The 57,671-nt window shown below is 70.5% G+C and carries 45 protein-coding genes, 1 tRNA gene, 1 rRNA gene and 2 pseudogenes; 18 read left to right on the top strand and 31 right to left on the bottom strand.

Features of this window, described 5'->3' with window-relative positions:
* Positions 1-567: 567 nt before the first annotated feature.
* Positions 568-1,803, top strand: a complete 1,236-nt coding sequence (locus tag ACZ562_RS33360) for a trypsin-like serine peptidase (protein WP_471187025.1) — start codon at positions 568-570, stop codon at positions 1,801-1,803.
* A gap of 81 nt (positions 1,804-1,884) precedes the next feature.
* Here ACZ562_RS33360 and hflX read toward each other — a convergent pair whose 3' ends face one another.
* The 6 genes from hflX to miaA all read right to left on the bottom strand — a co-directional run bounded on the left by hflX (position 1,885) and on the right by miaA (position 9,949).
* Positions 1,885-3,378, bottom strand: a complete 1,494-nt coding sequence (hflX, locus tag ACZ562_RS33355) for a GTPase HflX (protein WP_471187022.1) — start codon at positions 3,376-3,378, stop codon at positions 1,885-1,887.
* Between the two features lie 134 nt (positions 3,379-3,512).
* Complete coding sequence (locus ACZ562_RS33350; RefSeq protein ID WP_471187019.1) at positions 3,513-5,000, bottom strand: M1 family metallopeptidase; 1,488 nt, start codon at positions 4,998-5,000, stop codon at positions 3,513-3,515.
* Positions 5,001-5,118: 118 nt separating this feature from the next.
* Positions 5,119-7,275, bottom strand: a complete 2,157-nt coding sequence (locus ACZ562_RS33345; RefSeq protein ID WP_471187016.1) for a RelA/SpoT family protein — start codon at positions 7,273-7,275, stop codon at positions 5,119-5,121.
* 210 nt (positions 7,276-7,485) lie between these two features.
* A complete protein-coding gene (gene dapF, locus ACZ562_RS33340) occupies positions 7,486-8,352 on the bottom strand; it encodes a diaminopimelate epimerase (RefSeq protein ID WP_471187013.1) in 867 nt (288 codons plus the stop codon).
* A gap of 46 nt (positions 8,353-8,398) precedes the next feature.
* Positions 8,399-8,902, bottom strand: coding sequence for a hypothetical protein (locus ACZ562_RS33335; RefSeq protein ID WP_471187104.1), 504 nt, complete (start codon positions 8,900-8,902; stop codon positions 8,399-8,401).
* 108 nt (positions 8,903-9,010) lie between these two features.
* Positions 9,011-9,949: a tRNA (adenosine(37)-N6)-dimethylallyltransferase MiaA gene (gene miaA, locus ACZ562_RS33330; protein ID WP_471187010.1), complete on the bottom strand. Its 939-nt coding sequence runs from the start codon at positions 9,947-9,949 to the stop codon at positions 9,011-9,013.
* Between the two features lie 183 nt (positions 9,950-10,132).
* Between miaA and ACZ562_RS33325 the strand changes: the two genes are divergently transcribed.
* Both ACZ562_RS33325 and ACZ562_RS33320 read left to right on the top strand, forming a co-directional pair.
* On the top strand, positions 10,133-10,372 hold the full coding sequence (locus ACZ562_RS33325) for a hypothetical protein (protein ID WP_471187007.1): 240 nt from the start codon (positions 10,133-10,135) through the stop codon (positions 10,370-10,372).
* 24 nt (positions 10,373-10,396) lie between these two features.
* Entirely contained in the window at positions 10,397-10,663 is a 267-nt protein-coding gene (locus tag ACZ562_RS33320; protein ID WP_471187004.1) for an antitoxin, read from the top strand.
* 103 nt (positions 10,664-10,766) lie between these two features.
* Here ACZ562_RS33320 and ACZ562_RS33315 read toward each other — a convergent pair whose 3' ends face one another.
* From ACZ562_RS33315 to ACZ562_RS33305, 3 genes are all read right to left on the bottom strand, one after another.
* Complete coding sequence (locus tag ACZ562_RS33315) at positions 10,767-11,507, bottom strand: class III extradiol dioxygenase subunit B-like domain-containing protein (protein WP_471187001.1); 741 nt, start codon at positions 11,505-11,507, stop codon at positions 10,767-10,769.
* A gap of 75 nt (positions 11,508-11,582) precedes the next feature.
* Positions 11,583-13,106, bottom strand: coding sequence for a tRNA (N6-isopentenyl adenosine(37)-C2)-methylthiotransferase MiaB (miaB, locus tag ACZ562_RS33310; RefSeq protein ID WP_471186998.1), 1,524 nt, complete (start codon positions 13,104-13,106; stop codon positions 11,583-11,585).
* Between the two features lie 208 nt (positions 13,107-13,314).
* Positions 13,315-13,719, bottom strand: a complete 405-nt coding sequence (locus ACZ562_RS33305) for a pyrophosphohydrolase domain-containing protein (protein WP_471186995.1) — start codon at positions 13,717-13,719, stop codon at positions 13,315-13,317.
* A 322-nt stretch (positions 13,720-14,041) separates the two neighbouring features.
* On the opposite strand from ACZ562_RS33305, the gene ACZ562_RS33300 reads away from it, so the two are divergent.
* The gene (locus tag ACZ562_RS33300) at positions 14,042-15,037 is read left to right on the top strand and encodes a TAXI family TRAP transporter solute-binding subunit (protein WP_471186992.1); all 996 of its coding nucleotides are present in this window, start codon (positions 14,042-14,044) and stop codon (positions 15,035-15,037) included.
* Here the strand turns inward: ACZ562_RS33300 and ACZ562_RS33295 are convergent.
* Positions 15,027-16,412 (bottom strand): sensor histidine kinase, encoded by a 1,386-nt coding sequence (locus ACZ562_RS33295; protein WP_471186989.1) that lies wholly within the window; start codon positions 16,410-16,412, stop codon positions 15,027-15,029. The two genes, ACZ562_RS33300 and ACZ562_RS33295, sit on opposite strands and share 11 nt — an antisense overlap.
* A gap of 9 nt (positions 16,413-16,421) precedes the next feature.
* The gene (locus tag ACZ562_RS33290; RefSeq protein ID WP_471186986.1) at positions 16,422-17,108 is read right to left on the bottom strand and encodes a response regulator transcription factor; all 687 of its coding nucleotides are present in this window, start codon (positions 17,106-17,108) and stop codon (positions 16,422-16,424) included.
* A 288-nt stretch (positions 17,109-17,396) separates the two neighbouring features.
* On the opposite strand from ACZ562_RS33290, the gene ACZ562_RS33285 reads away from it, so the two are divergent.
* The 8 genes from ACZ562_RS33285 to ACZ562_RS33250 all read left to right on the top strand — a co-directional run bounded on the left by ACZ562_RS33285 (position 17,397) and on the right by ACZ562_RS33250 (position 23,810).
* On the top strand, positions 17,397-18,173 hold the full coding sequence (locus ACZ562_RS33285; protein WP_471186984.1) for an amino acid ABC transporter ATP-binding protein: 777 nt from the start codon (positions 17,397-17,399) through the stop codon (positions 18,171-18,173).
* Positions 18,174-18,243: 70 nt separating this feature from the next.
* Positions 18,244-19,095: a glutamate ABC transporter substrate-binding protein gene (locus ACZ562_RS33280; protein WP_471186981.1), complete on the top strand. Its 852-nt coding sequence runs from the start codon at positions 18,244-18,246 to the stop codon at positions 19,093-19,095.
* Between the two features lie 116 nt (positions 19,096-19,211).
* The gene (locus ACZ562_RS33275; RefSeq protein WP_471187101.1) at positions 19,212-19,880 is read left to right on the top strand and encodes an amino acid ABC transporter permease; all 669 of its coding nucleotides are present in this window, start codon (positions 19,212-19,214) and stop codon (positions 19,878-19,880) included.
* Positions 19,877-20,776, top strand: a complete 900-nt coding sequence (locus tag ACZ562_RS33270; protein WP_471186978.1) for an amino acid ABC transporter permease — start codon at positions 19,877-19,879, stop codon at positions 20,774-20,776. The genes ACZ562_RS33275 and ACZ562_RS33270 overlap by 4 nt, the downstream gene beginning before the upstream one ends.
* Before the next feature lie 179 nt (positions 20,777-20,955).
* Complete coding sequence (locus ACZ562_RS33265) at positions 20,956-22,578, top strand: FAD-dependent monooxygenase (protein WP_471186975.1); 1,623 nt, start codon at positions 20,956-20,958, stop codon at positions 22,576-22,578.
* A 142-nt stretch (positions 22,579-22,720) separates the two neighbouring features.
* Positions 22,721-22,768 (top strand): hypothetical protein, encoded by a 48-nt coding sequence (locus ACZ562_RS33260; RefSeq protein WP_309506048.1) that lies wholly within the window; start codon positions 22,721-22,723, stop codon positions 22,766-22,768.
* 134 nt (positions 22,769-22,902) lie between these two features.
* Positions 22,903-23,412 carry a cupin domain-containing protein gene (locus ACZ562_RS33255; RefSeq protein WP_471186972.1) on the top strand — a complete coding sequence of 170 codons (510 nt, stop codon included), beginning with the start codon at positions 22,903-22,905 and terminating at the stop codon, positions 23,410-23,412.
* Positions 23,409-23,810, top strand: coding sequence for a rhodanese-like domain-containing protein (locus ACZ562_RS33250; RefSeq protein ID WP_471186969.1), 402 nt, complete (start codon positions 23,409-23,411; stop codon positions 23,808-23,810). The genes ACZ562_RS33255 and ACZ562_RS33250 overlap by 4 nt, the downstream gene beginning before the upstream one ends.
* A 43-nt stretch (positions 23,811-23,853) precedes the next feature.
* On the opposite strand, the gene ACZ562_RS33245 is transcribed toward ACZ562_RS33250, so the two are convergent.
* The 4 genes and pseudogenes from ACZ562_RS33245 to recA all read right to left on the bottom strand — a co-directional run bounded on the left by ACZ562_RS33245 (position 23,854) and on the right by recA (position 26,474).
* The gene (locus ACZ562_RS33245) at positions 23,854-23,979 is read right to left on the bottom strand and encodes a hypothetical protein (protein WP_471186966.1); all 126 of its coding nucleotides are present in this window, start codon (positions 23,977-23,979) and stop codon (positions 23,854-23,856) included.
* A 55-nt stretch (positions 23,980-24,034) separates the two neighbouring features.
* Positions 24,035-24,237 (bottom strand): annotated as a pseudogene (locus tag ACZ562_RS33240) (FtsX-like permease family protein); the annotation flags it as partial.
* Positions 24,238-24,452: 215 nt separating this feature from the next.
* On the bottom strand, positions 24,453-25,349 hold the full coding sequence (recX, locus tag ACZ562_RS33235; RefSeq protein ID WP_471186962.1) for a recombination regulator RecX: 897 nt from the start codon (positions 25,347-25,349) through the stop codon (positions 24,453-24,455).
* 3 nt (positions 25,350-25,352) lie between these two features.
* Positions 25,353-26,474, bottom strand: a complete 1,122-nt coding sequence (recA, locus tag ACZ562_RS33230; protein ID WP_471186959.1) for a recombinase RecA — start codon at positions 26,472-26,474, stop codon at positions 25,353-25,355.
* Positions 26,475-26,766: 292 nt separating this feature from the next.
* Here recA and ACZ562_RS33225 point away from each other — a divergent pair.
* A pseudogene (locus ACZ562_RS33225) lies at positions 26,767-27,588 on the top strand (hypothetical protein).
* 156 nt (positions 27,589-27,744) lie between these two features.
* Here the strand turns inward: ACZ562_RS33225 and ACZ562_RS33220 are convergent.
* Both ACZ562_RS33220 and ACZ562_RS33215 read right to left on the bottom strand, forming a co-directional pair.
* Positions 27,745-28,995 (bottom strand): AI-2E family transporter, encoded by a 1,251-nt coding sequence (locus tag ACZ562_RS33220; protein ID WP_471186956.1) that lies wholly within the window; start codon positions 28,993-28,995, stop codon positions 27,745-27,747.
* A gap of 60 nt (positions 28,996-29,055) precedes the next feature.
* Entirely contained in the window at positions 29,056-29,250 is a 195-nt protein-coding gene (locus tag ACZ562_RS33215; protein ID WP_471186953.1) for a DUF3046 domain-containing protein, read from the bottom strand.
* A gap of 79 nt (positions 29,251-29,329) precedes the next feature.
* Between ACZ562_RS33215 and ACZ562_RS33210 the strand changes: the two genes are divergently transcribed.
* Positions 29,330-30,274: a hypothetical protein gene (locus tag ACZ562_RS33210; protein WP_471186950.1), complete on the top strand. Its 945-nt coding sequence runs from the start codon at positions 29,330-29,332 to the stop codon at positions 30,272-30,274.
* 68 nt (positions 30,275-30,342) lie between these two features.
* On the opposite strand, the gene ACZ562_RS33205 is transcribed toward ACZ562_RS33210, so the two are convergent.
* From ACZ562_RS33205 to ACZ562_RS33195, 3 genes are read right to left on the bottom strand one after another with little or no spacing between them, the layout of a single operon-like run.
* On the bottom strand, positions 30,343-30,651 hold the full coding sequence (locus ACZ562_RS33205) for an AzlD domain-containing protein (protein WP_471186948.1): 309 nt from the start codon (positions 30,649-30,651) through the stop codon (positions 30,343-30,345).
* Entirely contained in the window at positions 30,648-31,436 is a 789-nt protein-coding gene (locus ACZ562_RS33200; RefSeq protein WP_471186945.1) for an AzlC family ABC transporter permease, read from the bottom strand. Before ACZ562_RS33200 ends, ACZ562_RS33205 begins: the two co-directional genes overlap by 4 nt.
* Complete coding sequence (locus ACZ562_RS33195; RefSeq protein ID WP_471187096.1) at positions 31,337-32,302, bottom strand: AraC family transcriptional regulator; 966 nt, start codon at positions 32,300-32,302, stop codon at positions 31,337-31,339. The genes ACZ562_RS33200 and ACZ562_RS33195 overlap by 100 nt, the downstream gene beginning before the upstream one ends.
* 93 nt (positions 32,303-32,395) lie before the next feature.
* Here ACZ562_RS33195 and ACZ562_RS33190 point away from each other — a divergent pair, with 93 nt between their 5' ends.
* From ACZ562_RS33190 to ACZ562_RS33180, 3 genes are all read left to right on the top strand, one after another.
* Positions 32,396-37,369 (top strand): ATP-dependent helicase, encoded by a 4,974-nt coding sequence (locus ACZ562_RS33190; RefSeq protein ID WP_471186942.1) that lies wholly within the window; start codon positions 32,396-32,398, stop codon positions 37,367-37,369.
* 67 nt (positions 37,370-37,436) lie between these two features.
* Positions 37,437-38,273 (top strand): Fpg/Nei family DNA glycosylase, encoded by an 837-nt coding sequence (locus tag ACZ562_RS33185; protein ID WP_471186939.1) that lies wholly within the window; start codon positions 37,437-37,439, stop codon positions 38,271-38,273.
* Positions 38,274-38,323: 50 nt separating this feature from the next.
* Positions 38,324-39,088, top strand: coding sequence for an SDR family NAD(P)-dependent oxidoreductase (locus ACZ562_RS33180; RefSeq protein WP_471186936.1), 765 nt, complete (start codon positions 38,324-38,326; stop codon positions 39,086-39,088).
* A 628-nt stretch (positions 39,089-39,716) separates the two neighbouring features.
* Here the strand turns inward: ACZ562_RS33180 and ACZ562_RS33175 are convergent.
* From ACZ562_RS33175 to ACZ562_RS33140, 8 genes are all read right to left on the bottom strand, one after another.
* Positions 39,717-40,097, bottom strand: coding sequence for a helix-turn-helix domain-containing protein (locus ACZ562_RS33175; protein ID WP_381463601.1), 381 nt, complete (start codon positions 40,095-40,097; stop codon positions 39,717-39,719).
* A 109-nt stretch (positions 40,098-40,206) separates the two neighbouring features.
* Positions 40,207-40,752 carry a CinA family protein gene (locus tag ACZ562_RS33170; RefSeq protein ID WP_471186932.1) on the bottom strand — a complete coding sequence of 182 codons (546 nt, stop codon included), beginning with the start codon at positions 40,750-40,752 and terminating at the stop codon, positions 40,207-40,209.
* Positions 40,749-41,519 carry a CDP-diacylglycerol--glycerol-3-phosphate 3-phosphatidyltransferase gene (gene pgsA / locus ACZ562_RS33165; RefSeq protein WP_471186929.1) on the bottom strand — a complete coding sequence of 257 codons (771 nt, stop codon included), beginning with the start codon at positions 41,517-41,519 and terminating at the stop codon, positions 40,749-40,751. The genes ACZ562_RS33170 and pgsA overlap by 4 nt, the downstream gene beginning before the upstream one ends.
* Positions 41,516-42,985: a 30S ribosomal protein S12 methylthiotransferase RimO gene (gene rimO, locus ACZ562_RS33160; RefSeq protein ID WP_471186926.1), complete on the bottom strand. Its 1,470-nt coding sequence runs from the start codon at positions 42,983-42,985 to the stop codon at positions 41,516-41,518. Before rimO ends, pgsA begins: the two co-directional genes overlap by 4 nt.
* Before the next feature lie 93 nt (positions 42,986-43,078).
* Positions 43,079-43,918, bottom strand: coding sequence for a helix-turn-helix domain-containing protein (locus ACZ562_RS33155; RefSeq protein ID WP_471186923.1), 840 nt, complete (start codon positions 43,916-43,918; stop codon positions 43,079-43,081).
* Between the two features lie 232 nt (positions 43,919-44,150).
* Entirely contained in the window at positions 44,151-46,853 is a 2,703-nt protein-coding gene (locus ACZ562_RS33150) for a DNA translocase FtsK (protein ID WP_471186920.1), read from the bottom strand.
* A 123-nt stretch (positions 46,854-46,976) separates the two neighbouring features.
* Complete coding sequence (locus ACZ562_RS33145) at positions 46,977-47,663, bottom strand: response regulator (protein WP_471186917.1); 687 nt, start codon at positions 47,661-47,663, stop codon at positions 46,977-46,979.
* A gap of 310 nt (positions 47,664-47,973) precedes the next feature.
* On the bottom strand, positions 47,974-53,454 hold the full coding sequence (locus tag ACZ562_RS33140) for a HAMP domain-containing protein (protein WP_471186914.1): 5,481 nt from the start codon (positions 53,452-53,454) through the stop codon (positions 47,974-47,976).
* A gap of 398 nt (positions 53,455-53,852) precedes the next feature.
* Here ACZ562_RS33140 and ACZ562_RS33135 point away from each other — a divergent pair, with 398 nt between their 5' ends.
* On the top strand, positions 53,853-56,603 hold the full coding sequence (locus ACZ562_RS33135) for a SpoIIE family protein phosphatase (protein ID WP_471186911.1): 2,751 nt from the start codon (positions 53,853-53,855) through the stop codon (positions 56,601-56,603).
* 47 nt (positions 56,604-56,650) lie between these two features.
* On the opposite strand, the gene ACZ562_RS33130 is transcribed toward ACZ562_RS33135, so the two are convergent.
* The 3 genes from ACZ562_RS33130 to rrf form a co-directional block, all read right to left on the bottom strand.
* Positions 56,651-56,726 (bottom strand) — tRNA-Thr (locus tag ACZ562_RS33130).
* A 78-nt stretch (positions 56,727-56,804) separates the two neighbouring features.
* A complete protein-coding gene (locus ACZ562_RS33125) occupies positions 56,805-57,467 on the bottom strand; it encodes a DegT/DnrJ/EryC1/StrS family aminotransferase (protein WP_471187093.1) in 663 nt (220 codons plus the stop codon).
* 113 nt (positions 57,468-57,580) lie between these two features.
* Positions 57,581-57,671 (bottom strand): 5S ribosomal RNA (gene rrf, locus ACZ562_RS33120); the annotation flags it as partial.

The raw sequence follows: 57,671 nt of genomic DNA, 5'->3' as shown, positions 1-57,671 counted from the left end.
CGGGTGTCGAGGTGACGGCCCGCGCATGTGGGCGCGGGAGGGGAAGGAGCACGGGTGGCTGAGCTGGCCCGACCGTTCGGCGGGGTCACCGTGCTGCCGACCGGCGCCGCAGGACGCCATCGTGCTCGCGGCGCACCCCCGCGGCATGGCGCACCGCGGACACCCCCACCGCCTCGGACGTCGGTACGGACACGGCCGTTGCCAGGGGCCGGACGGCTCTCCGTGCGCAGACTCGGTCACGGTCACGGCTCAATGTCCTCCTGCTGTCCACGGGCGAGCAGGCCCTCGCCTCCCTGCCCGGATACAACCGCTGAGTCGACGCGACGCCTGGGCAACTGGACACAGGGGATCTGATACAGGCACCGGCGCCCCACCGCTACCAACCACGGACCCCTCACCGGGTTACGGGTTGCCTCAAGATCCTTGCCGTGACGGAACCGTTGCCGTTCCGTCGGAACTCCCCCACAGCGAGCGCATAGTGTGTGGTGCCGTTCCAGAGTTGCCGTGAGATCAAGGCGAGATCGCGGCCTCAGCTCCAAGTTTGTCCATACCAGGGGGAGTCAGATCATGCGATCCATACGGCCGTCGTTCACCGCTCGCGGGGAGAGTCGCGGGGGAAGGGGCGCGCGCCGCAGAACCTCCCCGGCACTGGCCGCTGTAGCGCTCGCTTCGGCGCTCGCGCTCACCGCCACCGCCTGCGAGTCGGGCGACAGCCAGGCCGACGGCCAGGCCTCCGCCTCGGCCACGACCGGCGACGACGGCAAGTTCACGATCCCGGACGACATCAAGGACAAGCTCGAAGAGCACGGGATCGACATCGACAAGTGGAAGAACGGCGCCTGGAAGAACTGGGACAGGGACGACTGGCTGCGCGAGGCCCAGGACTACATCAACCCGATCATCGAGGGCCTGTGGGACCCGGACCGGATGCGCGACGCCGACGACCCGGACCAGGGCGTGGACGAGAACGATCTCTCCGATGACCAGGGTGTGACCGATCCGGCGCCCGAGCCGGTGGATGCGAAGGCCGTGCCGCCCACGTACCATGCCAACGCCCCCGAGGCGGGCAAGGTGTTCTTCGACTCCCCCGAAGGCACGATGGTCTGCTCGGCGACGGTCGTGCAGGATCCGGCCCACCCCGGCAAGTCCAACCTGGTGTGGACGGCGGGCCACTGTGTGCACGCCGGCAAGAAGGGCGGCTGGTACCGCAACATCGCGTTCGTGCCGTCGTACAACAACGCGGGCGAGACGGCCGAGCAGTTGCAGGACGCCACCAAGGAGCAGGTCGCTCCGTACGGCGTCTGGTGGGGTGACTGGGCGCAGACCTCGGACCAGTGGATCGAGAACGGTGGTTCGACGGGCGGGGACGGTGCCGCGTACGACTTCGCGGTCATCCATGTCACGCCGGAGAAGGGCAGCGAGGGCAAGTCCCTGGAGGAGACGGTCGGTTCGGCGCTGCCGGTGGACTTCGACGCCCCGGCCGTGACGAAGGTGGACGCCATCACGGCCACCGGCTACCCGGCCGCGCCGCCGTACGACGGGCAGACGCTGTACCAGTGCCAGGACAAGCCGGGGCGGCTGTCGATCAGCGCTTCGGACCCGACGATGTACCGCATCGGCTGCACCATGACCGGCGGTTCGTCCGGCGGCGGCTGGGTCGCGACGGGCTCGGACGGTGAGCCGGCGCTCGTGTCCAACACCTCGATCGGCCCGGTGACCTCGGGTTGGCTGGCCGGCCCGCGGCTGGGTGAGGTGGCCAAGGGCGTGTACGACTCTGTGAGCGAGAAGTTCGCAGGTCAGTGATGAGCAGGACGTACGGCGGGCAGTGACCCGCACAGACCGGAAGGCCCGCCCTGCGGGCGGGCCTTCCGGTCGTGTGACGACTCAGGCGAGCGAAGCCGGTACATACGGCGCGAGATCCGCCGCCAGTTCCTCATGCACCCGCGCCTTGAGCAGCGTGCCCTCCGGGGTGTGTTCCTCGGAGATCACCTCGCCCTCGGTGTGAGCACGGGCGACCAGCTTGCCGTGGGTGTACGGCACGAGCGCCTCGATCTCGACCGAAGGCCGCGGCAGCTCGTTGTCGATGAGCGCGAGCAGCTCGTCGATGCCCAGGCCGGTGCGGGCCGAGACCGCGATCGAACGCTTCTCGATCCGCAGGAGCCGCTGGAGCACCAGCGGGTCGGCGGCGTCGGCCTTGTTGATCACGACGATCTCGGGCACGTCCGTGGCGCCGACGTCCCTGATCACCTCGCGCACGGCGGCCAGCTGCTCGTCCGGAGCCGGGTGCGAGCCGTCCACGACGTGCAGGATCAGATCGGAGTCACCGACCTCCTCCATCGTGGAGCGGAACGCCTCGACCAGGTGGTGCGGCAGGTGCCGGACAAAGCCGACCGTGTCGGCCAGTGTGTACAGTCGGCCGCTCGGTGTCTCGGCCCGGCGCACGGTCGGGTCGAGGGTCGCGAACAGGGCGTTCTCGACAAGGACGCCCGCGCCGGTCAGCCGGTTCAGCAGCGAGGACTTGCCGGCGTTGGTGTAGCCGGCGATGGCGACCGAGGGCACCTTGTTGCGCCGGCGCTCCTGGCGCTTGATCTCGCGGCCGGTCTTCATCTCCGCGATCTCCCGGCGCATCTTCGCCATCTTCTCGCGGATCCGACGCCGGTCCGTCTCGATCTTGGTCTCACCGGGGCCACGGGTGGCGAGGCCGCCGCCCTTGCCGCCGCCCATCTGACGGGACAGCGACTGACCCCATCCGCGCAGCCTCGGCAGCATGTACTGCATCTGAGCGAGCGCGACCTGCGCCTTGCCCTCTCGGGACTTGGCGTGCTGGGCGAAGATGTCGAGGATCAGGGCCGTGCGGTCGATGACCTTGACCTTGACGACGTCTTCGAGGTGGATGAGCTGGCCCGGGCTGAGCTCACCGTCGCAGATGACGGTGTCCGCACCAGATTCGAGGACGATGTCCCGCAGCTCGTTCGCCTTGCCGGAACCGATGTAGGTCGCAGCGTCGGGCTTGTCGCGGCGCTGGATCACGCCGTCGAGCACGAGCGCCCCCGCGGTCTCCGCGAGGGCGGCGAGCTCCGCGAGGGAGTTCTCCGCGTCCTGCGCGGTCCCCGAGGTCCAGACGCCGACGAGGACGACCCGCTCCAGGCGGAGCTGGCGGTACTCGACCTCGGTGACGTCCTCGAGTTCGGTGGAGAGGCCGGCCACGCGGCGCAGGGCCGCGCGCTCCGAGCGGTCGAACTGGTCGCCGTCCCGCTCTCCGTCGATCTCGTGGCTCCAGGCGACGTCCTCTTCCATCAGGGCATCGGCCCGAAAACCTTCGGGGTAGGCGTGCGCGGAGCGCTCAGTGTCCTGGGAAGGGGATGAAGAGGAGGTCATTGGGTCCTTACGTCGATGGCGATTCCGATTCGGCGGTCATCGGGGACAACGCACGAGTGCCCCGGGAGATTCCCGTGTCCCGTGCCGCGCCGACCTCACGATGGTCGCACGGTACGCCCCGTCTCGTCACCGCCTTATTTCGGGGCCTGCGCGGCCGGTGGCGCCGACTTCCAGTCCGGGTGGCCGGGCATCGGCGGGGTCTTCTCGCCGTACAGCCAGGCCTGGAAGAAGCCACCGAGGTCGCGTCCGGAGACCTGCGAGGCGAGCCGTGCGAAGTCCGCGGTGGTGGCCGTGCTGTCTCGGTGCGTGTTCACCCAGGCCCGTTCGAGGCGCTCGAAGTCCGGGCGGCCGATCTCCTGGCGCAGGGCGTACAGGACGAGTGCGGCTCCGTCGTAGACGCTCGGCCGGAAGATGCTGATCTTCTGGCCCGGCTCGGGTGCCTCGGGGGCGGCGGGCGGGCCGCCGGCGGCGCGCCAGCCGTCGGAGGCGCCGTACGCCGCCTTCATCCGCGCCTCCATGGGCTTGCCGGCCTTCTCTTCCGCGTACAGGGCCTCGTACCAGGTGGCGTGCCCTTCGTTGAGCCACAGGTCGGACCAGGAGCGTGGGCTGACACTGTCGCCGAACCACTGGTGGGACAGCTCGTGCACCATGATCGACTCGACGTACCACTCGGGGTAGGCGGGCTCGGTGAACAGGTCCTTCTCGAAGAGGGCGAGCGTCTGCGTCTCCAGTTCGAACCCGGTGGTCGCCTCGGCCATGAGCACGCCGTACGTCTCGAAGGGGTACGGCCCGACCTTGCTCTCCATCCAGGCGATCTGGTCGGGTGTCTTCTTCAGCCACGGTTCCAGCAGGGTGCGGTCCCCGGCGGGTACGACGTCCCGTACGGGCAGTCCGTGCGGTCCCGTGCGTCGCACCACGGCGGAGCGGCCGATGGACACCTGGGCGAGCTCGGTGGCCATGGGGTGCTGGGTGCGGTACGTCCAGGTGGTCGTCGGGCCGACGGCCTCGACGCCGGCCGCCAGACCTCCCGCGACGGCCGTGTACGCGTTGGGCGCGGTGACCCGGATGGTGAACATCGCCTTGTCGGAGGGGTGGTCGTTGCACGGGAACACCAGGTGGGCGGCGTCGGCCTGGTTGGCCATGGCCAGGCCGTCCACGGTCCGCACCCAGCCGCCGTCGCGGCCGTCCGGAGGGACGGGGTCGCTGGTGTGCCGGACGGTGATCCGCATCCAGCTGCCGCCGGGCAGCGGCTCGTCGGGCGTGATGACGAGGTCCTCGCCGGCGCCGGCGAACGCGGCGGGCTCACCGTCGACCTCGACCGACTCGACGTCACCGTGCGCGAAGTCGAGGTTGACGCGGTCCAGAGCGGTGGTGGTCCAGGCGTCGATGGTCGTGACCGCCTCGAGGGGCTTGTCGTTGGCGCCGGAGTAGGTGAAGGCGAGGTCGTACGACGCCACGTCGTAGCCGGGGTTGCCCAGCTGGGGGAAGAGACGGTCGCCGACGCCGAGCGGGACGGCGGGCGCGCTCGCGGCGAGAACGCAGACGGAGACGGCCGAGGCGAGCAGTGCCGCCGCCTTGAGCCGTGGGCGGCGGGGTGCCCGGGTGCGGAGGGTGAGCAGCATGGACCACCGCTACCAGCGCGCGCGTCCGGTAGGGCGGCGACGCGCTCCCGGCCCACTCGAACGGGTACCGCGGGCGGTCCCGTCTGCCGCGTGCGGCGCATCTCGGTCGGCGCGCGCCTCACACAGCGGGTGTCTGCGCCCGGCTCACGTCGTACACCCCGGGCACATTGCGCATGGCCCGCATGAGGGCGGGCAGGAGTGCCGCGTCCGGGAGCTGGACCGTGTAGGTGTGGCGTACGCGCTGCTGGCTCGGGGGTTCTACGGTCGCCGAGACGATCTCGGCGCCTTCGAGGGCCATGGCTTCGGTGAGGTCGGCGAGCAGATGCGGGCGGCCGAACGATTCGGCGAACAGGGTGACCCGGCATGCGGTGGTGTCCCCCCAGCGCACGTCGACCTCCGCACGCCCCCCGCTCTTCATGCTCGCCACCCCGGGGCACTCGACCCGATGGACGGTCACCACTCTCCCGCGGACGGCGAACCCGGTGATCTCGTCGGGCGGTACGGGCGTGCAGCACCGGGCCAGCCGAACGGTTGCGTCGGGCAGGTCGACGACGGCGTTCGCGGCGCCGGGGCGCGCGGCGGGGCCGTCGGGGGCGGGCCGGGGCGGTGCCTCGGTCTGCTGTGCCTGAGGCCGGCGCTCGGTCTGCTGTGCCCGTACGAGTGAAGCCTCGTCCGGGTCGGCGGCCGCCGGATGCGTCGCGAGCCACCGCTGGATGGAGATCCGTGCGCCCGGTGTGTGCGCGTGCTCCAGCCACTTGCTGGAAGGCTCGGAAGCGGGGTCCTGGCCCATGAGGAGCTGAACCGTGTCGCCGTCCTTCAGGACCGTGCTCAGCGTCGCCAGACGGCCGTTGACGCGGGCGCCGATGCACGCGTGCGCGTCCTCGCCGTACTGCGCGTACGCGGCATCCACGCAGGTCGCGCCCTCGGGCAGGCCCAGCGTGCCGCCGTCGGGCCGGAAGACGGTGATCTCACGGTCCTGTGCGAGGTCCTCACGCAGGGTGGACCAGAACGTGTCCGGGTCGGGCGCGGCCTCCTGCCAGTCGAGGAGGCGGGAGAGCCATCCGGGGCGGGTGGGGTCGACGCGCTCGCCGTCGGCCGGGGTCTGCTCCTCCGAAGGAGGTGCGTAGGGATTGCCGAGCGCGACGACTCCGGCCTCTGCGACCTTGTGCATCTGGTGGGTGCGGATGAGGACTTCGGCGACCTGGCCGTCCGCGCGGGCCACCGCGGTGTGCAGCGACTGGTACAGGTTGAACTTGGGGACGGCGATGAAGTCCTTGAACTCCGAGACGACGGGCGTCATACAGGTGTGCAGTTCACCCAGGACGCCGTAACAGTCCGCGTCCTCGTTCACCAGCACCAGCACCCGCCCGAAGTCGCAGCCGCGCAGCCGGCCCCGCTTTCGGGCCACGCGGTGCATGGAGACGAAGTGGCGCGGCCGGATGAGGACTTCGGCCTGGATGTCGGCGTCGCGCAGGACGCCGCGCACCTCGTCGGCGATCTCGGCGAGCGGGTCGTCACTGCGGGCGGTGTTGTCGACGATCAGTTCCCGCGTGTGCGCGTACTCCTCGGGATGCAGGATCGCGAAGACGAGGTCTTCCAGTTCGGTCTTGAGCGCCTGGACACCGAGCCGTTCGGCGAGCGGAATGAGCACGTCCCGGGTCACTTTGGCGATGCGGGCCTGTTTCTCGGGGCGCATCACCCCGAGGGTCCGCATGTTGTGCAGCCGGTCGGCGAGCTTGATCGACATCACACGGACGTCGTTGCCGGTGGCGACGAGCATCTTGCGGAATGTCTCGGGCTCGGCGGCGGCGCCGTAGTCGACCTTCTCCAACTTCGTTACGCCGTCGACCAGATAGCGGACCTCGGCGCCGAACTGCTCGCCGACCTGATCGAGGGTCACATCGGTGTCCTCGACGGTGTCGTGGAGCAGAGAGGCCGTCAAGGTTGTGGTCTCCGCGCCGAGTTCGGCGAGGATGAGGGTCACGGCGAGCGGGTGCGTGATGTACGGCTCGCCGCTCTTGCGCATCTGCCCGCGGTGCGAGGACTCGGCCAGGACGTAGGCCCGGCGCAGGGGTTCCAGATCGGCGTCGGGATGGTGGGCGCGGTGCGCCTCGGCCACATGACCGATGGCGTCGGGCAGCCGGTCGCGGCCGGCGGGGCCGAGCAGCGCGGCCCGGCCGAGGCGGCGCAGGTCGATCCGGGGGCGGGCCTTCCTGCGGGGCACTGTCGGGGCGACAGGGCCTGGGCTCGCAGGGTTCGTGGCCTCCGCGCTCATGGGCACCTCCGGCTGCGTGGACCGGCGGACGGGGTGCCCCAGGGCGGACACGGCTCGGGGGACGGCTTCGATCCCCCGTCCGGGCCGGTGCTTGATGCTACCGAGCCCATCACGTGCGGCTGACCGCCTCTTGCCGAGCGTGAAAAGGATCACCCAATCGAGCGTAGGTTTCCAGGTTTACGATTTCGCACTTCGCGTCCTGCGATCGTCTCAGCGAGCACTGTCCAGCCACTCCGCGTCGATCTCGCCTTCGGCGACGATCACCGCGGGGCCGGTCATCTCGATCTCGCCGTCCGGCCGCTCGGTGATCACCAGCGTGCCGCCGGGCACATCGACGGTGTACGTCGCCGGTGTCCCGGTGACGGCCGGGTCGGCGTCGTCCCGGCGGGCCGCGGCCACGGCCACGGCACACGCGCCCGTGCCGCACGAGCGGGTCTCGGCGGCGCCGCGCTCGTGCACCCGCAGGGCGACGTGCCGGGGGCCGCGGTCGACCACGAACTCGACGTTCACCCCGTCCGGGTAGGCGGTGGCCGGGCTGACGGGCGGCGGGGAGAACAGGTCTCCGGCGTGCGCGAGGTCGTCCACGAAGGCGACCGCATGGGGGTTGCCCATGTTCACGTTCCGCGCGGGCCAGCTGCGCTCGCCGACGCTCACCGTGATGTCGCCCTCGGGGAGGCGGGCCTTGCCCATGCCGACGGTGATGGCGCCGTCCTTCGCGATGTGCACCGCCTTGACACCCCCGCGCGTAGCGACCGCGAGGTCGCCCCCTCCGGCGTACCCGGCGCGCTGGAGGTAGTGCGCGAACACCCGCACGCCGTTGCCGCACATCTCCGCGACGGAGCCGTCGCCGTTGCGGTAGTCCATGAACCACTCCGCCTCGGCCGCCATCTCCTCGGCCTCGGGGTGCGCGGCGGACCGCACGACGTGCAGCAGCCCGTCACCGCCGATGCCCGCGCGGCGATCGCACAGGGCGGCGACTGCGGCCGGGGGCAGGTCGATGACGTTCTCCGGGTCGGGGACGATCACGAAGTCGTTCTCGGTGCCGTGACCCTTGAGGAAGGCGATCCGCGTGCTCATTCCTCGATCGTACGGGGTGGGTACGACAGGTCGGGTGCCGGTCGCGTCAGCGCAGGCGGGCCACGCGCCAGACGGCCAGCACGACCACCGCGGCGACCATCACGACGTACGCGATCACGACCCGCCAGTCCGCGCGCCGCCCCGAGCCGCGCTGCGGCAGGCCGGGCCAGGTGTGGCCCACGCGACGGGCGGCCGTCATGCCCCAGCCGGCCGCGCACGAGCAGATCAGCAGGCCCAGCATGGCGATCACGGCGCCGCTGTCGCCGAAGTCGAAGGCCAGCGGGAAGGCGAACATCAGGGAGCCGACCGCGGCGAGGGCGACGATGGGCGCGAGCTGCCAGATGCGCAGCCGACGCTGCGGACGCAGTTCGACCTCGACCTCGGGGCCGCTCGCGAACATCTCCTCCGGCTCGGGGCCGTCGGCGGTCACGCCACCTTGTGTGTCGTCGGGCCCGTCGGGGCTCAGACGGTCGTCGTCCCGCTGCGGTTCACCGCTGTCGGTGGTGACGTGCTCGGTGCCTTGTGCGGTGTCGCGAGGGCCGGCCTCCATCGCCACGCGCCCTCCCAACTAGGACTCCACTTGGTCGATCGAAGCTCGATGATGGCATGGCACCGGAGGGCCGGACGGCGGCCTGAGCGTCCCGATGCCATGACGTGATCAGGCTGTGACCGGTCGTGCGACCAACGTCAGTGCGAGCTGCGGAAGTTCTGTGAGGTCCGCCGCAGCCCCACTCAACCAGTGCACCCGCGGGTCGCGCCTGAACCACGAATCCTGACGGCGCGCGAAGCGTTTGGTGGCCCGTACGGTCTCGGCCCGCGCCTCTTCGAGCGTGCACTCCCCGGCGAGCGCCGTGAGTACCTGCTGGTAGCCGAGCGCGCGCGAGGCGGTACGCCCCGCGCGGAGCCCCTGCGCCGCGAGCGAGCGCACTTCCTCCACCAGCCCGGCATCCCACATCCGGTCGACCCGGCGCGCGATGCGCTCGTCGAGCTCGGGGCGGGCCACGTCCACACCGATCTGAACGGTGTCGTAAACGGAGTCGTGACCCGGGAGGTTGGCGGTGAAGGGCTTGCCCGTGATCTCGATCACCTCGAGGGCCCGGACGATACGGCGGCCGTTGCCGTGCAGGATGGCCCGGGCGGCCTCGGGGTCGGCGGCGGCCAGCCGGGCGTGCAGCGCTCCGGAGCCCCGCAGTGTGAGCTCCTTCTCCAGCCGGGCCCTGACCTCGGGGTCGGTGCCGGGGAACTCCAGGTTGTCCACGGCCCCGCGGACGTACAGGCCGGAGCCGCCGACCAGGATCGGCCAGCGCCCCTCGGCGAGCAGGGCGTCGATCCGCTCCCGGGCGAGCCGCTGGTACTCGGCGACGGACGCGGTGACCTTCACGTCCCAGATGTCCAGCAGGTGGTGCGGGACGCCGCCGCGCTCCTCGGGCGTCAGCTTGGCCGTACCGATGTCCATCCCTCGGTAGAGCTGCATGGAGTCGGCGTTGACGACCTCGCCGCCGAGCTGCTGGGCCAGGAAAACTCCCAGATCGGACTTTCCCGCGGCGGTGGGTCCGACGACGGCGATGACTCGGGGGGCGAGGGGTGCGCTGCTCACCGCCCCAGTCTCGCAAACCTCCGGCCGTGGCCTCGAACGAGTTACGTGACGGCGCGCGTCCGGGGTCGTTGCCAGTTCCGAGGTTTGCGCCGCCGGTTTGGGGAGGCGGCGCCCCGGGGCGACGCAAACGGGCGCACCGGACAACGCGGGATTTCGCCCGCACGAGTAACGTATGGAGTGGATATGGGCGTTTTGGCACGACTTTTCCGGAGGTCGAAGGCTACGGAGGAGGCGCAGGCCGCCGAGGCTCAGGCCGATGCAAAGGCGGCTGAGGCGAAGGGGTCGGCCGAGGCCGGGACGGCGAAGGAGTCGACGGCCGCGGAGGCCGGAGAGACCGCCGCCGACGAAGGCGTCGAGATTCCCAAGCAGAAGTCCGCCGAGAAGGCGGCCGACAGCGAGGCCGTTGAGGGCGCCCGCACGTAACCGCCCCGCGTGGGAAGGTGAACCATGGGTCTGATGAACGACTTGAAGGCCAAGCTCGGCCCGGCCAAGGGCAAGGTCTCCGGCCTCGCGCAGCAGCACGGGGGCAAGATCTCGCACGGTCTCGACAAGGCCGCGGAGGTCGTTGACAAGAAGACCAAGGGCAAGTACCGCGACAAGATCCATACGGGCACGGGCAAGGCCAAGGGCGCCATGGACCGACTCGCGCACAGACACACCGGGCAGGAGCGGGGCGGCACGACGCCGCCTGCCTCGCCGCCGCCGGCTTCCTGAACGGCACGGCACATCGCCGGACGGCCGCGGAGCATCCAGCTCCCGGCCGTCCGCCGCGTCACCGGCGCCGCCCGTCGTGGACTTCGCGCCGGGTTGTCCGCCTCTACGACCAGGCCGCGACCACGTACCCCACGCCGTACGGCGCGTCGTCGTACAGCAGCGCCCCGCCGAGATCCGCGCCCTCGGCGGCACCGGCGAGGACCTGCCAGGGGGCCCGGCCCGACACTTTCAGCTCGTACGCCAGGTCGGCGTCCAGCGCCTGGAGAGCCGCCACGTCCGCCGCCCCGAGCGCACGCGCGACCTCCGCGTCGAAGGGTGCCGCCCGCTCGTCGAGATACCCCGGCGCCTTGAGAGTCCGGCATGCGCTGGCGTCCCCCATCACCAGCAGCGCCACGCGCTCGGCTTGCGCGGCGATTTCCCTTCCCATGTCAGTACACCGCTCGGCTGCGAGAGGTTCCCCCACCCCGATTCCCTCGATCGGGGCATCCGCCCAGCCTGCCCGCTCCAGCAGCCACGCGGCCACGGCGAGCGAGGGCGGAAGCTCGCGCTCGGACGCGGTGCCGTCGTCCGCACCCGGCCGTCCGGTCCCCTGGTCCGCGCCCAGCCGTACGTCCAGTTCCACGCCGAAGCCGCGGAACGAGCCGCGCGTCCCCTCCGGGTGAGTCCCGCGCCCGCTCTGCTCCGCGGGCCCGACGACCACGAGCCGGTCGGGACGGGCGGCGGCTAGCACACCGAGCGCGTCCGCGCAGGCGGCGCGCGCCGCGTTCAGCTCGGCTGCGGCGCCCGCGGCGACCGCAGGTACGAGAAGGGGTGGACAGGGGCAGACTGCGGCGGCGACAAGCATGATCGGCAGGGTAACTCCGCTGGAACGGTTACGGGCAGCGCAGGGGTTATCGACGGCCGATCGCCGGCTGTCCTGTCAGTCGCAGCCGCATCCGCTCCCCGTGGCCACCGGCAGCGGAGCCGGTGCACCGATCTTCGGCAGGCCCAGCATCACGCCCGCCGGCTTGCCGGCCTCGGCCTTCTCGATGTTCCGCTTCTCCCACGCGTCACCCGCGCGCGTGGGGCGCACGTTCAGCACCTGGCCTTCGGCGAGAAGGTGGTGCGGGGCGGCGTACGTGATCTCGACCGTGACCACGTCACCGGGGCGGACCTGCTCGTCCGGCTTGGTGAAGTGGACCAGGCGGTTGTCGGGTGCGCGGCCGGAGAGGCGGTGGGTGGCGCCGTCCTTGCGGCCCTCGCCCTCGGCGACCATCAGCTCGAGCGTGCGGCCCACCTGCTTCTTGTTCTCCTCCCACGAGACCTCCTCCTGGAGGGCGACGAGACGCTCGTAGCGCGCCTGGACGACCTCCTTGGGGATCTGGTTCTCCATGGTCGCGGCCGGTGTGCCGGGGCGCTTGGAGTACTGGAAGGTGAAGGCCTGCGCGAACCGGGCCTCCCGGACGACGCGCAGGGTCTGCTCGAAGTCCTCCTCGGTCTCGCCGGGGAAGCCCACGATGATGTCGGTGGTGATCGCCGCGTGCGGGATGGCGGCGCGCACCTTCTCGATGATCCCGAGGTAGCGCTCCTGCCGGTACGAGCGGCGCATCGCCTTCAGAACCGTGTCCGAACCGGACTGCAGGGGCATGTGCAGCTGCGGCATGACGTTCGGGGTCTCCGCCATGGCCGCGATCACGTCGTCCGTGAAGTCGCGCGGATGCGGGGAGGTGAAGCGGACGCGCTCCAGCCCGTCGATGCCACCGCAGGCCCGCAGCAGCTTGCTGAAGGCCTCGCGGTCGCCGATGTCGGAGCCGTACGCGTTGACGTTCTGGCCGAGCAGGGTGATCTCGGAGACGCCCTCCGAGACCAGTGCCTCGATCTCGGCGAGGATGTCGCCGGTGCGACGGTCCTTCTCCTTGCCGCGCAGCGCCGGGACGATGCAGAAGGTGCAGGTGTTGTTGCAGCCGACCGAGATCGAGACCCAGGCGGCGTACGCGCTCTCCCGGCGGGTGGGCAGCGTGGAGGGGAAGGCCTCGAGCGACTCGGCGATCTCGACCTGCGCCTCCTCCTGCACCCGGGCGCGCTCCAGCAGCACCGGCAGCTTGCCGATGTTGTGCGTGCCGAAGACGACGTCCACCCAGGGCGCGCGCTGCACGATGGTGTCGCGGTCCTTCTGCGCGAGACAGCCGCCGACCGCGATCTGCATACCGGGCCGCGATGCCTTCTTCGGGGCGAGGCGGCCGAGATTGCCGTAGAGCCGGTTGTCGGCGTTCTCGCGTACGGCGCAGGTGTTGAACACCACGACGTCCGCGTCGCCGTCCGCCCCTTCGGGCGCGCGCACGTAACCGGCCTCTTCGAGCAGCCCGGACAATCGCTCGGAATCGTGGACGTTCATCTGGCACCCGTAGGTGCGCACTTCGTAGGTCTTGACGCCCACTGCCCGGCTCCGGTCGCTGCTGCTCATGTGACAAGGGTAGGCGGTGCCGGAGGCGGCTCCTGTCGGATGAGTTCCCGCCGCACATGCCGTGGTCCACGTCACATCGAACCGTGGGCGGAACGTGAAATTCCGGCGCGCCCGAGCTGGCATGGTCCGGCACTGTTACTCGCTGGTACTTGCACCGCGAGTGGGAACTGGCGGGGACACCGTAGGGCCGCGGGTACGCGTCAAGCCGTCACGCGCCGCCGGGAGCCCATCCCTGGCGGCGCAGTACGGCCGACACGTCGGGCGCCTCGTAGTGGTCGCCCTTGAGGACCTTGCCGTCCGCCCGGCGGGCCACGCGGCCGTCGGGGCCGAGCTTGGTCATGTTGGAGCGGTGGATCTCGGCGATCACCGCGTCGAGGTCGATCCCGTGCACCAGGGCCGTGCCGTAGGCGACGTAGACGACGTCGGCGAGTTCGTGCGCGAGTCTGTCGAGTGGGCCGGTCAGCACGACCTCGGCGACCTCCGCGGCCTCCTCGGCCAGCAGTTCACCGCGGTGAGCGGCCAGTGCCGGCGAGACCTCCGTCGGCGTGCTGCGGGCGTCCAGCCCGGTGGCGAGGTGGAATTCACGGACCAGGTCGGCGGGCGATGAGCTCATGCGGCGACTCTAGTGCCGCGTCAGCCAAGGTTTGCCCGTCAAGGAACGGCGTCCGGTGCGTGCTCTCGGCGTGCCGGCCGGAAGTCCTCGTACTGGACGTACGTGGGCTTTCGGCCGGTGCGGCGAGTGGGGGCACCTCTCACGCCCTTGAGGCAGTGGGGGGAGCGTGCCGGGCCTCGCGACGGGGCGAACCTTGGGTGACGCGGCACTAGCGACGACCTCTGACAGACCCGCCCCACCCACCGCGACTCCCGCCTCCGGCATCCCCGCCTGTGACCTCCGCCCTGGTCAGCACGGGCCGCGGGCTGGCAGGATCGCGCGTATGTCCAAGGTGTTCCCCCGTATCGGCAGGCGCCGGGCCCTGCAGGGTGCGGCCGCCGGCCTCGTCGCCTTCGGGCTTCTCCTGTGGTGGCTGCTGCCCCTGGGCGAGGCTCCGCCGAGCGGGACGATCACTTTCAGCACGGGAACGCGCGCCGGGGTCTACCACGAGTACGGCGAGCGTCTGCGCACCGCGCTCGCCAAGTCCATGCCGAACCTCAAGGTGAAGCTGCTGACCAGCGCCGGCTCGCAGGAGAACGTTCGGCGCGTGGCGAACGGGACGACCGACTTCACCATCGCCGCGGCCGACGCAGTGGAGACGTACGAGGCTCTGCACCCCGCCAGTACCGGCCGGCTGCGCGGTGTCGCCCGGCTGTACGACGACTACGTGCAGCTTGTCGTTCCGAAGGACTCGGACATCCGCTCCGTCGCCGACCTGCGGGGCAAGCGGGTGGCCATAGGGCTGCTGCGTTCGGGTGTGCGGCTGATCGCCGACCGGGTGCTCAGGGCGGCGGGCATCGACCCGGAGAAGGACATCACGCCCTCCGCCGAGGGCATCGACGTCGGGCCGAAGCGGCTGGGGCACGAGATCGACGCGTTCTTCTGGTCGGGCGGGCTGCCCACGGCGGGCCTGAAGAAGGTAGCCGATTCCACCGGCTTCCGGTTTGTGCCGATAAAGGCCGATCTGGTCGCCAAGCTGCACTTCCAGGGCGGACCGACCAGCTACTACCGCGCCACCAACATGCCGGAGTCCGCCTATCCCGAGGTGCAGCAGGGGTCCACGGTGCCGACGATGGCGGTGTCCAACCTGCTGATGACGCGCAAGGACATGGATCCCCGGCTCACCGAGTGGGTGACCCGGACCGTGATCAGGAGCCGTGACGGCATCGGCGCGCACGTGCACTCGGCCCAGCTGGTCGACGTACGCACGGCGATCTACACCGACCCGCTGGCCCTGCACGAGGGCGCCCGGCGCTACTACCGGTCCGTCAAGCCGTAGCGCGGCTGCGGGGCACCGTCACCGTCACGGTCAGCCCGTGCGGCTCGTGATGGCCGTACGAGATCGAGCCGCCGCCGGCCGCCAGCAGCACCCGGGAGATGGACAGGCCGAGGCCTGAGCCCTTGATGTTCTGGTGGCGGCCGCTGCGCCAGAAGCGGTCGCCGACGCGGGAGAGCTCCTCGTCGGTCAGGCCGGGGCCGTTGTCGGTGACCACGATGGTCGAGGTTCCGGCGTTCGAGGCGACCGTGACCTCGACGCTCTCGTCGTTCGGCGTGAACTTCACCGCGTTGTCGATCACCGCGTCCAGGGCGCTGGACAGCGTGACCGGGTCGGCCCAGGCGGTGGTGGGCGGGCAGTCGCCCACCAGCCGCACGCCCTTGGCCGCGGCGGTCGGCGCCCAGGCCGCGACCCGCTCGGCGGTGAGCGCGCCGATGTCGGTGATCCTCAGGTCGGCCTCGGCGTGCTCGGCCAGGGCCAGGTCGAGCAGGTCGTCCAGAACCTGGGCAAGGCGCTTGCCCTCGGTCTGGACGGAGGCGATCTCCTTGTTGCCCTCGGGGAGTTCGAAGGCGAGCAGCTCGATGCGCAGCAGGAGCGCCGCGAGCGGGTTGCGCAGCTGGTGCGAGGCGTCGGCGACGAAGGCGCGCTGCTGCTCCAGGACGTCCTCGACGTTGTCCGCCATCTCGTTGAACGACCGGGCCAGGCGCCTGAGTTCCGGGGGTCCGCCGGCGGCCGCGACGCGGGACTTGAGCCGGCCGGTGGCGATGTCGTGGGTGGTGGCGTCGAGGACACGCACCGGTCTGAGGACCCAGCCGGTCAGCCGCAGGGCAGCGCCGACGGCCAGCAGCATCGCGGCGATCTCGCCCGCGCCGACGACCAGCCAGCCGTGCAGGATCCGCGAACGCATGTGTCCGGTGGGCGAGTCGGTGACGACGACCGCGACGACGTCACCGTCCCTGATGACCGGCGAGGCGACGACCAGCCGGTTGCGCTGCCAGGGCCACACCTGCTTCGGATCGTGGCTGCGGCGGCTGAGCAGCGCCTCCTTGAAGGCGTCGCGGACTTCTCCCGTCTCGGGGAGGGACCAGGTCGTCGGCGCGTGGGCCATGGGCGTGGCGTTGCCGTAGAAGACGCCGGCCCTGATGCCGTAGACCTCGTGATAGCTGGCGAGTTCACGGCTCAGGGTGTCCTTGCGCTCGTCCGGACCGTGGTCGGTGACGAACTGGGCGAGGGCCGCGAAGCGCGCCGTGTCGTCGATCCGGTCGACGACCACCTTCTGCTGCTGGGCCGCGGCCACGCTGACGGCGAGCGGGACGCCGAGGGCGAGCAGAACGGCCGCCATCAGGACGATGAGCAGGGGGAGGAGACGTGTGCGCACCCGTCCCCGCTACGAGGACGGGGCGACGAGCCGGTAGCCGACGCCGCGTACGGTCTCGATCAGGGCGGGCATGCGCAGCTTGGCGCGCAGGGACGCGACGTGCACCTCCAGAGTGCGCCCGGTTCCTTCCCAACTGGTGCGCCACACCTCGCTGATGATCTGCTCCCGGCGGAAGACCACTCCCGGGCGCTGGGCGAGCAGGGCGAGGAGGTCGAACTCCTTGCGGGTCAGCTGGATGACCGTGCCCTCCACACTGACCTGCCGGGTGGGCAGCTCGATGGTGACGGAACCGAGGCGCAGCGCGGCGTCCGCGCCCGCACCGGCCTCCTCGTGGACGGTGCGCCGGCTGACGGCATGGATCCGGGCGAGCAGCTCTCCGGTGTCGTACGGCTTCACGACGTAGTCGTCCGCTCCGAGGTTGAGGCCGTGGATGCGGGAGCGGACATCGGAGCGCGCGGTCACCATGATCACTGGGATGCCGGTGCGCTTGCGGATCTTGCCGCAGACCTCGTAGCCGTCCTGGTCGGGCAGGCCCAGGTCGAGGAGGACCACGCCGAAGCCGGCGCCTTCGGGGACGAGCGCACGGAGGGCCTCCTCGCCGCTGCGGGCGTGCGTGACGTGGAAGCCGTGCCGCGCCAGGATCGCGGACAGCGCGGCGGCAACGTGGTTGTCGTCCTCGACGAGGAGGAGTCTCATCCCGGCCCCCTTCGGTTCATCAGTCGTACGCTGTCCATGTGTAGACAAGACGCGTGCACGCGCGCGTGCACCATGGCAGTCACGCTGATGGACGACGACGGAGTCAAGCGGGTTCCGGTTGCCGGGCGCTTCCGTTATCCGGCCGATACGCGCCCTCGCGACGACCGCTACGACACGTGTCCGATCGCTATCGGAACGTGATGCTCAGATTCCCCTCAGATGTAATGACGCCGGTGTGACGGGGTTACTACTGTCCTCCGAAACCGAGGAGGACGGAGCCTGAGAGCGATGACCGAAGTATCGGTGGCCAAGGAAGACTTGGCCGCGACCGGCGAACTGGTCGTCCTGAAGAGCGTCAACAAGCACTTCGGCGCGTTGCACGTACTCCAGGACATCGATCTGACGATCTCACGCGGCGAGGTCGTCGTGGTCATCGGACCCTCCGGGTCCGGGAAGTCCACACTGTGCCGCACCATCAACCGCCTGGAGACGATCGACTCCGGCACGATCGCGATCGACGGCAAGCCCCTGCCTCAGGAGGGCAAGGGTCTGGCCCGGCTGCGCGCAGACGTGGGAATGGTCTTCCAGTCCTTCAATCTGTTCGCACACAAGACCGTGCTCGAGAACGTGATGCTGGGCCAGATCAAGGTCCGCAGGACCCCCAAGAAGAAGGCCGAGGAAAAGGCCCGCGCCCTCCTCGACCGGGTCGGCGTGGGCACCCAGGCCGACAAGTACCCCGCTCAGCTGTCCGGCGGTCAGCAGCAGCGGGTAGCCATCGCGCGGGCGCTGGCCATGGACCCCAAGGTCATGCTCTTCGACGAGCCGACGTCGGCTCTCGACCCGGAGATGATCAACGAGGTCCTGGAGGCCATGCAGCAGCTCGCCCGCGACGGCATGACCATGATCGTCGTCACCCATGAGATGGGCTTCGCCCGTTCGGCCGCGAACCGTGTGGTGTTCATGGCGGACGGTCGCATCGTCGAAGAGGCTGTGCCGGACCAGTTCTTCAACAATCCGCGCAGCGACCGCGCCAAGGACTTCCTGTCGAAGATCCTGCACCACTGATCGTCCGATCGTCTGTCCCTTCCGTCACCGACGGGCCCGCATCCCTTCATCACCCCAAAGGATGTTCACCATGAAGCTCCGCAAGGTCACCGCCGCCTCGGCCGCCGTGCTCGCACTCGCCCTGTCCGCCACCGCGTGCGGTGGCGACGACAGCAAGGACTCCGACTCCGGTGCCAGCGCCGGCGCAGGCGGCGGCAAGATCAAGATCGGTATCAAGTACGACCAGCCCGGTCTGGGCCTGAAGGAGCCGGACGGGTCCTTCTCCGGCTTCGACGTGGACGTGGCGACCTACGTGGCCAAGCAGCTCGGCTACGAGCCCAACCAGATCGAGTTCGTCGAGACCAAGAGCGCCGACCGTGAGAACGCGCTCGACCGCGGCGACGTCAAATTCATCACGGCCACCTACTCGATCACCGACGAGCGCAAGCAGAAGGTCGACTTCGCCGGCCCCTACCTGCTGGCCCACCAGGACCTGCTGCTCAAGAAGGACTCGGACATCTCCAAGGGCACGGACCTCAACGGCAAGAAGCTGTGTTCCGTGACCGGCTCCACCTCTGCGCAGAACGTCAAGGAGACGATCGCTCCGAAGGCCCAGCTGCGTGAGTACGGCGGCTACTCGGAGTGCATCGCCGGCCTGCAGAGCGGTGCCGTGGACGCCGTGACCACCGACGACTCGATCCTCGCGGGCTTCGCCGCGCAGGACAAGTACAAGGGCCAGTTCAAGCTCGCCGGCCTCAAGCTGAGCAACGAGAACTACGGCATCGGTGTGAAGAAGGGCGACACCGCGACCCTGAACAAGATCAACGACGCCCTCAAGAAGATGGTCAGCGACGGCTCCTGGGAGAAGGCGGTCGACGCGAACTTCGGCCCGGCGAACTACAAGAACGAGCAGGCGCCGACGATCGGCAACATCGTCAAGTAACGCGAGGCCCTGGGCCAAGCAACGCAGGGTTCCATGGGCGCCGCCGCCCGCCGCGATCAGGGCGGCGGCGTGCCATGCCCTTCTCGTACGCCAAACACGCGGAAGCGCGGGAGATCGTGTTCGACTTTCTTGAAGGTTACGACGTCCTCGGGGCGTTCTGGATGACGGTGAAACTCACCGCCATCTCCGCCCTCGGCTCCCTTGTCTGGGGCACACTGCTGGCCGCGATGCGGGTCAGCCCGGTCCCACTCATGCGCGGGTTCGGCACCGCCTATGTGAACATCATCCGGAACATCCCCCTGACCGTCATCATCGTCTTCACCTCGCTCGGCCTCGCTGACATCTTCGGTGTGACGATGGGCGCGGCCGACGACTTCAAGGTGCAGGGCTTCCGGCTCGCAGTGCTCGGTTTCATCGCCTACACCTCGGCGTTCATGTGTGAGGCGCTGCGCTCCGGCATCAACACCGTGCCGGTCGGACAGGCCGAGGCGGCACGCGCCATCGGGCTGAGCTTCAGCCAGGTCCTGCGGCTGATCATCCTGCCGCAGGCCTTCCGCTCGGTCATCGGCCCGCTGGCCAACGTCCTGATCGCGCTGACCAAGAACACCACCGTGGCGGCCGCGATCGGCGTGGCCGAGGCCGCCTACCTGATGAAGGAGATGATCGAGAACGAGGCCCAGACGCTGGCCATCGGCGCGGTCTTCGCCCTCGGGTTCGTGGTACTGACCCTGCCGACCGGACTCATCCTCGGCTGGCTGAGCAAGCGACTGGCGGTGAAGCGATGACCTCCGTCCTCTACGACGCCCCGGGCCCCCGGGCCAAGCGGCGCAACGTACTCCTCTCGGTGCTCTTCGTCGTCCTGCTCGCCCTCCTGCTGTGGTGGGTGTGGCGGACGATGGACGACAAGGGGCAGCTGAAGTGGGCCCTGTGGGAGCCGTTCACCACGTCCGAGGCGTGGACGACCTATCTGCTGCCGGGCCTCGCCGACACGCTCAAGGCCGCGGCGCTCTCCATGGCCATCGGGCTCCCGCTGGGCGCTGTCTTCGGCATCGCGCGCATGTCCGACCATCGGTGGGTGCGGGTCCCGGCCGCAGTTGTGGTCGAGTTCTTCCGGTCGATCCCGGTGCTGCTGCTGATGCTGTTCGCCAACGAGGTCTACGCCCGCTCCGGGAGCGTCACCAGCGAAGAACGGCCTCTGTACGCGGTCGTCACCGGCCTGGTGCTCTACAACGCCTCGGTCCTCGCCGAGATCGTGCGGGCCGGCATCCTCTCGCTGCCCAGGGGGCAGACGGAGGCCGCCTTTGCCGTCGGTCTGCGCAAGGGCCAGACGATGAGCAGCATCCTGCTCCCGCAGGCGGTCACGGCGATGCTGCCGGCCATCGTCAGCCAGCTCGTGGTCATCGTGAAGGACACCGCGCTGGGCGGCGTGATGATCGGGTTCACCGAGCTGCTGAACGCGCGCAGCACGCTGGCGGCCAACTACGCCAACGTCATCCCCAGCTTCATCGTGGTGGCGATCATCTACATCGTGCTGAACTTCATCCTCACCAGCTTCGCGAGCTGGCTGGAGGGCAGGCTGCGCCGCAGCAAGCGGAGCACCGGCGCGGTCCTCAGCGAGGACACGGTGGAGGTCAACCCGGCCGCGGTGGGCGGCGGCTTTGGGAGCGGTGCGGCGACATGATCTGATGATCAGTCAAGTCGCAAGAACGCACGGAGGCAGTGGCATGATCGCCACTGCCTCCGTCGCTTGACGCAAACACCGCCAATGGGTTGCATACGTTCTGTGATCGTGCACCCTGCTCAAACTTCCTGTTCACACACGTCCCTCAGGACGCCACCGCGGGCAGGGGGCGCCGCGCCGTGGACCCGGTGATCATCATCGGGGCGGGGCCCGTCGGGCTCACGCTCGCCCTCGCGCTGGCGCGCCAGGAGGTCCCGTGCGTCGTCCTCGACGAGGGACCGGGCAAAGACGAACCGCGCCCGGCCCGCACCGTCGTGCTGCGCGAGGACACCGCCGCCCTCGTGGAACGCCTGACCGGCGTGCCGCTCGCTGAGGCCGGCGCGCGCTGGGCCGGATGGCTGTCGATGCGCCGCAAACAGGTGATGCGCGAGATCACGTTCGACGACACCGACCCGGCCTCGCCGCACACAGACACTCCGCCCCTGCACATCGCCCAGCACGTACTGACCGGGGCCCTGCGCACGGCCCTGGCCGGCGAGCGGCTCGTCAAGATCGCCGTGGACAGCCGCCTCGACTCGGTCGAGCAGGAGCCCTCGGGCGTCACCGCCCACACCCGCGGCCCCAAGGGAACCTGGTGGCGCGGCAGTTACCTGGTCGGCTGCGACGGCCCGCGCTCGACCGTGCGCAAGCTCCAGGACATCCGTTTCCCGGGCCGTACGGCGGTGGAGCGGCACGCCGTCGCCGCCCTGCGCGCCGAACTACCCTGGCCCGACAAGGCGTTGCTGCACCGGATGCCGCCCTGGCGCACCTCCGGCCCCTCAGCCGGGGAGATCACCGGACGCCCCCTGGCCGGCGGGCTCTGGCGCCTGGACTGGCTGCTGCCGCCGGGCAAGGACCTGGTCACGCCCGAACTGCTGGTGGCCCGCATCCGCGAGACGCTGGCGGGCTGGACCGGGGGACCGACCCCGCCGTACGAACTCCTCGACACCGGCGTCCACACCGTGCACCACCGGCTTGCCCGGCGTTGGCGTGCCGGCCGGGTCTTTCTCGCCGGTGACGCGGCACACCTGCTAGGCGCGCTCGGCACGCAGGGGCTCGACGAGGGGCTGCGGGACGCCGACAACCTCGCCTGGAAGCTGGCCCTGGCCTGGCATCACGGGCCGCACGAGGCACTCCTCGACAGCTATCAGACGGAGCGGCGGGCGGTCGTGGCGGCCCGCCTGCGCGCCGCGGACCAGGCGCTGCCCCTGCTGCGCGGCGGCGGAGGCCTGCGCGGGTACGTCCGCGGCTCGGCCCGCGGCCACGACGCGCTGCTCACGGACGGTCATCTGGGGCGCGGAGTGCTGGGTGCGCCGGGGGCGTACGCCGACTCGGTGCTCACCCCCCGGCACCTCGAGGGAGAGACCCCCGTGGCCACGCTCCCCGGCGCGCCGGTAGTGGATGTGCGGGTCACGGCGGAGGACGGCTCCTTCGTACGGCTGCGGGAGCGGCTCGGCCGCGGCGCGCTGCTGGTGGTGCTGATCGCGCCGGGCACAGGCGTGTGGGAGCGCAAGCACTGGGTGACCGCCGGCATCATGCCCCGGCTCGCGGCGGCGGTGACGGCACTGCCGAAGCCCGCCGAACTGCTCGTCGCCGAGAACTACCCCGGCGCCGCCCCGCACACCGTCCTCCTGGTCCGGCCCGACGGTCACCTGGTCACGGCGCTCAGCGGGGTACGCCCGGCCGACCTGTACGCGGCGGCGGAGGCCGCGCTCGGGGGGCCGGCCGAGGCCGGTGTGGAGGCGACGGCCGGGGCGCGCTGAGATACGGCCGGGCCGCGCTGAAGAGTCATACTCACCGTCACCGTGCTGTCCACATGGTGACGGTGAGTTGACCGGTCACCACCGCCATGGTGTACTCCGGATCGTGACCGACACCTGTGTGCGCCTGTGGCGGAGGGTCCATATGGACCTCGTCCGCTATGCGGGCTGTGTGTGTCGTCCGTCCTGCTGAACTCGCATCCCCGCTTCTCACCCGCGCGCGGCTTCTGTGCTGCTGTCGCGCGCTCACGCGAATCCTTCTCAGGACGGTGCCCGTTGTCTTCATCCCCCACTGTTTCTTCATCTGCTGTGTCTTCATCTGCTTCCGTGTCCGTCGCGGCTGCCGGGCCGGCCCAGGCCGACCTCCTCGACTTCGTACGGCGTACGGCCGCCGACGCCGAGCTCATCGCCTCGCTTCCGCTCGACCCGGAGGGCCGCACCTGGGTGCGTCTGGAGGGGCCCGGCGGCAGCGAGGCCTGGCTGATCGGCTGGCCGCCCGGCACGGGCACCGGATGGCACGACCACGCCGAGTCGGTCGGCGCGTTTATGACAGCGGTGGGTGAGCTCAAGGAGTACTCGCTCGCCGCCCGGCTGCCCGCGGACGGCTGGAAGACCCTGGAACTCACCGACGGGGTGGACCGGGAACGCCGGCTGCCGGCCGGCAAGGGCCGCGCCTTCGGCCGCCACCACGTGCACGAGGTGCTCAACGAGTCAGCCGACCGGCACGCCGTCTCCGTCCACGCCTACTACCCGCCCCTGCCGCAGATCCGCCGCTACAGCCGCAGCGGACAGGTCCTGCGGCTGGAGCAGGTGGAGCGCCCGGAGGACTGGCAGTGAGCAGCGGGAACGAACGCCCGCTGGGCATCGACGACTTGCTGGAGCGGGTGCGCGAGTCGTACGAGCGGATCGAACCTCGCGAGGCGTACGACGCCGCCGCGACGGGCGAGGCCGTCCTGGTCGACATCCGCTACGCCGCCCTGCGCGACCGCTACGGCCTCATCCCCGGCGCCCTTGTCATCGAACGCAACGAGCTGGAGTGGCGCCTCGACCCCCAGGGCAGTCACCGCGCCCCCGAGGCGACCAGCCACGACCTGCGTGTCGTCGTGATCTGCAACGAGGGCTACGCCTCCAGCCTGGCGGCCGCCTCCCTTCATCAGCTGGGGCTGCACCGGGCCACCGACCTGGTCGGCGGGTTCCAGGCGTGGAAGGCGGCGGGGCTTCCGGTGACGTCGTAGGCGGCTGCCTCGGGGATGACGTCGCAGGGCTCCGTCCACGAGATCAGTGGTCGTCCGGCGCGCAGGAGAGCGAGCCGTGTCCGCGTTGCTCCTGGTGACCACTCGTACCCGTGCGTCCGGCGACCCTCTCGGTCTCCTCCTTGCGCAGCAGGGCGATGGCGTTCGTCACCGCCAGCTCACCGGTGTCCGTGGCGGTTGGCGGCCTTGGCGGAGAAGCGGCCGTAGGCCTCGGTACGCGGCATCCGGAGCACCTGCGCCGCGTGGCCCCCGCGAGGCGGAGCAGCGCGAACTCCCGGACACGCTCGGCGATCGACATGGCGAGCGAGTTGACCACGGCCACGGCCGTGAAGGCCAGGACGAGACCCATGGCCGGGTAGTCGACCTCGGCGTTGGCCTGCCGACGCTCGGCCTGGAGCGAGCCGGCGGCGTCCCTGGCTCGGAGAGCTCGACGGGCTCGTGAGGGCCGGGACCGGAGGCGGTTGACATGCGGACACAGTCGCGTGCGCACAGGTCGCTGTGCACAGCGGTGCCCCGGCGTCTTCAGCAGGGAGTCCCCACCTGGGCTCTGGGAGACCGGACAGCAAGGGAGACAGCGGGGAGGGAGTCGAGTCCGCTGTCGGCGGGCTCGAGATCCCACGCCGTTCAGAACCCCTCGTCGCCGAGGAACTCCGTGTCCTCCTCGCCCTCCTCCTCCAGCGCCTGCCGGACCACCCGCAGGGCCATGCCCTCGGAGTAGCCCTTGCGGGCGAGCATCCCGGCGAGGCGGCGCAACCGCTTGTCCCGGTCGAGACCGCGGGTGGAGCGCAACTTGCGGGCGACGAGTTCGCGCGCGGTCGCCTCCTCCCGTTCGGAGTCGAGCTGCGAGACGGCCTCGTCGATCAGCGTGGAGTCGACGCCCTTGGTCCGCAGCTCCTGGGCGAGCGCGCGCCGGGCCAGTCCCCGGCCGTGGTGCCGGGACTCCACCCAGGCGTCCGCGAACGCACTGTCGTTGATCAGGCCGACCTCCTCGAACCGAGACAGCACCTCCTCGGCCGCGTCCTCCGGAATCTCCCGTTTGCGCAGCGCGTCCGCGAGTTGCCTGCGCGTGCGCGGGGTCCCGGTGAGCAGGCGCAGGCAGATCGCCCGTGCCTGCTCGACCGGGTCCCCTGGGGACTCCGTCTTCTCGGCCCTCGACGAGAAGGCGGAGCCCCCGTCCTCACCGGTCCGCTCGCCGAAGCCACGCCGACGGCGCCCGCGGCCACCGCGTGAGCCGCTCCCATCGCGTGGACCGCGGTCGCCATGGAGCCGGTCGCCACCGCCCGCGCCCTCATCCGGGTGCGGGCCGAACCCTTCTGCACCGTGCTGCCGGTCCGCGGATTCACCTCGACGGCTGCCCGCCGCATCACCTCGGCGGCGGCCCGCAGGTTCACCGCGGTGCGAGCCGCCGTCCGGCCAACCGCCGCCGTCCCGTTCGAAGCCCTCGTCGCCTCCGCTCCCCCGCGCCTGCGGAACACCCGGGTAGGCGGCGGCGTACTCGGCCCAGTCGGTTCGCCGTGTCACGGATCAGCTCTTGGCCGCCGCGGCCCTGGTCTTGGCTGCCTTGGCCGCCGGGGCCGGCACCGTCTTGGCGTCGTCGGCGGGGGCGGAGACCACGGCATCCGCGCCCGGCTCGGCGGCCGGCTCCTCCGGACGTACGCCGACGCCCAGCTTCTCCTTGATCTTCTTCTCGATCTCGTTGGCCAGGTCGGGGTTGTCCTTGAGGAAGTTGCGCGCGTTCTCCTTGCCCTGGCCGAGCTGGTCGCCCTCGTACGTGTACCAGGCGCCTGCCTTGCGGACGAAGCCGTGCTCCACGCCCATATCGATCAGGCCGCCCTCACGGCTGATGCCCTGGCCGTAGAGGATGTCGAACTCGGCCTGCTTGAAGGGCGGCGCGACCTTGTTCTTGACGACCTTGCAGCGGGTGCGGTTGCCGACCGCCTCCGTGCCGTCCTTCAGGGTCTCGATGCGGCGGATGTCGATGCGCACCGAGGCGTAGAACTTCAGCGCCCGGCCACCGGTCGTGGTCTCCGGGGAGCCGAACATCACGCCGATCTTCTCGCGGAGCTGGTTGATGAAGATCGCGGTGGTCTTGGACTGGTTGAGCGCGCTGGTGATCTTCCGCAGCGCCTGGCTCATCAGTCGGGCCTGCAGACCGACGTGGCTGTCACCCATCTCGCCTTCGATCTCCGCGCGCGGGACGAGCGCGGCGACGGAGTCGATGACGATGAGGTCGAGGGCGCCGGAGCGGACCAGCATGTCCACGATTTCCAGGGCCTGCTCGCCGTTGTCCGGCTGGGAGAGGATCAGGTTGTCGATGTCGACGCCGAGCTTGCGTGCGTACTCGGGGTCGAGAGCGTGTTCCGCGTCGACGAAGGCGACCTGGCCGCCGGCCTTCTGCGCGTTCGCCACCGCGTGCAGGGTCAGCGTGGTCTTACCGGAAGACTCCGGTCCGTAGATCTCCACGACGCGGCCGCGCGGAAGGCCGCCGACGCCGAGGGCCACGTCGAGCGCGGTCGACCCGGTCGGGATGACCTCGATGGGCTCGTTCGACCGCTCGCCCATGCGCATGACCGCGCCCTTGCCGAATTGCCGTTCAATCTGTGCGAGCGCGGCATCGAGGGCCTTCTCGCGGTCGGTTCCTGCCATGGGTTCCACCCGGTGTGCTTGAGTCGATCGCTTCACGTCAAAGACGCTAACGCCTGCCACTGACAATGCGCCCCGACGCCCGTCCGGCCTGTGGATAACTCGGGCACTTCTCCACCGAAAACGTGGTGAAACGCCCGTCGAGGGCCTCGCCGGAGCTTCCATATGAATGGATGTTCGATTTTCGTGTCAAGCGCACCACGCGGCACCTCCGAGACTACGTCCGCGCTCTGGCAGCGGAGTTGATGGCGGGCGGCGCACCCCGCCGCCCCCCACTCCCCGCGGCGTACGGCGGATGCCTTCGAGCGGACGCCGGCGGCGCTGGGCGTTCCGGCGAGGCTCTCGGCACGGAAACGAGAGGGCCGCGCAGACCGCGCCTGCCGTGGGGCCCGCCGTGGCCAGGCTCTGTCACGCCACCGGTCTTCTCCTGATCCTCTCCGGCCTCGCCCACCTGCTGGTCTTCACGGTCGACGGCGGCCCATGGGACGGGCCCGTCTCCTGGCGCAAGCCGGTGACTTTCGGGCTGTCCTTCGGGGTGCCGCCGGTCGCGGTCACATGGATCACGTCGCATCTGCGTGTGGAGCGGCGGCTGCGCCCGCTCCTGCTCGTCGTGTTCGCCGCCGACTGTGTCGTGGAGGTCGGCGGAATCACCCTCCATGCGTGGCGCCGAGTGCCCTCGCATCTCGGCAGGAAGACGCTCGGCGGGCGGCGGTGTCCATGACACTCGCGGTGGGCGGCGGCGTCCTCGCGGTACTGCTCACCGCGTTGGCTGTCGCGTCGTTCCGGCACCGGCCGGAGGGCCCCGCCGGGATGGCGCTCGCGGTGCGGTCGGGGTTCGCGATCCTGCTCGTCGCCCCGGCCTCGGGCGCCGCGATGATCGCGCGCGGTGTCGTGCTCGCCCGTTCCGGCCGCCAGGAGGCGGCGTATCACTCGACCGCCCCGCTTGAGCCAGTGCACGGTGTCGGCCTGCACGCCGTCCTGGTCCGCCGGCGCTGCCTGGCTGCTGTCCTGCACGTCCTGGACGGAGGCGGTCCGGCGGCGGATCGTTGCGGCGGCGGTCGGGTGTTACGTGGCCGCTGTCGCCGTGGCCGGGGTGTGGGCCGTGCTCACGTACTGATCCGGCTCGCGTGTGTCTCGCTGGGGCCCGCGTGCGTGCTGGTTCGGCTCACGCACGTGCTGGTCCGACTCCTACGCGTGCTGGTCCGACTCCTACGCGTGCTGGTCCGACTCCTACGCGTGTTTGGTCCGGCTCACGTACGGATCCGGCCGCTCTTCAGGAGTCCTCCTCGGACTTCTCCGCACCCGGCCGCCGTGCCCACAGCCTCCGCGCCGCGCGGGTGAACAGGCCGGGCCCCGATGCGCCTCTGCGGTGGCCGTGGACACGGGGATCGTCGGTGACGGCGTACCGCTTCACATACGCCCCCAGGAACGCCTGCAGCGTGGCGACCGCCGGGATGGCGACCAGGGCGCCGACGGCGCCGAGGAGGGCGGTGCCCGCGACGACCGATCCGAAGGCGACCGCGGGATGAATGTCGACGGTCTTCGAGGTGAGCTTGGGCTGCAGCACGTAGTTCTCGAACTGCTGGTAGATCACGACGAAGACCAGCACCCACAGCGCGTACCAGGGATCGACCGTGAAGGCGATCAGCATGGGCAGGGCGCCCGCCAGATACGTGCCGATGGTCGGGATGAACTGCGACACCAGCCCCACCCAGACGGCGAGCACGGGCGCGTAGGGCACGCCCAGGATCTGCAGCAGGACGTAGTGCGCCACTCCGGAGATGAGCGCCATGAGGCCGCGCGAGTAGATGTAACCGCCGGTCTTGATCACGGCGATCTCCCACGCACGCAGCGCTTCGGCCTGCCTCGCCGGCGGCAGGACCGAGCAGATCGCACGGCGCAGTCGTGGGCCGTCCGCGGCGAAGTAGAACGAGAACAGCGTGATCGTCAGCAGTTGGAAGAGCCCTCCCAGAACCTGGGCGGACACGGCCAGGACGCCGCTGGCACTGTTCTTCACGTAGTTGCGCAGCCAGTCGGAGCGGAGCACCCCCTCCTGGACGTCCACCCGTTTCAGCTCGGTGTTGAAGTGCGTGTTGATCCAGTTGATGACGGAGTCGAGGTAGTCCGGGAGATCCTCGACGATCTTGATGATCTGCCCCGCGAGCATGGACCCGAGCAGTGTGACGAAGCCCGCGGCCGCGACCATCACGGCGAGGAAGACCAGGCCGGTGGCCAGCCCTCTGCGCATGCCTCGCGAGGCCATCCAGCTCACCGCGGGCTCGATGGCGAGTGCCAGGAAGAACGCGATGAGGATGTTGATCAGCAGGCCGGTGAGCTGGTGAAAGACCCAGCTGCCCAGCTGGAACGCGGCGAAGAGGGCGAGGGCGAGCACCATGGCGCGCGGCAGCCAGCGCGGCATGCGTGTGTTCGGCCCGTCCGCGTCGGCCGGGGGCCGGGTGGGCGGCGTCGTGCCGAACGGAGATGCGTGCTGGGCCGTCTGCCCGGTGTCGTCAGTGGGTGCCACGGTGAAAGTCTCGCCCACGCGTCCGACAATCAGCCGCGGCCCTGCGATCTTCTTGACCGATCAGCGCTTTTCTCCCGGAACGTTCATGACCGTGCAGACCACGCGCCACACGTCCTTGGCGTCCCAGCCGGCGTCCAGCGCCTCGTGCACCGTCCGTCCGCCGAGCTCCGTCATCACATGGTCGCGTGCGAAGGTGTCGGCGCGTCCCGGACCGAAGTGCTCCGCCATCCGCTGCCAGAAAACCGTCAACCGCATGACCCCAGTATCCCGTCCTGAGAGTGGGCCTGAGCCGGGACCCGTCGCCGAGACCGCTTTCGCCCCTACGGTCTGATCCATGGCCGAAACAGGAGCTTCCCCACTCCCCCCGACGCCCCCGGCGCAGTCCCCGCTCTTCCGCGCCGAGCACTTCGTCTGGCTCACCGCGCGCGTGCTCGAGCAACGTTTGTTCGCATACCACTTCCTGAACGGCGGCGCCGACCCGGTGGAGACCGCGCTGGACGCCTATCGCAACGAGGACGGCGGGTACGGCCACGCGTTGGAGCCCGATCTGCGCGGCCCGGTCAGCCAGCCGCTGCACACCGGTCACGCCCTGCGCGTCCTCGACGCCGTCGGGCGCTGCGGCGGACAGCGGGTGGAACGCGTGTGCCGCTACCTCACTTCGGTCTCCACCGCAGAGGGGGCCCTGCCGGCGATCCACCCCAGCCAGCGCGGCTACCCGGCGGCACCGTTCGTCCCGATCGTGGACGACCCGCCGAGCGAGCTCCTGGCCACCGGGTCGGTGGTCGGCATGCTGCACCGCAACGAGGTGTGGCACGCCTGGCTGTTCCGGGCCACGGATTTCTGCTGGCACACGATCGAGCACCTGCAGGAGTCGCACCCGTACGAGATCGAGGCCGCCGTGGCCTTCCTGGACTCCGTTCCCGACCGCCCCCGCGCGGAGGCGGCCGCCGACCGGCTAGGCAGGCTGGTGCGCGAGCACCGTCTCGCGGCTCTGGAACCGGACCGCCTCGACGCATATCCGGTCGCGCCCGGTTACGCCTCCGGCGAGCACCACTTCCCGCACGACTACGCGCGGACGCCGGGCTCCCTCGCGCGCGTGTGGTTCACGGACGACGAGATGGCGCGCTCCCTGGACTTCCTCGCGAGCGAACAGCAGGAGGACGGCGGCTGGCCGATCCGCTGGCGCCAGTGGGCCCCGGGCACCGCCCTGGAGGCACGCCCCATCGTGACCATCGAGGCCCTGCGCACACTGCGGGCACACGGCCGCTTCCTGGGGTGACGGCCAGGGCCGATGCCCGTAGGCCGACCGGCCCGCTCTCTTCCGGCCGGTCGGCCCGCGCCTCCGTGTCAGCCCATGAGGGCCCTCACCCCGGCAGTGACCACCACCGCGGCCGCGACGACGAGCAGGAACGGTGCCCGCAGGACGAGCGCCACGGCAGCCGCGGCAAGCCCCGCGGCCCGTGCGTCGAGCACCGGCGTGCGCCCGTCGGCGAAGGTCTGCTGGGCTGTGAGCGCGGCAAGGAGGGCCACGGGCAGCAGAGCGGCCAGCCGCTGGACGAGAGGCCTCTCAAGGGCGCCCGCGGGCACCAGCAGCCCGGCGAGCTTGACGGCGTAGCATCCGAGGGCGGTCACGCCGATCGCGATCCAGGTGTTCAACGGTCTTCCTCGTTCACGTCTTGCCCGGGTGTGTCCCGGTGTGTGTCCTTTATGCCGTCACGTGTTCGGGTCCCGCGCCCGCGGCGGCCCTGTGCCCACAGGACGGCGGGCGCCGCGAGCGCGGCCACCAGAACCGGCACCCCGGCCGGGAGGGAGGGCAGCAGACCGAGCCCCAGGAGAACAGCCAGAGCGGCCACGGCCCGCTCGGTCGCGGTCTTCAGCATCGGCGCGAGCAGCGCGAGGAAAACGGCGGGCCCGGCCGCGTCGAGGCCCCATGCGGCGGTGTCCCCGATGGCCTCGGCCCCCAGCGCTCCGAGCAGCGTGGTGAGGTTCCACAGCACGTAGAGGCTGAATCCCGTGACGGCGAAACCGATCCGCACGCTGCGCCGGGTGGGCTGCGCCAGCGCGACAGCCGTCGTCTCGTCGATGACCCACTGGGCGGCGAACGGGCGCACCGCGCGCGGGAGGGCAAGCAACTGCGACAGGCGCAGCCCGTAGAAGGCGTTGCGCACGCCGAGGAAGAAGGCGCCCGCGGCCGCCGTGAGCGGATTGCCACCGGCCGCGAGCGCGCCCACGAGGGCGAACTGGGACGCGCCGGTGAACACCAGGAGACTCAGGGCACAGGTCTGCAGCACCGTGAGGCCGCTGCCGGCCGAGGTCACCCCGAAGGCGAACCCCGACAGTCCTACGGCGACTCCGACTCCGAGGGCGTCGCGTACGACCGCGGCGTCCGGCCTTCCTCCGTCGTCGGCGCATATGTCTGGGACAGTTGTTTGTTCGGCCACGCGTCGGACGGTAGGAGCAGCCGCCCGCGCGCGTCTTGTACGTTCTTGCGCTCGCGCTGGTACGCCCCCGGGGGCACACCGACGATCCGGGTGAAGTGCCGGTTGAGGTGCGGCTGATCGGTGAACCCCACGGCGACGGCCGCCTCGGCGGGCGTCGTCCCCGCATCCAGCAGCCGCCGAGCCCGGCGCACCCGGGCATCCGTCAGCCAGGTGTGCGGCGGCATGCCGTAGGCGTCCCGGAAGGCCCGCAGCAACGCGAAGGGGCTCGTCCCGAGGCCGACGGCGAGCGTCTCCAGGGTGGGCGGCTCGGCCATCCGTTCCTCCAGCACGGCACGCGCGCGTGCCGCAGTCCGTGCTCCGGCGCTCCGCACGTCCCGCTGGGGAAGGCGCCCGCCGTTCAGCCGGAGCAGCCTGGTCACCGCGACCCGCAGCAGCGTGTCGGCGGCCAGCGCGTTGCCCTCGTCCGCGGCCCGCAGCACCTCGTGCACCAGGTCCACCGAGTACGGGTCGTCGAGCACCGGCCTGACGAATCCCGGCGTCCCCCGTATCGCGGTGGTCTCGGCCGCGATCTCGGCCACGACGTCCGGCGACGGATACACGGCCCCGTACCGCCACCCTTCGGGGACTGCGGCCCGCCCCGTATGGGGGGTGTCCGGATTGACCAGCGCGAGCGTTCCCGCCCCTGCGACTTGGTCGGCCCCGCGGTGATGGAAGACCTCGGCGCCGTCGGCGATGGCGGCGATCACGAAGTTCTCGTGCGTGTGCCGCACGAACGTCTTCCGGACGTAGCGGGCCCGCAGCAGATCGACGCCTGGCAGCTCCGCGTACTGCCAGTGCCGCGCCCGCTCCGTTCCCGACTCCGCCATGCCGTCATTCTCCGTCACGGCGACCACTCCCGGACAAGGAGGTCATCCTCGCAGGTCAGAGTCATTGTCAGTGCTCGGGTGCAGGATGGACGCATGGTCAGCTCCGCACACCGAGCCCTCGGCGGCTTCTCCCCCGCGACCCGCGGCTGGTTCACGGGGGCCTTCTCCGCGCCCACCGCGGCCCAGGCAGGCGCGTGGCAGGCCATCGGAGAGGGCTCTGACGTGCTGGTGGTGGCCCCCACCGGCTCCGGCAAGACCCTGGCCGCCTTCCTCGCCGCCCTCGACCAGCTGGCCTCGACACCGCCACCCGCCGACCCCAGGAAACGCTGCCGCGTTCTGTACGTCTCCCCGCTCAAGGCCCTGGCCGTGGACGTCGAGCGCAACCTCCGCAGCCCGCTGACCGGCATTCGCCAGGAATCCGTGCGCCTCGGCCTGCCCGAGCCCGAGGTGAAGGTGGGCATCCGGTCGGGCGACACCCCGGCCGCGGAGCGCCGTGCGCTGTCCACCCGACCGCCGGACATCCTGATCACCACCCCGGAGTCCCTGTTCCTGATGCTGACGTCGGCCACGCGCGACGCGCTGACCGGCGTGGAGACGGTGATTCTCGACGAGGTGCACGCGGTCGCGGGCACCAAACGCGGCGCGCACCTGGCGCTCTCCCTGGAGCGGCTCGACGAGCTCCTGCCGAAGCCGGCCCGCCGCATCGGCCTGTCGGCGACGGTGCGCCCGGTCGACGAGGTCGCCCGCTATCTCTCTCCCCGCCGCAAGGTGGAGATCGTCCAGCCGAAGTCCGGCAAGGAGTTCGACCTGTCGGTCGTCGTCCCGGTCGAGGACCTGGGGGAGCTGGGCGGCTCCCCGGTCGCCGACGGCACCGAGGGCGCGGAACGGCCGTCGATCTGGCCACACGTGGAGGAACGGATCACCGACCTGGTCCAGGCCCACCGCTCCACGATCGTGTTCGCCAACTCGCGCCGCCTCGCGGAGCGCCTGTGCAACAGACTCAACGAGATCGCCTACGAGCGAGCCACGGGCGAGGCCCTGGACGAGCACCATGCCCCCGCCCAGCTCATGGGTGGCTCGGGTGCGGCCCAGGGCGCACCGCCGGTCATCGCCCGCGCCCACCACGGCTCGGTCTCCAAGGAGCAGCGCGCCCTGGTCGAGGAGGACCTCAAGGCCGGCCGCCTGCCCGCCGTGGTCGCCACCTCCAGCCTGGAGCTGGGCATCGACATGGGCGCCGTGGACCTCGTCGTCCAGGTCGAGTCCCCGCCGTCGGTCGCCTCCGGCCTGCAGCGCGTCGGCCGCGCGGGACACCAGGTGGGGGCGGTTTCCACCGGCGTGGTCTTCCCCAAGTACCGCGGTGACCTCGTCCAGGCCGCCGTGGTCACCGAGCGGATGCGTACCGGCTCCATCGAGTCCCTGAAGGTGCCCGCCAACCCCCTGGACGTCCTGGCGCAGCAGCTCGTCGCGATGACGGCCCTGGACACCTGGCAGGTCGACGACCTGCTCGCCACCGTCCGCCGCGCCGCCCCGTTCGCCTCGCTCCCCGAGTCGGCGTTCACGGCGGTCCTCGACATGCTCGCCGGCCGCTATCCCTCCGACGCCTTCGCGGAGCTGCGTCCGCGCGTGGTGTGGGACCGCGTCGCCGGCACGGTCACCGGCCGCCCCGGCGCACAGCGCCTCGCCGTCACCTCCGGGGGCACGATCCCCGACCGAGGGCTGTTCGGGGTCTTCCTCGCCGGAGCCGACCCCAAGAAGGGCGGCGGCCGGGTCGGTGAGCTGGACGAGGAGATGGTCTACGAGTCCCGCGTGGGGGACGTCTTCACGCTCGGCACCAGCTCCTGGCGCATCGAGGACATCACGCGCGACCGCGTCCTCGTCTCGCCCGCCCCTGGCGTGCCCGGCAGGCTGCCCTTCTGGAAAGGCGACCAACTGGGCCGCCCGCTCGAACTGGGCCGCGCGGTGGGTGCGTTCCTGCGTGAGGTCGGCTCGCTGTCCAAGGACGACGCGCGCCTGCGCCTCCTCGCCGCGGGCCTGGACGCCTGGGCCGCGGACAACGTCCTGTCCTACCTGGACGAGCAGCGCGAGGCCTGCGGCCACGTCCCCGACGACCGGACCATCGTCGTGGAGCGATTCCGCGACGAGCTGGGCGACTGGCGGGTCGTCGTGCACTCCCCGTTCGGCGCCCAGGTGCACGCCCCGTGGGCGCTGGCACTCGGCGCCAAACTCTCCGAGCGGTACGGCATGGACGCCCAGGTCATGCACGCCGACGACGGCATCGTGCTGCGCCTGCCGGACGCCGACCTCATGGGCTTCGACCTGCTCGACCAGGAACCCGGGAAGCCGGGCACGGAATACGACGCCGAGCAGGCACCGGTCGGCGCGGCCGACGTGGTCTTCGACAAGGGCGATGTCGACCAGGTCGTCACCGACCAGGTGGGCAGCTCCGCCCTGTTCGCGTCCCGTTTCCGTGAGTGCGCCGCCCGCGCGCTGCTGCTGCCGCGCCGCAACCCGGGCAAGCGCACCCCGCTGTGGCAGCAGCGCCAGCGCGCCTCCCAGCTGCTCCAGGTGGCCAGCGAGTTCGGCTCGTTCCCGATCGTGCTGGAGGCGGTCCGCGAGTGCCTTCAGGACGTCTTCGACGTCCCCGGACTCGTCGAGCTGATGGGCGACCTCGAATCCCGCAAGGTCCGTCTCGTCGAGGTCACCACCCCCGAGCCCTCCCCCTTCGCCCGCTCCCTCCTCTTCGGTTACGTCGCCCAGTTCCTGTACGAGGGAGACTCACCGCTCGCCGAGCGCCGCGCCGCCGCCCTGTCGCTGGACTCCCGGCTGCTGGCCGAGCTGCTCGGCCAGGCGGAGCTGCGCGAGCTGCTCGACGCCGAGGTACTGACGGAGCTGGAGCGGGAGCTGCAGTGGCTCACCGAGGACCGCCGCGTCAAGGACGTCGAAGGCGTCGCCGACCTGCTGCGGCTGCTCGGCCCGCTCACGGACGCCGAGCTGGCCGAACGGGGCGCCGAGCCGCAGTGGGCTCAGGAGCTCGCCTCGGCCAGGCGCACGATCCGGGTCCGGATCGCCGGCGCCGACCACTGGGCGGCGATCGAGGACGCGGGCCGTCTGCGCGACGCGCTGGGCACGGCGCTGCCGGTCGGCGTGCCGGAAGCCTTCATGGAGCCCGTCAAGGACCCGCTGGGCGACCTCCTCGCGCGCTACGCACGCACCCACGGCCCGATCACATCGACCACGGCCTCGGCTCGCTTCGGCCTGGGCGTGGCGGTCACGGAGGGCGCCCTCCAGCGGCTGGCGGCGAGCGGCCGTGTCGTACAAGGAGAGTTCCACCCGGCGGGCATCGGCCAGGAGTGGTGCGACGCGACGGTCCTGCGCCGTCTCCGTCGCCGCTCCCTCGCCGCCCTGCGGCACGAACTGGAGCCGGTGCCACCGGCCGCGCTCGCCCAGTTCCTGCCCCAGTGGCAGCACATCGGCAAGGGCCACGGACTCCGCGGCGCCGACGGACTGGTGCGTGCCGTCGAGCAGTTGCAGGGGGCGTCCGTGCCCGCGTCCGCTCTCGAGAAGCTCGTCCTGCCGTCCCGGGTCGCGAACTACACGCCCGCGATGCTCGACGAACTCACCGCCGCCGGCGAGGTGGTGTGGGCCGGAGCGGGGGCGCTCCCCGGCAAGGACGGCTGGGTCTCCCTGTACCTGGCGGACGCGGCCCCGCTGCTTCTGCCACCGCCGCACCCCCTGGAGCTGACGGCGCTCCACCAGTCCGTCCTGGACGCCCTCTCCGGGGGTTACGGCCTGTTCTTCCGTCAGATCGCCGACCAGGTCCGCGCCACCACCCATCCCGACGCCACCGATCCCCATCTGGCCGACGCCGTCTGGGACCTGGCCTGGTCCGGACGTCTCACCAATGACACGCTCGCGCCCATGCGCTCCCTGCTGGGTTCGGGCCGCACCGCGGGCTCCACCGCTCACCGCGCCAAGCGCACGGTCCCGCGCGGGCGCTACGGCTCGCTCACGGCCGCCGCACGCACGGCCTCCCGCACCGGGCCGCCGACCGTCGCCGGCCGCTGGTCCCTGCTCCCGGAACGTGAGGCCGACTCCACCCTGCGCGCTCACGCACTGGCCCGCACACTCCTCGACCGGCACGGCGTGGTGACTCGGGGAGCGGTCTCCGCGGAGGGCGTCGAGGGCGGCTTCTCGGCGACGTACCGCATCCTGTCGGCCTTCGAGGAGAGCGGCCAGGCGCGGCGCGGCTACGTCGTGGAGGGACTCGGCGCCGCACAGTTCGCGATGGACGGCGCGGTGGACCGCCTCCGCGCGGTGGCGAACGCCCGCGACCGCAGCGAGCCCCTGCCCGCCCCCGGCTTCGGTAGTACGGCCGACAACTTCGAGAACACCTCGCGCAGCTTCGGAAAGCCGTCCAACGCCTTCGGTTCACCCCCCACCCCGCCCGACGGCCAGGGCTCGGCTCACCGCTTCGGCCCCACATCCGACTTCGACTCCGCGTCCGACGTCGACTGGACCGCGGACCTCGGCGCCGCGGATGCCCCGGGAACCGACGGCGGCCCGGGCACCGCCGACAGCTTCGCGCCGCGGGGCGGCCCCGGCCCCGGACGGCAGGGCGGTCCCGGATTCGCCCATGACTTCGCCGGCCGTACCCGTCCTCCCGCGTCCGGCCAGGCCGTCGTCCTCGCCGCGGCCGACCCCGCGAACGCGTACGGCGCGGCCCTCCCCTGGCCCGAGCCCCCGACCGGCGCCGGACACAAGCCGGGCCGCAAGGCGGGGTCCCTGGTGGTCCTCGTCGACGGCGAGCTGACGCTCTACATGGAGCGCGGCGGCAAGACCCTCCTGGCCTGGCCTTCGGCCCCGGACGACGGGGACGGCACGGCCACCGACGACCCACGCCTCCAAGCGGCGGCGGAGGCCCTCGCCGCGGCCGCCCGGGCAGGATCCCTCGGCACAGTCACGGTCGAGCGGGTCAACGGTGCTTCGGCGCTGACGTCTCCCATAGGCGCCCTTCTGGAAGGAGCGGGCTTCATCGCGACCCCGCGCGGGCTGCGTCTGCGGGCGTGAACCCCGCGGCGCCGCACAGGACACGGGAGCCGCTCCCGCCATGTGCCGGCCGTGCGACCCTTGACCCATGCCCGAAGGAGACACGGTCTGGCAGGCCGCGAGCCGGCTGCACGGCGCCCTCGCGGGCAAGGTGCTGACCCTCAGCGACCTCCGGGTTCCCCAGTACGCGACGGCCGACCTCACCGGCCGTACCGTGCTGGACGTCACCCCCCGTGGCAAGCACCTTCTCACCCGCGTCGAGGGCGGTCTGACCCTCCACTCGCACCTGCGGATGGACGGCTCCTGGAAGGTGTACGCGAACGGTCAGCGCTGGACCGGCGGCCCGGCCCACCAGATCCGCGCGATTCTGGGCACCGCCGACCGCACGGCCGTCGGCTACCGCCTGCCCGTGCTGGAGCTCCTGCGCACCGCCGACGAACACCGCGCCGTCGGCCACCTCGGCCCCGACCTCCTGGGCCCGGACTGGGACCCGGCCCAGGCCCTGGCCAACCTCCTCGCCGACCCGGCCAGGCCACTCGGGGAGGCTCTGCTCGACCAGCGCAACCTCGCCGGCATCGGCAATGTCTACAAGAGCGAGCTCTGCTTCCTGCTCGGCGCCACTCCTTGGCTCCCCGTCGGCGCACTGCCCGCCGAGCGCGCCGCGCGGCTGCCCGCACTCGCCAAGAGGCTCCTGGAGGCCAACCGGGACCGCCTGGTCCGCAGTACGACGGGCCACCGCGGCCAGGACCTGTTCGTGTACGGTCGCGCGCCCCGCCCCTGCCTGCGCTGCCACACGCCCGTCCGCGTGGCCGACCAGGGCGACGGCTCCCGCGAGCGCCCCACCTACTGGTGCCCCGGCTGCCAGGCGGGACCGGCTCCGAGCCCCGCCGCATCCCGCAGAACTCCACGCCGCACGGCTGATTGACGGCCCGCCACTAATTGACGCTCCGTCAGAAATGCTCGCACCGTCGCCTTATGGCCGTGAGCGCGTACGACCTCACCGGACGCACGGCATTCGTCACCGGCGCCGCGAGCGGCATCGGCCGCGCCTCGGCGGTGCTGCTCGCGCGGGCCGGCGCCACCGTGCACTGCGCCGACCGCGACCCGAGGGGCCTGGACGGGACCGCGAACCTGATCAAGGACAAGGACGGCACCGCCCACACGCACCACCTCGACGTCACCGACCGCGCCCGGCTCAAGCAGGCCGTCGAGTCCTGCGACCGCCTCGACGTGATGGCGGCGGTCGCCGGGATCATGCACAGCGGCCCCGTCCTGGAGACGCGGGACGAGGACCTGGACAGGGTGCTGGGCGTCAACTTCAAGGGCGTGCTGTACGCCTGCCAGGAGGCGACCCGCCTGATGCTTGCCCGGAACACCGGGGGCAGCATCGTGACCATGGCCTCGGGCGCCGTCGACACCGGCGGCCCCGGTCTGCTCTGCTACGGCGCGGCCAAGGCGGCCGTCGTCCAGCTGACCAGGACGCCGGCGAACGAGGTCGGGCGGCACGGCATCCGCGTCAACGCGGTCGCACCGGGCTGGATCCGCACGCCCATGACCCACCGCCACGAGGGCGAGGCACAGGCGCGCACCGAGGCGCTGATGACCCGGATGTCGCCCCTTGGGCGGGTCGGCGAGCCGGAGGACGTCGCCCAGGCCGTCCTGTACCTGGCGTCCGACGCCTCGTCCTTCATGACGGGCCAGATCCTGCGTCCGAACGGCGGTGTGGCCATGCCCTGGTAGGCCGGTCCGCCGCCCGCCAGGCCGCGGCCCATCGCCCGGGGTCGACGGCACCCGTGGCCCGCGCCTTGGGCACACAGTGCACCGGCAGAAGGCTCAGCCCCCATCCCCCGGCCGCCACGGCGCCTTCCAGCGCCCCCGCATCGGGCGCAAGCGCGAGCCGGAGCACGGCCCACCACCACACCGCTCCGAGGCCCAGAACGGCCCCCCAGCGCACTGCCCACCCCGACATGGCCGCCACCTCCAGCCCGACGCCAGACCGCCATGCTCATCCGCAGGGCGGGCGCACCACCGGCAACGGGCGCACCGCGGACCGCCCAGCCGTCGCGGACATCGGCACCGCCGGCCGCTCAGCCGTCACGGACATCCGCACCGCGGACGGCCCAGCCGTCGCGGACATCGGCACCGCCGGCCGCTCAGCCGTCGAAGACACCCGCCCCTCCACCATGAAGGCAGCGCCCTGCACCGGCAAACGGACCAAGAGAGCCCCCGTACGGACCGGAGCGGCACTGACACAACGCGGAAAACCCCGACCGCACCTCTCCAGATGTCCCCGGAGAAGCCCCGGCCGGGGCCTCACACAGTCGCTCGGCGCCGTCAGCGCCGCGTCGGCCTCACACCCGCGCGAATGTCACGCGGCGACCACGTCCACCGCCTCGGAGGGCGCTTTGATGGTCACCCGTTCCGGTGGCACACCGGCCACCGAGACGGAACCCAGCATCGGGCGAACCGACGCGGGTACAGGCTCGCTGGGGGTGGCCGCAGCAGACTGGGCCAGCTCGGCGAGGGCGAGCTCGTCACTCACTTCCCGCATGAGCTCGGACATCCGTACGTCCAGCGCGTCGCAGATGGCGGAGAGCAGCTCGGAGGAAGCCTCCTTCTGCCCCCGCTCCACCTCGGAGAGATAGCCGAGTGAGACTCGGGCGGACGAGGAGACTTCGCGCAGAGTACGGCCCTGGCGTTGGCGCTGCCGACGCAGCACGTCACCAAGCAGGCGACGGAGCAGAATCATCGGTGGCTCCCTCCTCGGACCGCGTAGCCGCATCCTTCACGCCCCACCGTACCGCCTTGCGCCGCGGCCGTGCGGGGAGCGATGTCGTGTTCACTCAGGGCTGCAAACATCAAAACCCCCCGTTCTGTTCCGTATCCTGTGCCCGCTCATTCCCGCTGTGTTCGCCCGCAAGCTCTTTCAGGAGCAGTGCGAGTACGCTCCGTACACTCTCCATACGAATTTCCGCGCGGTCGCCGTTCAACCTCAGGGCCTCGACTTTTCCGCCACCGGCGGAACCGGATTCCGCTCCGAGCGGGCCGTCCACGGCGATGAAGACCGTCCCGACGGGCTTCCCGTCCTGCGGTTCCGGCCCTGCGACACCGGTCGTCGCGATGCCCCAGTCGGCGCCGAGAGCCTTGCGCACTCCAGCCGCCATCTGGGCGGCGACCTGCGGATCCACTGCGCCGTGCTCCGCCAGCAGGGCGGCGTCGACACCCAGGAGTTCGTGCTTGAGCTCGGTGGCGTAGGCGGTCATCGAGCCCCGGAACGCCTTGGACGCCCCGGGGGCCGCTGTGACTTCCGCCGCCACCAGGCCACCGGTCAGCGACTCGGCGACCGCGAGCGTCTCGCCCTTCACCGTGAGTAGTCGCACCACCTCGGCAGCCGGGGAATTCACGCTTCCGTCTCCTCCAGCGCGGCCTTGCGCTCGGCGATTCCCCGCCGGCGCAGCACAATGGCCTGTCTCACATAGTCGAGCCCGGTCACCACGGTCAGGACGACCGCCGCGGCCATCACCCAGAACCGCAGGGTGGCCAGCCACCCCGTGAGGGCCAGGACGTACATCCCGACGGCCACGCCCTGTATGAGGGTCTTGAGCTTGCCGCCCCGGCTCGCGGGGATGACGCCGTACCGGATCACGAGGAACCGCAGGAGCGTGATCCCGAGTTCCCGCCCGAGGATGACGGCTGTCACCCACCACGGCAGATCGCCGAGCGCTGAGAGACAGACCAGCGCGGCTCCCATGATCGCCTTGTCGGCGATGGGGTCGGCGATCTTCCCGAAGTCGGTAACCAGGTTGTACGTGCGTGCCAGATGCCCGTCGAACAGGTCGGTGATCATGGCGATGGCGAAGGCCGCCCAGGCGAGCGAGCGCCACGCCGGGTCGTACCCGCCGTCCGCCAGCATCAGTGCGACGAAGCCGGGCACCAGGAGCAGCCGCAGCATCGTCAGCAGATTGGCGACGTTCCACACGCTGGCCTGATTGACGGCCGCGGCCGCGATCTTCCCGCCGCGCGCGGACTTCCCGCCGTTCTGGGGACCGGAGACGGCACCGGAGGAAACGGCACCGGAAACCCCACCGGAGGCAGGGCCCGATGCCCCGCTCGTGGCCGCACCGTTCGCGCCGGAGGTGCCGCCGGCCGCCGATGCCGGTACTCCGGTCATCTGCCCGCCTCCTCACTACACGCGAACGAGCCCTGCAGCGGCTCGGCCACCAGGTCGACACCTTCCGCACCGACCACCTTCGCCTCGACCATACGGCCGACGGTGAGACCTGCGCCGGTCGTGAGCAGCACCTGGCCGTCCGTCTCCGGAGCCTGGTGGGCGCCGCGGCCGTACACGCCGTCGTCGTCCACCGATTCCACAATTACGTGCACGGTCTCGCCCAGGCGCTCCTCGGCCCGCTGCGAGACCAGTTCCTCGGCCAGCCGGGAGACACGCGCCAGCCGCTCGGCGACGACGTCCTCGTCGAGCTTGCTGTCGTACGTCGCGGCCTCGGTGCCCTCCTCGTCGGAGTACCCGAAGACGCCGATGGCGTCCAGCCGCGCGCTATTCAGGAAGCGCTCCAGCTCGGCCAGGTCGGCCTCGCTCTCGCCGGGGAAGCCGACGATGAAGTTGGAGCGCACGCCGGCCTGGGGGGCCTTGCTCCGGACGGTGTCGAGCAGTTCGAGGAAGCGATCGGTGTCGCCGAAGCGGCGCATCGCACGCAGCACACCGGGGGCGGAGTGCTGGAAGGACAGGTCGAAGTACGGCGCGACCTTCGGAGTCGAGGTCAGGACGTCGATGAGCCCGGGGCGCATCTCGGCCGGCTGGAGGTAGCTGACGCGCACGCGCTCGAGGCCGTCGACCTCGGCGAGGTCTGGCAGGAGCGACTCGAGCAGACGGATGTCGCCCAGGTCCTTGCCATAGGACGTGTTGTTCTCGGAGACCAGCATGATCTCCTTGACGCCCTGCTCGGCCAGCCACCGCGTCTCGTTCAGCACATCGCTCGGGCGGCGTGAGATGAAGGAGCCGCGGAAGGACGGGATGGCGCAGAAGGAGCAGCGCCGGTCGCAGCCGGAGGCGAGCTTGACCGAGGCGACGGGGGCACCGTCCAGACGACGGCGCAGGGGCGCGCGAGGGCCGGAGGCCGGAGCCAGGCCGTCCGGAAGATCGACGGGGCCGTGCCCTGGCAGCGCGACCTCGGACGCGGACTCCTGCCGCTCGGCCGGGCTGATCGGCAGCAGCTTGCGCCGGTCACGCGGGGTGTGCGAGGCGTGGATGCCGCCGCTCAGGATGGTCTGCAGGCGGCCGGAGATGTCGGCGTAGTCGTCGAAGCCGAGCACGCCGTCGGCCTCGGGGAGGGCCTCGGCGAGCTCCTTGCCGTATCGCTCGGCCATGCAGCCCACCGCCACGACGGCCTGGGTTCTGCCGTGCGCCTTGAGGTCGTTTGCCTCCAGGAGGGCGTCGACGGAGTCCTTCTTGGCGGCCTCGACGAAGCCACAGGTGTTGACGACGGCGACGTCCGCGTCCGCGGCGTCCTCCACGAGGTCCCAGCCGTCCGCCTCCAAACGGCCTGCGAGCTCCTCCGAGTCCACCTCGTTACGGGCGCAGCCAAGAGTGACCAGTGCGACGGTACGGCGTTCAGGCATGGGCTCAAGAGTACTTTGTCTCACTGACAGCCCACGTCGACGGGGTTGGCCAAGATCGGCCAACCCCGTACGTACTCGACCCTTGCGACCGGCTTATCCGACCTGCGGGTCGCCCTTCGTATACGTGAGGCGCTCCACCGCGCCCGGCTGGAAGTCGTCCTCGATCTTCTTCCCGTTGACGTACAGCTGGATCACGCCGGCGTCGCCGAGCACGAGGTTGATCTTCTCGCTGTCCTGGAAGGTCTTGGACTCGCCCTGCTTGAGGAGCCCGTCGAAGAGCAGCCGGCCGTTGTGGTCCTTGGCCGAGATCCAGCTGCGTCCGTCGGCGGCGCTCACCTTGACGGTCACCTTGTCCTGGGGCGCGGCCGCGATGGCGCTGTCGGACGGCTCCGGCTTCGGATCGGCGGGCTTGCTGCTCTTGGGCTTGGGCGAGGAGGACTTGCCGGTCGCGGCCTTGGAGCCCTCGGCCACCTGGGTCTTCGTGGCTCCGTCGTCACCGCCCCTGACCGCGGTGAACCCGACGAAGCCCACCACGGCGACGATCGCGGCGACCATCGCCGCGGTCCAGTTGGGCCCGCGCCGCTCGGGACGGATGCGTTCCGCCTCGAAGAGGGGCGCCGCCGGTGTCGGAGCCGGACGCCCTCCGTGATCGGCGTCGTACCGGGCGAGGAGCGGGGCGGGATCGAGGCGGACGGCCTTGGCCAGGGTCCGGATGTGACCGCGCGCGTAGACGTCGCCGCCGCAGGGCGCGAAGTCGTCCGTCTCGATGGCGTGCACGATGGCGATGCGGACCCGGGTGGCGGAACTGACGTCGTCGACGGTCAGCCCGGCCTCGATGCGCGCCTGTTTGAGGGCACGGCCGATCGAGGGGCGGGCTTCCTCACGGTCGTCTTCGAACGGACGCTCGTCTTCAGGGGAGTTGCCGATGGACACGGGGGCGCCTTTCGAGCGTTTTAGCCGCCTGTGCTGGAGGTTCAGTCTAGGGGGGGTACGAAAGGGTGGGGCAACCGGGCGGTGGGACTTTGTACGCCATCGGAATGGCATTGCAATGCCCCGTCGTCCCCAGGGTGAGGTGGTGCTTGTCGTTTCCCTCAACTTGACGTATGCCGCGGGGAAACGGTTGCTCGATGATCCCTTACGGAAGCGTCACGATGGACGCTCTCGTTCAAGACTCCCCACGGATCACGGCAAGCACGCCGTCCAGCTCGTCAGCCTTCACAAGAACGTCACGAGCCTTGGACCCCTCGCTCGGACCGACGATGCCCCGGGACTCCATCAGGTCCATGAGCCGCCCGGCCTTGGCGAAGCCGACGCGCAGCTTGCGCTGGAGCATGGACGTGGACCCGAACTGCGTGGAGACGACCAGTTCGGCCGCCTGGCACAGCAGGTCGAGATCGTCGCCGATCTCCTCGTCGATCTCCTTCTTCTGCTTGGTGCCCACGGTGACGTCGTCCCGGAAGACGGGTGCCATCTGGTCCTTGCAGTGCTGGACGACCGCCGCGACCTCCTCCTCGGTCACGAAGGCGCCCTGCATACGGGTCGGCTTGTTCGCCCCCATCGGCAGGAAGAGCCCGTCGCCCTTGCCGATCAGCTTCTCGGCTCCGGGCTGGTCGAGGATGACGCGACTGTCCGCGAGCGAGGAGGTGGCGAAGGCGAGCCGCGACGGCACGTTCGCCTTGATCAGACCGGTGACGACGTCGACCGAGGGCCGCTGCGTGGCGAGCACCAGGTGGATGCCGGCCGCGCGCGCGAGCTGCGTGATGCGCACGATCGCGTCCTCGACGTCCCGCGGGGCGACCATCATCAGGTCGGCGAGCTCGTCGACGATCACCAGCAGATAGGGGTACGGCTGGAGCTCACGCTCACTCCCCTCGGGTGCCTTGACCTTGCCGTTCCTTATGGCCTCGTTGAAGTCGTCGATGTGCCGGAAGCCGTACGCCGCCAGGTCGTCGTAGCGCAGGTCCATCTCCCGTACGACCCACTGCAGCGCCTCGGCGGCCCGCTTCGGGTTGGTGATGATCGGCGTGATCAGGTGCGGGATGCCCTCGTAGGCGGTGAGCTCGACCCGCTTGGGGTCGACGAGGACCATGCGGACGTCCTCGGGGGTCGCGCGGACCATGACGGATGTGATCAGGCAGTTGATGCACGAGGACTTGCCGGAACCGGTGGCTCCGGCCACCAGCACGTGCGGCATCTTCGCGAGGTTGGCCATCACATAGCCGCCCTCCACGTCCTTGCCGAGCGCGACCAGCATGGGGTGCTCGTCCTCGGCGGCCGCGGCGAGGCGCAGCACGTCGCCGAGGTTGACCATCTCGCGGTCGGTGTTCGGGATCTCGATGCCGACCGCGGACTTGCCGGGGATCGGCGAGATGATCCGTACGTCGGGACTGGCGACCGCGTAGGCGATGTTCTTCGTCAGGGCGGTGATGCGCTCGACCTTGACGGCGGGGCCGAGCTCGACCTCGTAGCGCGTGACCGTCGGGCCGCGCGTGAAGCCGGTGACGGCGGCGTCGACCTTGAACTCGGTGAAGACGTTGGTGAGCGAGGCGACCACGGCGTCGTTCGCGGCGCTGCGCGCCTTGCCGGGCCCCCCGCGCGTGAGGAGGTCGAGCGAGGGCAGGGAGTACGTGATGTCACCGGACAGCTGGAGCTGCTCGGCGCGGGTCGGCAGGTCGCGGGGCGCCTCGGGTGCGGCCTTGGTGAGGTCCGGGACCGCCGTGTCCAGCTTCTCCTGCTTGGGGCGCGCGGCCGGCACAGGCGTCGGGGTGGGCGTCGGCTCCTCGCGGTCCCCCACGCTCACGCCCTGGGTGAGATCGGCGACGATCGGCGAGGGCGGCATACCGTGCAGCACCGCGCCGTCGAGCGCGGCGGCGGCTGCCGCGGCGACGTCCACGGCGTCCAGCGGGCGGTCCATGTCGGGCTGCGGCACGGCGGACCGCCGGGGGCGGCCGCGGCGCCGGGAGAGCGCCGCCTGCTCCGCACTGTCGGGGTCGTACGCTTCGGCGGCGGGCCCGCGGCGACGGCGGCTCGCGGGCAGCGCCTCACGCCACTGGTCGTCGTAGCGCTCGTCGTCCTGGGTGACGTCGTCCGGGGAGGGGTCGTGGACGATGCCCAGCTTCACGCCGAGCAGCCGCAGCCGCTGCGGGACGGCGTTGACCGGCGTGGCCGTGACGACCAGCAGACCGAAGACGGTGAGCAGCACGAGCAGCGGTACGGCGAGTACGTCGCCCATGGTGTACGTCAGCGGGGTGGCCGCACCCCAGCCGATGAGCCCGCCGGCGTCCCTTATCGCCTGCATGCCGTCGCTGCGGGCGGGGGCGCCGCAGGCGATGTGAACCTGGCCGAGCACACCGATGACGAGCGCGGACAGGCCGATCACGATGCGGCCGTTGGCCTCGGGCTTCTCGGGATGCCGGATGAACCGCACGGCGATGACCGCGAGCAGTATCGGCACCAGCAGGTCGAGCCGGCCGAAGGCGCCGGTCACCAGCATCTCGACGAGATCGCCGACCGGACCGCGCAGGTTCGACCAGGTTCCGGCGGCGACGATCAGCCCGAGGCCGAGGAGCAGCAGCGCGAGCCCGTCCTTGCGGTGCGCGGGGTCGAGGTTCTTCGCGCCCTGCCCTATCCCGCGGAACACCGCGCCGACGGCGTGCGCGAGGCCGAGCCAGACGGCTCGCACGAGCCGGTAGATACCCCCGGTGGGGCTCGGCGCCGGTTTGGGCGCGGGCTTCTTCGCCGCGGCCTTCTTGGCCGGCGCCTTCTTCGCGGGGGCCTTTTTCGCAGCGGCCTTCTTCGCCGGAGCCTTCGCGGGAGCGGCCGCCTTCTTCGCGGGCTGCTTCTTGGCTGCGGTGGGACGTGAGGCCATAGGTGTGAGATTACCGGTGGAGACGGCAGCGGACACGCGTGCCCACTGCTTCACCCGTTCGTGTCGCCCTTGGAAGGGCGCTGAGCTGACGCGGGCTCACGCCCACCGCCCGTCTCCGGCAGGTCAGTTCTGCGACGGCACCGCGGGAGAACTCCCCGCCCCCGGCTCCAAGGCGTCGAGTGCCCTCCGCAACCCCGTGAGTTTGCGTTCGAGATGAGCCGCCGTGGCCACCGCGGCCGCGTCAGCCGAGTCGTCGTCGAGCTGCTTGGACAGGGCCTCGGCCTGCTCCTCGACCGCCGCGAGCCGTGCCGACAGCTCCGCGAGCAGTCCCGCCGGCTCCTTCACCTCCCCGGCCACGGCTTTGCCGCTGCCACCGCCCTCCAACTGGAGCCGCAGCAGCGCCGCCTGCTCCCGCAGCTGGCAGTTCTTCATGTACAGCTCGACGAAGACCGAGACCTTCGCGCGCAGCACCCACGGGTCGAACGGCTTGGAGATGTAGTCGACCGCACCGGCCGCATATCCGCGGAAGGTGTGGTGCGGCCCGTGGTTGATCGCGGTGAGGAAGATGATCGGGATGTCCCGGGTCCGTTCCCGCCGCTTGATGTGTGCGGCGGTTTCAAAACCGTCCATCCCTGGCATCTGGACATCCAGCAGAATGACCGCGAAGTCGTCCGTGAGCAGTGCTTTGAGCGCTTCCTCCCCGGACGATGCCCGCACCAGGGTCTGATCGAGCGCAGAGAGGATGGCCTCCAGCGCCAGCAGATTCTCCGGCCGGTCATCGACCAGGAGGATCTTGGCCTTCTGCACCATGGCCCGCCCTCCTCGCCCCGGAAGTGCACCGGGCGCCGCCCCAGGGGACGACTCCCTTACGTCGCCCGTCCTTGTGCCGGTCATGGTAGCCGCACCCCGCTCGTCGCCACACCCTGTCACCGCGATGTCACTGTGGATATCACAGCGCACGTAGCAGAAACGTAGCCGGAGACCAGAAGGTTCCCCGAATCCCGTGCTTCCACACGGCTCCGCCACCCTGAGTCAGCACTCCATGTGAACCCGACCGTTCCCGCCGCATGCGCATGAAAGCCTCAACGCATGAAACGAGGACGAAGCCCGACGGTTTTCGTCACGCCTCCCGCATCCACTGCTCCATCACCGCCAGCAGGTGATCGGGGTCGACCGGCTTCGTCACGTAGTCGGAGGCCCCCGACTCGATCGCCTTCTCCCGGTCGCCCTTCATCGCCTTCGCGGTCAGCGCGATGATCGGCAGCCCGGCGAACTGCGGCATCCTGCGGATCGCCGTGGTCGTCGCGTACCCGTCCATCTCGGGCATCATGATGTCCATCAGGACGACCGCGACATCGTCGTGCTGCTCCAGGACCTCGATGCCCTCACGGCCGTTCTCGGCGTACAGCACCGAAAGCCCGTGCTGCTCCAGGACGCTGGTGAGCGCGAACACGTTGCGGATGTCGTCGTCGACGATCAGCACCTTCTCCCCGCCGAACCGGATGCCGCGGCGCGGCTGCACCGCGGCGCCCTGCTCCGCGGCCGGCCACTGCTCCTGCGACGGCCGCTGCTCCAACGAGGGCGCGCCCCTGCGCCGGCGCCTGAAGAGCGCCGCGGCGCCGTTCTGCGTCTCGTGGTACGACTTCACCTCCGCCGGCGTCTCGATCTCCACGTCGGACAGCTCGGACAGCTCGGCGCGGTCATGCGCGGAGGTCACCAGTTCCCCGGCCTCCAGCGTGGGGGCGAGCTGCTGGTAGCCCTGCGGCGGCAGTTCGCTCGGGTGCAGCGGCAGATACAGCGTGAACGTCGAGCCGCGTCCCGGCTCGCTCTGCGCGTGGATCTCACCGCCGAGCAGCTGGGCGATCTCCCGAGAGATGGACAGCCCGAGGCCCGTACCACCGTACTTGCGGCTGGTCGTGCCGTCCGCCTGCTTGAACGCCTCGAAGATCACCCGCATCTTGCTGGCCGCGATCCCGATGCCGGTGTCCGTCACGGAGAACGCGATCAGGTCCGCGTCCGCGTCGCGCAGCGAACCGGTCTCCAGAAGCTGCTCGCGGATCGCCATCGGCACGTCCCTGCCGGCGGGCCGGATGACCAGCTCGACCGCCCCGGAGTCGGTGAACTTCACCGCGTTGGACAGCAGGTTGCGCAGCACCTGAAGGAGCCGCTGCTCGTCCGTGTGCAGCGTTGCGGGCAGTTCGGGAGACACCCGAACCGACAGGTCGAGGCCCTTCTCCGCGGTCAGCGGCCGGAACGTGGCCTCCACGTAGTCCACGAGCTGGACGAGGGCGATCCGCGTCGGGGAGACGTCCATCTTGCCCGCCTCGACCTTCGACAGGTCGAGGATGTCGTTGATCAGCTGGAGCAGGTCGGAGCCGGCCCCGTGGATCGTCTCCGCGAACTCGACCTGCTTCGGGGAGAGGTTCCCCTCGGCGTTGTCGGCGAGCAGCTTCGCCAGGATCAGCAGCGAGTTGAGCGGCGTCCGCAGCTCGTGGGACATGTTGGCCAGGAACTCGCTCTTGTAGCGCATGGAGACGGCGAGTTGCTCGGCACGCTCCTCCAGGACCTGCCGCGCCTCCTCGATCTCGGTGTTCTTGACCTCGATGTCGCGGTTCTGCTGGGCCAGCAGTTCGGCCTTCTCCTCCAGTTCGGCGTTGGACGCCTGCAGGGCCTTCTGCCGGTTCTCCAACTCGGCCGACCGCTCACGGAGTTGTTCGGTCAGCTCCTGCGACTGCTTCAGCAGGACCTCGGTCTTGGTGTTGACGGAGATGGTGTTGACGCTGGTCGCGATCATCTCGGCGATCTGGTTCAGGAAGTCCTTCTGGATCTGCGTGAACGGCGTGAAGGACGCGAGCTCGATGACGCCGAGCACCTTGCCCTCGAACAGCACCGGAAGCACGATCACCTGAGCGGGCGGAGCCTCGCCCAGCCCCGAGGAGATCTTCAGGTAACCGCTGGGCGCGTTCTCCACCAGGATCGTGCGCTTCTCCATGGCGGCCGTACCGATCAGTGCCTCGCCCGGCCGGAACGACGTCGGCATGGAGCCCATCGAGTAACCGTACGACCCGAGCATCCGCAGCTCGTAATGGTCCTCGCCCTCGGCGCTCAGATCCTTGCCGTCGACGAGCGGCATCGCCAGGAAGAACGCGCCGTGCTGCGCTGACACCACCGGCGTCAGCTCGCTCATGATGAGCGAGGCGACGTCCTCCAGGTCCCGGCGGCCCTGCATCAGCGCCGAGATACGGGCGAGGTTGCCCTTGAGCCAGTCCTGCTCCTTGTTGGCGATCGTGGTGTCGCGCAGGTTGGCGATCATCTTGTTGATGTAGTCCTGGAGCTCCTGGATCTCGCCGGCGGCGTCCACGTCCAGCTTCAGGTTGAGGTCACCCCGGGTCACCGCGGTGGCCGCGCGCGCGATGGCACGTACCTGCCGGGTGAGGTTCCCGGCCATCTCGTTCACCGACTCGGTCAGGTCCCGCCAGGTGCCGTCGACGTCACGCACGCGTGCCTGGCCGCCCAGCTGGCCTTCCGTACCCACCTCACGGGCGACCCGGGTGACCTCCTCCGCGAAGGACGACAGCTGGTCCACCATCGTGTTGATGGTGGTCTTCAGCTCCAGGATCTCGCCGCGCGCGTCGATGTCGATCTTCTTGGTCAGGTCGCCCTTGGCGATGGCGGTCGTGACCATGGCGATGTTGCGCACCTGTCCGGTCAGGTTGGACGCCATCTGGTTCACGGACTCGGTGAGGTCCTTCCACGTACCGGCCACGCCCGGCACGCGCGCCTGCCCGCCCAGGATGCCGTCCGTGCCCACCTCACGGGCCACCTTGGTGACCTGGTCGGCGAACGAGCTCAGCGTCTTCACCATGGTGTTGAAGGTGTCGGCGAGCTGCGCGACCTCACCGCGCGCCTCGATCGTCACGGTCCGCGTCAGGTCGCCGTTGGCGACGGCGGCCGCGACCTGGGAGATGTTCCGCACCTGCACGGTCAGGTTGTTGGCCATCAGGTTCACGTTGTCGCTGAGGTCCTTCCAGATGCCCGTGACACCGGGCACCCGCGCCTGACCGCCCAGCTGGCCCTCGGTACCCACCTCGCGGGCCACCCGGGTCACCTGCTCGGCGAAGGACGACAGCTGGTCCACCATCGTGTTGACGGTGGTGACGAGTTCGAGGATCTCGCCCTTCGCGTCGACCGTGATCTTCTTCGACAGGTCACCCTTGGCCACCGCGGTCGTGACCTCGGCGATGTTGCGCACCTGGATCGTCAGGTTGTTCGCCATGAAGTTCACGGACTGCGTGAGGTCCTTCCAGGTACCGGAGACCCCCTGCACCTCGGCCTGACCGCCGAGGATGCCCTCCGTGCCCACCTCGCGGGCCACCCGCGTCACCTGGTCGGCGAAGCTCGACAGCTGGTCCACCATCGTGTTGAGGGTGTTCTTCAGCTCCAGGATCTCCCCGCGGGCGTCCACGTCGATCTTCTGGGACAGGTCACCCCGGGCCACCGCGGTGGCCACCTGCGCGATGTTGCGCACCTGCGCGGTGAGGTTGCCCGCCATGCCGTTCACGGAGTCCGTCAGGTCGCGCCACACCCCGGCGACGCCGGGCACCTGCGCCTGACCGCCGAGCCGGCCCTCCGTGCCCACATCGCGGGCCACCCGGGTCACCTGGTCGGCGAAGGCGGACAGCTGGTCCACCATCGTGTTGATGGTGTTCTTCAGCTCCAGGATCTCCCCGCGGGCGTCGACGTCGATCTTCTGGGACAGGTCACCCCGGGCGACAGCCGTCGTGACCTGGGCGATCTGCCGCACCTGCGAGGTGAGGTTGCCCGCCATGAAATTGACGGAGTCGGTGAGTTCCTTCCAGGTGCCGCTCACACCCGGCACCACGGCCTGACCGCCGAGGCGGCCCTCGGTGCCCACGTCCCGGGCCATCCGCGTCACCTGGTCGGCGAAGGCCGAGAGCTGGTCCACCATCGTGTTGACGGTGTTCTTCAGCTGGAGCATCTCGCCGGACACATCCACGGTGACCTTCTGCGACAGGTCACCGTTGGCCACGGCCGTCGTCACCTGGGCGATGTTGCGCACCTGTCCGGTGAGGTTCCGGAACGCCGTGTTGACGGAGTCCGTCAGGTCCTTCCACGTACCGGCCGCGCCCGGCACCTGCGCCTGCCCGCCCAGCTCACCCTCGACACCGACCTCGCGTGCCACGCGCGTGACCTCCGCGCCGAAGGACGACAGCTGGTCGACCATCCCGTTGACGGTGTTCTTGAGCTCCAGCATCTCGCCGGCCACGTCCACGGTGACCTTCTGCGACAGGTCACCGTTGGCCACGGCCGTCGTCACCGCGGCGATGTCCCGCACCTGGGTGGTGAGGTTCCGGAAGACCGTGTTGACGGAGTCCGTCAGGTCCTTCCACGTACCCGCCGCACCCGGCACGTTGGCCTGCCCGCCGAGCCGCCCCTCGGCACCGACCTCGTTGGCCACGCGGGTGACCTCGTCCGCGAAGGTCCGCAGTGTCTCGGTCATCTGGTTGATCGTGTCGGCGAGCTGGGCGACCTCACCACGTGCCGAAACCGTCACCTTCTGCGACAGGTCGCCATTGGCGACCGCCGTCGTCACCTGCGCGATCCCGCGCACCTGGGCCGTCAGATTGCCGGCCATGAGGTTCACCGAATCGGTGAGGTCCTTCCACACACCCGCCACACCGGGGACCTGCGCCTGACCGCCCAGCTCGCCCTCGACACCCACCTCGCGCGCGACACGCGTCACCTCGGAGGAGAAGGACGACAGCTGGTCCACCATCGTGTTGACGGTGTTCTTCAGCTCCAGCATCTCGCCGGCCACATGAACCGTCACCTTGCGTGACAGATCGCCCTTGGCGACCGCCGTCGTCACGAGCGCGATGTCCCGGACCTGGGCCGTCAGCCGGTACGCCATCGTGTTGACGGACTCCGTGAGGTCCTTCCACGAACCGGACATGCCCCGCACCCGGGCCTGCCCGCCCAGCTTGCCCTCGGTGCCCACCTCACTGGCCACACGCGTGACCTCGTCGGTGAACGTCGACAGCTGGTCGACCAGATTGTTGACGGTCCGTCCGACCTTCAGGAACTCACCCCGCAACGGATGCCCGGTGCCGTCCGGCGCCTGCGTCCGCAGCTCCATACGGGGCGACAGATCGCCCTCCGCCACGGCCGACAGCACCCGGCTGACCTCGGAGACGGGCCGTACGAGATCGTCCACCAGCGCGTTCGAGGCGTCGACGGCGGCGGCCCAGGAACCCTCGGAGGCACCTGTTTCCAGCCGTTCCGTGAGCTTTCCGTCACGGCCCACCACGCGCCGTACACGCGACAACTCGCCCGTCAGATGCAGATTACGGTCGGCCACCTCGTTGAAGACCGCCGCGATCTCCGACATCACGCCGTCACCGGACACCGTGAGCCGCTTCCGGAAGTTCCCGTCCCGCATCGACACGAGAGCCGCCAGCAGTCGGTTCAGGGCAGCCGTGTCCACCGCGGTGGTCCCGTTGGCCGGTTTGCGCTTGTTGCTCAGGGACTGTCCGCCTTTCGCGCGCGTCTTACTGCTCCGCGTCGCTGCGCCAGACTCCACTGTGTCCCTCCCGCAGGGGTCGACCGTTACTGCTGTGGTCCGGTGCCCCCTGATCGGCGCACCGGATACTGCTGCGTAGTTCTGCCTACTACTGCGTATATTCAGCCAGGCATGACGAGCCACACCACGGGCTGCTGCCCGATTTACACGGAAGACACTCCGCCTGCCCGGACCTTCTCCAGAAGCTTGCCCAGTGTTTCACCCCGGCTGAACCAGGCCATAACAGTTCGGCAGCTTCGCACATCGTCCGCACACCCTTCGGGCGGAAACACAGCCGACCGGCATCCGCATGGACGGGGAAGGTAAGTAACCTTGCATGCGGCTGTCCAGCCGCGCCGGTCCGTCCGGCCTGGGCGGTGGCACGAGAACGAGCGGGCATCGGAGGGGCGGCCGCACACATGACCACCGGACTGATCCCTGGGGAGCAGCCCCCGGACCCCCGGCCGACGGGCGGTATGCCGCAGCAGCGGTACGAGCCGGTCGGCCACGGAGCCCTGCACACCGACAACCGGTTGAGGAGTTTAGTGATCACCGCGCGCGCGGCCGCCAGCTTCGATCCCGTCGGACGATCGGTCGCGAGCGCCCGCTCATTCGTCCGCGACACCCTTCAGGGCTGGGGCTTCGCCGACATCGTCGACGACGCGGTGGTCCTCACCAGCGAACTGGTCACCAACGCCGTGGTGCACGCGGGGACTTCTGCGGACGTCCTGTGTCTGCGCAGTGAAGAAGGCGTACGGATCGAGGTCGCCGACCGCTACCCCGAACGCGAGATCCCGCTCCAGGGCTCGCCGGTCAACATGGGCAGCCCCGACCGCGAGGGAGGCCGCGGCCTCCAGCTCTGCGCGGCACTGGCCGGACGCTGGGGCGTCGAGTACACGCCCACGCGCAAGCAGGTCTGGTTCCAACTCGACCTTCCCGGGCGCCCGGTGGGCACCCGCGCCGCCGGCCCGTCACTGCCCGCCGACCTCCTCCCGCTCGCCGACGGCCGCGTCCGCGTCGCGGTCGTCCAGATCGACCGCACCGGCGCCATCACCGCCTGGAGCGAGGACGCCGAGGAACTCTTCGGCTACGCCGCCGAACAGGTCACCGGCAAACCGCTGACCGACCTCGCCGCCTGGCCGCACACCCCGGGCACCGGCACCGGCATCGCGGAAGCACTCCAACTCTCGCGCTGGGAAGGCAGCTACGGCATCAGAGGCGCCAACGGCCGTGTCACCTCCGTCTACGCCTCCCATCTCCGCGTCCGCGACACGGCCGGCGAGCCCTCCACCGTGTGCCTGCTGGTACGGGACCACGAACGGGCCGTTCTGCAGACTCCGTTGCGCGTCCCCGCCTCCGACGCGAGCGCCGCCGACGGCCAGAACACCGACGCCTTCGAGGTGTTCATCGGCTCTCCCGCCCCGGACGACCTGGACGGGCTCCTCCAGCGCACGGTGGAACGCGCCCGAGACATGCTCGACGCCGACTCCGCCTTCCTGCTCCTGGCGACGGACGACGAAACGGAGTTGGAGGTCCGCGCCTCCACAGGCCTGCCGTCGGCCCGCCAGCGCTTCGCCCGCGTCCCCGTCGAAGCGGGCCCCGGCCGCTACGGCTCCGCGCGCATGCCGGCCGTCCACGACGACCTTACGGCCGTACCGGGTGCCGTCCCGCTGCTGAGCGGCACCGGCATGCGCTCCGTGGTCACCGTCCCGCTGAAGGTGGAGGGCCGCCTCACCGGCTCGCTCGGCGTGGCCGCCGAGTCCCCCGGCAGATACTCGAACGAGGAGGCCCTGCGCCTCCAGTTCGCCGCCGACCGCATCGCGTTGGCCGTCGAGTCCGCACGCCTCGGCGAACTGGAACGCCTGCGCCGAGGCTCGCTGAGCTTCCTGGTCGAGGCGTCCGACCTCCTCGCGGGCACCCTGGACCGCGACCAGACCCTGGCCCTGATGGCCCAGATGACGGTCCCGACCCTGGCCACCTGGTGCGCCGTCTACACCATCGCCGACCAGGCCTCGGAGCCGTACCTGTCCTACGTCCTGCACGAGGACGAGGAACTCATCGACGGCATCAAGTCCTTGTTGTCGAAGGTCCCGCCGCCGGACCCGGTACCGACCCCCGGTGCCCGTGTCTGGCCGGCCCCCGGCGAGGCGGCCCACCAGGCGGCCCTGCGCAGCTCCATGCGCAGCCTCGGCCTGAGCGGCGGCCCCGCCCACCAGGTCTCGTCGGCCATCGGCCCCACTCTCGCGACGGCATCGGCGGTGGGCGGCGAGACGGTCGTCCTGCCCTTGGTCGCCCGCAACCGGGTCATCGGCATGCTGACCCTCGGCAAGCCGACCGACGAACACTTCCGCCAGGAAATCCTGGAACTGGCCGAGGACTTGTCCCGCCGAGCGGCCCTCGCCCTGGACAACGCCCGGCTCTACTCCGAGCGCACGGCCATCAGCCAGTCCCTCCAGCGCAGCCTCCTGCCGCCCGAGCTCCCGGTGATCACGGGCGTCGAGGTCGAGGTCATCTACCGCGCGGCCGGCGAAGGCAACGAGGTCGGCGGCGACTTCTACGACGTCTTCCCCATCCGCGACGGCGCGTACGGCTTCGCCATCGGCGACGTCTGCGGCACGGGTCCGAACGCGGCGGCCGTCACAGGCCTCGCCCGCCACGCCCTCAGGCTCCTGGCCAGAGAGGGCCTCAGCGGTCCGGCGGTCCTGGAGCGCCTCAACTCCGCGATCCTCGACGAAGGCGCACGCAGCCGCTTCCTCACGCTCCTTTACGGCGAGTTGTGGCCCCAGGAGGACGGCAGCGCGGAGCTGAAGGTCGTCTGCGCCGGCCACCCGCTCCCGCTCCGCCTCCGCCAGGACGGCACGGTCGAACCGGCGGCCGAGCCCCAGCCGCTCCTGGGCGTCATGGAGGACCTGGAGCTGTTCGAGGAGACGGTCACCCTCGACCCGGGCGACGTCCTCCTCTGCGTCACGGACGGCGTCACGGAACGCCGTGAAGGCACCCGCATGTTGGGCGACGACGGCCTCACCGACGTCCTCAAGACCTGCACCGGTCTGACGGCGGGCGCGGTCGCGGCGCGCATCATGCGCGCGGTGGAACGCTTCGCGTCGGACGCCCCGTCCGACGACATGGCGATCCTGGCGATGCGAGTGCCGGGCCTCCACAAGGACTGAGGAAGGACATGCGAAAGGCCCCGCCCGTTCGGGCGAGGCCTTTCTGCTGGAGCCCCCAAACGGAATCGAACCGTTGACCTTCTCCTTACCATGGAGACGCTCTGCCGACTGAGCTATAGGGGCCTGTCACCTTTTCGAGGTTCCCTCGCGGCAACGGAATAGATCATACCCCGAACAGACTCGTGCCCCCAACCACGAACATCAGAAGGCAGGCTGCAGCAGTCCGCCGAGCGCATTGCACGCGCCCACGATCCGCTGCATGTCCCGCTTGGTCAAAGAGGCGTTCACGGGGAGCGCAAGAGTTTCGTCGGCCGCCCTTTCGGTCTCCGGCAGGGACAGGCACCGCCGGAACTCCGGCAGCCGGTGCACGGGAGTCTTCGCCGGCACCCGGCAGTCAACTCCCCTCGCCCGCAAGGCCCGGGCGAACGCATCCCGGTCCGGCCGTCCGTTCCCCGGCACGCGCACGACGTACTGCTGATACGTGTGCCCGTCACCGCCGTCGGGAGTGAGCACACCGCGCAGCCTCGCATCGAGATAGGCGGCGCGCTGCCGGCGCTGGGCTATCTCGTCGTACGGCGCCTCGGACTCCCCGTGCTGCAGCACCAGAAGCCCGTGCCGCTGCCCGACCCCGTGCAGCCGCCCGAGATCGGCCGGCCGGCCGAAGCGGTGTACGGCAACGACGGCCACCGTCCGGGTAGTTATGGAGGCCTCGACCGCGGACGCGTCGAGGCAGTACGTCGCCGGATCTATCTCGGCGAACACCGGAAGCCCACCGGCCAGGACCACGGCCTCGGCGACTTCCACGTTCCCGAAGGCCGGTACGACGACCTCGTCACCGACACCCACTCCGGCGGCTCTGAGCATTGCAGCAGTACCCATGCTGTGGATGCTGGATGCGGAACGTGAACGTCAGGTGACGCATGACAAAAAAGGGTTGGACCCCGAACCGAAGTTCAGGATCCAACCCTTTGAAAATTGTTCGGCGGTGTCCTACTCTCCCACAGGGTCCCCCCTGCAGTACCATCGGCGCTGTAAGGCTTAGCTTCCGGGTTCGGAATGTAACCGGGC

It is taken from the genome of Streptomyces sp. NPDC040410, from assembly GCF_055595715.1.
This window is presented reverse-complemented; position numbering and strand designations above follow the sequence as displayed.

Bases quoted from the DNA above. Each gene is read 5' to 3' on its own strand.
- ACZ562_RS33360 (WP_471187025.1), top strand. From the start codon at position 568: ATGCGATCCATACGGCCGTCGTTCACCGCTCGCGGGGAGAGTCGCGGG.
- hflX (WP_471187022.1), bottom strand. From the start codon at position 3,378: ATGACCTCCTCTTCATCCCCTTCCCAGGACACTGAGCGCTCCGCGCAC.
- ACZ562_RS33350 (WP_471187019.1), bottom strand. From the start codon at position 5,000: ATGCTGCTCACCCTCCGCACCCGGGCACCCCGCCGCCCACGGCTCAAG.
- ACZ562_RS33345 (WP_471187016.1), bottom strand. From the start codon at position 7,275: ATGAGCGCGGAGGCCACGAACCCTGCGAGCCCAGGCCCTGTCGCCCCG.
- dapF (WP_471187013.1), bottom strand. From the start codon at position 8,352: ATGAGCACGCGGATCGCCTTCCTCAAGGGTCACGGCACCGAGAACGAC.
- ACZ562_RS33335 (WP_471187104.1), bottom strand. From the start codon at position 8,902: ATGGAGGCCGGCCCTCGCGACACCGCACAAGGCACCGAGCACGTCACC.
- ACZ562_RS33325 (WP_471187007.1), top strand. From the start codon at position 10,133: ATGGGCGTTTTGGCACGACTTTTCCGGAGGTCGAAGGCTACGGAGGAG.
- ACZ562_RS33320 (WP_471187004.1), top strand. From the start codon at position 10,397: ATGGGTCTGATGAACGACTTGAAGGCCAAGCTCGGCCCGGCCAAGGGC.
- ACZ562_RS33315 (WP_471187001.1), bottom strand. From the start codon at position 11,507: ATGCTTGTCGCCGCCGCAGTCTGCCCCTGTCCACCCCTTCTCGTACCT.
- miaB (WP_471186998.1), bottom strand. From the start codon at position 13,106: ATGAGCAGCAGCGACCGGAGCCGGGCAGTGGGCGTCAAGACCTACGAA.
- ACZ562_RS33305 (WP_471186995.1), bottom strand. From the start codon at position 13,719: ATGAGCTCATCGCCCGCCGACCTGGTCCGTGAATTCCACCTCGCCACC.
- ACZ562_RS33300 (WP_471186992.1), top strand. From the start codon at position 14,042: ATGTCCAAGGTGTTCCCCCGTATCGGCAGGCGCCGGGCCCTGCAGGGT.
- ACZ562_RS33290 (WP_471186986.1), bottom strand. From the start codon at position 17,108: ATGAGACTCCTCCTCGTCGAGGACGACAACCACGTTGCCGCCGCGCTG.
- ACZ562_RS33285 (WP_471186984.1), top strand. From the start codon at position 17,397: ATGACCGAAGTATCGGTGGCCAAGGAAGACTTGGCCGCGACCGGCGAA.
- ACZ562_RS33280 (WP_471186981.1), top strand. From the start codon at position 18,244: ATGAAGCTCCGCAAGGTCACCGCCGCCTCGGCCGCCGTGCTCGCACTC.
- ACZ562_RS33270 (WP_471186978.1), top strand. From the start codon at position 19,877: ATGACCTCCGTCCTCTACGACGCCCCGGGCCCCCGGGCCAAGCGGCGC.
- recA (WP_471186959.1), bottom strand. From the start codon at position 26,474: ATGGCAGGAACCGACCGCGAGAAGGCCCTCGATGCCGCGCTCGCACAG.
- ACZ562_RS33215 (WP_471186953.1), bottom strand. From the start codon at position 29,250: ATGCGGTTGACGGTTTTCTGGCAGCGGATGGCGGAGCACTTCGGTCCG.
- ACZ562_RS33210 (WP_471186950.1), top strand. From the start codon at position 29,330: ATGGCCGAAACAGGAGCTTCCCCACTCCCCCCGACGCCCCCGGCGCAG.
- ACZ562_RS33195 (WP_471187096.1), bottom strand. From the start codon at position 32,302: ATGGCGGAGTCGGGAACGGAGCGGGCGCGGCACTGGCAGTACGCGGAG.
- ACZ562_RS33190 (WP_471186942.1), top strand. From the start codon at position 32,396: ATGGTCAGCTCCGCACACCGAGCCCTCGGCGGCTTCTCCCCCGCGACC.
- ACZ562_RS33185 (WP_471186939.1), top strand. From the start codon at position 37,437: ATGCCCGAAGGAGACACGGTCTGGCAGGCCGCGAGCCGGCTGCACGGC.
- ACZ562_RS33180 (WP_471186936.1), top strand. From the start codon at position 38,324: ATGGCCGTGAGCGCGTACGACCTCACCGGACGCACGGCATTCGTCACC.
- ACZ562_RS33175 (WP_381463601.1), bottom strand. From the start codon at position 40,097: ATGATTCTGCTCCGTCGCCTGCTTGGTGACGTGCTGCGTCGGCAGCGC.
- pgsA (WP_471186929.1), bottom strand. From the start codon at position 41,519: ATGACCGGAGTACCGGCATCGGCGGCCGGCGGCACCTCCGGCGCGAAC.
- rimO (WP_471186926.1), bottom strand. From the start codon at position 42,985: ATGCCTGAACGCCGTACCGTCGCACTGGTCACTCTTGGCTGCGCCCGT.
- ACZ562_RS33150 (WP_471186920.1), bottom strand. From the start codon at position 46,853: ATGGCCTCACGTCCCACCGCAGCCAAGAAGCAGCCCGCGAAGAAGGCG.
- ACZ562_RS33145 (WP_471186917.1), bottom strand. From the start codon at position 47,663: ATGGTGCAGAAGGCCAAGATCCTCCTGGTCGATGACCGGCCGGAGAAT.
- ACZ562_RS33135 (WP_471186911.1), top strand. From the start codon at position 53,853: ATGACCACCGGACTGATCCCTGGGGAGCAGCCCCCGGACCCCCGGCCG.
- ACZ562_RS33125 (WP_471187093.1), bottom strand. From the start codon at position 57,467: ATGCTCAGAGCCGCCGGAGTGGGTGTCGGTGACGAGGTCGTCGTACCG.